This is a genomic window from Streptomyces sp. NBC_01808, from assembly GCF_035917395.1.
In the GTDB taxonomy this organism is placed as follows: domain Bacteria; phylum Actinomycetota; class Actinomycetes; order Streptomycetales; family Streptomycetaceae; genus Streptomyces.
In genome coordinates this window covers 5,904,232-5,960,446 of the sequence record NZ_CP109072.1, presented here as the reverse complement: position 1 = coordinate 5,960,446, position 56,215 = coordinate 5,904,232, and the positions used below count along the sequence as shown (strand labels likewise).

The following is a 56,215-nucleotide window of genomic DNA, read 5'->3' as shown; positions in this document are numbered from 1 at the left end:
GCCGTGACACAGCCCACGGGCTCGGTCAGGCCGGCGCGCAGCGCGAGCCCCCCGACGACGGCGGTAGTGGCGACCGACCCGCGGGCGCCGATGAACCAGATGCCAACTCGCATGAGACCCCTCCGTTACGGACACGTGCGGACAGAACCGGTGCGCCTCGCGCACGACTCGGGCGGACACGGGCGAGGGCCGGACCGACGGCTTGGCAGCCACGGCCCGGCCCTGGGCGGACGCCAGGTCGTCGATCAGCCGATCTTGACGACCTCTCCCTTGTCCCAGTCGCCCGTGGTGCCCGGAGGCCACCACAGGCTCTTGTTGGTCACGTAGATCGAGCCGTCGGGGCCCGCGAGGAAGCCGTGCGGGAAGAACAGCTTGCCCTTGCCCAGCTCCGTACGGGTGCCGTCGCGGCCGATCTGGATGACGCTGCCGCCGTCGTCGTCGGGCGACGGCAGGAAGCCGGTCGAGGTGAACTGCGTGACGTAGAAGTCGCCGTTCTTGCCGAAGCCGCAGCCCGTGATGGCGCTGAAGCCCCGCTGCCAGACCTCCAGGTCACCGCTCCACGGCTCGTAGCGGTAGACCTTGGCGGCCTTGGCGCCCTCCTCGCCGGTGTTGCCGTGGCCGGTCAGCTCGCCGACGTACACGGCGCGGTCCGGGCCCTGGGCGACGCAGGTGGGCACGGCGTCGGAGCCGGCCTGGCTGAGCGGGAAGCTGGTGAGGATCTCGACGTTGCCCCACCGGTCGATCTCGCCGAGCACGTTCGCCGCCGCGTCCACGTAGTAGAAGCCGCCGCCCTTCTTGGGCGTCAGCGAGTACGGGTTCGTGACGTCGAAGTCGGGCGTCGGGTCCGGGTTCTCGTTGATGTACTCGTAGTCGGCCGCACCCGGCCGGGCGGCCACCCGCGGCTTCTTCGGGTCGGTGACGTCGAGCAGGGTGCCGACGTACGGCTTGAGCTTGTTCCGCAGGCCGTCGGAGAGCCACGCGTCGGTCGGGAGGCTCTGCGGCGAGCCCGCCTGCAGCGTGTACAGGCGGCCCTGGCTGTAGGCCAGCCCGTTCGGGCCGATCATGTCCTGCAGGTTCAGCGCCGAGGGCAGGTTCTCCACGATCCGCTTCGGCTCGCCGTTCGTGATGTCGGCGACGGAGCCGGTGTGGCCGAAGCACTTCATCTCGAAGACGATTTCCTCCGAGACCATGTTGCACTCGGACGGTGCCGTCAGCGGCGGCGTACCGGTCTCGGAGACCAGCAGCCGGCCCCCCGGGCCCCAGGTCAGGGAGCGCGGCGAGTACAGCCCCTCCGCGATCACCTCGACCTCGGCGTTCTTGTCGAGCGTGCCCGAGCCCCTGCCGTGGTCGGCGGCGGCCACGGGCCCGGACGATCCGGCCGCCACACCGGCGAGCGTTGTCGCCGCTGCCGCGGCGAGCAGCATCCGACATCTTGCGAGACGTCGCATCGAGCTCTCATCTCCTCTTGAGTGGGGTGAGGTTCTGCTGGGGACCACGTGCGCGGCCGGGGGCCGGCCGCCGCGGCAAGGGAGTCGTCGACCGGTCACCCGGTCGACGACAGCCTTTCCGTCACGGACGGCGGCCGGGGTCAGCCGATCTTGACGACCTCGCCCTGGTCCCAGCGGTTGGTGGTGCCGACCGGGTACCACACGCTGTTGTTGGTGACGTAGATGGAGCCGTCGGGGCCCGCGAGGAAGCCCTGCGGGGCGAAGAGCTTGCCCGCGCCCAGCTCGGTGCGGGTGCCGTCCTTGGCGATCTGGACGACGACGCCCTGCGGGTCGCCGGGCGGCGGGAAGCCCGTCCGGTCGAACTGGGTGACGTAGAAGTCGCCGTTGGCGCCGAAGCCGCAGCCGGAGATGGTGGCGAAGCCGCTCTCCCAGACCTTCAGCTCGCCGGTCTTCGGGTCGTACCGGTAGATGTTGGCCGCCTCGTTGCCGGTGTTGCCGAAGCCGGTGAGCTGCCCGGCGTACACCGCGCCGTCGGGGCCGACGTCGACGCAGGTGGGCACGGCGTCGGCGCCGTTCGGGGCCTTCGGGAACCACTTCAGGATCTCGACCCTGCCCCGGCGGTCGATCTCACCGAGGATGTTCGCGGCCGCGTCCACGTAGTAGAAACCGCCGCCCGGCTTCGCGGCGAGCGAGACGGGGTTGGCCGTCGGGTCCTCGGAGACGAGGTCCGGGTTCTCCTGCATCCACTTGTAGCTGGCCGCGCCGGGGTTGGCGACCGCCCTGACCGTCTTCCCCTTGACCTGGAGCACCCTGCCGTACTGGTTCTTCAGGGTGTTGCTCAGGTCGCGGGGCAGCCACTCCGGCAGCCCGTTGCCGTGGCCCGCCTCCAGGACGTGCAGCTTGCCCTCGGAGTAGACCATCGCGTTCGGGCCGACGACCTCGGCGTTGTTCACGTTCGAGGCCAGGCCCTCGACGATCCGCTTCGGCTTGCCGTCGGTGATGTCGGTGATGGCGCCCGTGGTGCTGAAGCACTTCGCCGTCATGACGTCGGCGTTGTCACAGAGCTGCTCGATGCCGCCCGCTTCGGAGACGAGAAGCCGGCCCTCGGGCGTCCAGGTCAGGTCGCGGGGCGAGTGCAGCCCCTTCGCGATCACCTCGACCGGGGCGTCGCCGGACAGCGTGCCCGAGCCCTTCTCCGCCGCGACGACCTGACCCGACGGCCCGGCTGCCACTCCCGCGAGCGCCGTCGCCGCCGCGACCGCGAGCGGCATGCGGAACCTCTTCAGACTACGCATCTTCGCCTGTTCCTCCGTTTCGCTGTTTCTGTTGCACCCAGACAAGACGCGTCGAGGGAAGGCTCCTCGCCAAAGCCGTCCGGCGCACGTCGAAACAGCCGGCGGCGCAATGAGCATCGGCTACACGCGTTTGATGGGAAAATTGCGTTCGACTGGCGCCGGGCCGCGGCTGCCCGCCCCGCGGGACGGTGGCCGGAAGGCTCGTGGCCGATGGCTCATTCCGCACCCGGGAACGCGGTTACGGGAAGGTGAGCCCGTGAACTACCGCCCTCGACCGCCCAGGGGGAACCCCTGGCCGCCGGCGCACGCGCGGCGGTGCCGCGACGGGCGGGACGGTCGTCCGGGTGGAATCAGTAGAAGAGGCGGTACGAGCCGAGGGATGTCATCGGCTCGACCGACAGCGGCTCCGCGATCCACTCGTTCTTCAGCCCGTTCATCGTCTCCTGGAAAGCGGGCATGGTGAGAAGAGGGTTCTTCTCGTCATCCTCCAGATCCACCACGAGAACGAGGGTCCGCCCGTCCGCGAGTTTGCACCAGGAATAGCGGACGCCCTCGGGCTTCGCTTCCTCGATCGCCGCGAAGAGTTCCTTCGCAGCCTTCTCCGCGGTCTCGACCCTGTCTTCCTTGATCTTGGCACGGAACATGCGGACGCTCATGGGGAATCTCCTTGGTAAACATGCACGCCGCCGGTGTGGGGCGGCGGAGTATCAGGGTTGTTCTTGGAGTTTGTCGTGGAGGATGCGGGTGAGTTCGACGCGGCGGGTTTTGAGGGTGGCGGTGCGTGGGAGTTGGGCGAGGGGGATGTGGACGGGGTCGGTGAGTTGGGGGTAGTCGCGGGTGGCTTGTTGCCAGCGGTGGGGGTCGACGGGTTCGTCGTTGCGGGTGCAGACGATGGGGACGGGTTTGTTCCCGGGGCCCTGGACTATGGCGAGTTCGACGAGTTCGTCGAGGCGGTCCAGGACGGCGTCTTCGATCTCCAGGCTGGAGCCGACGCCGGGGATGGTGTCGATCTCGCGGTCGAGCATGTGCAGGCAGCCCGCGCGGGTGCGGTAGCCGATGTCGCCGGTGCGCCACCAGCCCTGGTTGACGTTCTCGTCGTAGCGGTCCTGTTCGCCGTGGTAGGTCTTGGCGATGCCGTCCCAGCGGACCTCGATGAACCCGGGGTTGTCCGGGGTGACCTGACGGCCGTTCTGTGAGGTGACCCGCACTTTGGCGCTGCCGGGGAGGGCGAAGCCGACGCAGCGGCCGTCCATGTCGCGTGCGTGGCGCCGGTAGTAGGGCCTGCCGACCGCGGGTCCGACCTCACTTTGGCCGTAGATCTGGAAGAACTGGGGGGAGCGGCGGCGGGAGGCGTCCAGCAGGCGGCGGACGGTGCGGGGGTGGATGGCATCGAAGGTGGAGGAGAAGTACTTCACCGACGCGAACGGCCTCCTGGGGTCGTTCACGAGTCCTTCCCAGGCGAGGAAGCTGTTGGGCAGGGCTTCGATGAGGCCGGGGCGGTTCTTGAGGAAGAACGTGGCGACGGCTTCGGGGTCGTGGTTGTTGACCAGGAGCGTCGGCATGCCCTTGAACAGCACCAGTGCCATCGCGGCGAACAGGCGGGAGTGGACGAAGGGGATGCTGATCGCGACGGTCTCCCGCCGGGGCATCACCCCGAGCATGAACAACTGCGGCCGCAGCCGGGTGCGCATCGTGCGGGCGGTGTGGACCACCAGCTTCGGCAGGCCCGTCGTCCCGGACGTGTGCGTGATCATCGCCGGCTCGTCCAGAGCGGTGAACACCGCCGGCACCCCGGGCGAACCCTCCAGCCCGGCAAGCGAGTCGATCGTGATCACCGAAGCCGTCAGCTCATCGAGGTCCTCGCCGGACAGCAGGCCGAGTTTCGCGGCGTCGGTGAGCAGGTGGGGGCGGCCCAGGCGCTGCATCAACGCCGCCACCGTGGGGGCGTCGAGGGCCGGGGAGAGCATCACCGGTATCGCCCCGATCCGCGCGACCGCGGTGCCCAGGATCCAGGAATCGAAGTTCGGCCGCTTGTAGACGACCACATGCTCCCCCGCCCGCACCCCCGCCGCCGCCAGACGCGCGGCGAGGTCGGAGACGTGGTAAGCGAGTTCGCTGACCGTGATCCGCCGCCCCGCACCGGGCAGCACATCCAGATCGTGATCCAAAGTCAGCAGCATCGACCCGTGCCTGACCGCGGCACGCTGCGCAAGAACACCTATATACAAACCACGCTTGTGCACCGGACTCACGCTCACCAGGCCACCACCCCAACCAGCGCCGAAACTCCCGACAGACACGCGCAACACACCACCCCGAGCTCACGCCCACTCAGGATCCGCCACCCCACTTGGCCACCACACTGCAACGACTTGGCGTCCACTTGGCGGCTGCCGTCAGGAGTGTGCCTTCTCCGCCTTGTCCGCCGGCTTCGCGCCGAAGGCCGGTGCGGGCAGCGGGCCGGAGCGGATGAGCAGACCGCAGATCACGGCGCCGGCCGCGAAGAGGCCGGCGCACCACCAGAACACGGTGACGTAGCTGTCGACCGCGGCCAGTTGGAGCAGTTCCTCGGTCGGCGGCCTCCCCTGGGAGTGCTCCTTCACGTAGTCCGTGATGGCGCTCGCCGCGATGGTGTTGAGCAGGGCCGTGCCGAGGGAGCCGCCGAGCTGCTGGCCGACCTGGATGCTCGCCGAGGCGATGCCCGCGTCCTGCGGCTCCACGCCTGTGGTGCCGGTCTGCAGCGCCGCGGCGAAGATGAAGCCCATGCCGAAGCCGAGGACGAGGATCGGGCCGAGGAGCGCGGCGGCGTAGCTGGAGTCCACCTCCACCCGGGTCAGCCAGACCAGGGCGCCCGTGTTGAGCGTCAGGCCCGCGATGACCAGCGGCTTGGGACCGTACTTCGGCATGATCTTGATGTTGCCGATGTTCACCGCCACGGCGGTGAACACGACCATCGGCAGCAGGGCGACGCCCGAGGTGATCGCCGAGTAGTCCAGCGTGGTCTGCATGTAGTAGATGAGGAAGAGGAAGAAGCCGAAGATGCCGGCGCCGACGAGCAGCATCAGCAGATACGCCCCGGAGCGGTTGCGGTCGAGGACGACGCGCGGCGGCAGCAGCGGGTGCGCCGCGCGTGCCTGCCAGGCCGCGAAGGCGACGAGCAGCACGCCGCCGGCGACGAGGAAGCCCCAGGTCTGGGGGGTGCTCCAGTCCTCGTTCGCGGCGTTGGAGAAGCCGTAGACGATGCAGAACATCGCGGCGGACACCAGGACGACGCCGGGGAAGTCGAGCTTCGTCCGCATGCCCTTGACGGCCGCGTTGCGGCCGAACGGCAGCCCGGCGCCCAGCAGCGCGACGCCGGCGAAGAGCAGGTTCACGTACATGCACCAGCGCCAGGAGAGGCCGGAGGTGAGCGCACCGCCGATGATCAGGCCGAGGCCCGCGCCGCTGGCCGCGACCGCGCCGTACGCGCCGAACGCCTTCCCCTTCTCCTTGGGGTCGGTGAAGGTCGTGCTCAGCAGCGTCAGGGTGGCGGGCGCGAGCAGCGCGGCGAAGACGCCCTGCCCGACGCGGGCGGAGACGAGCATCTCGAAGCTGTTCGCGGCGCCGCCGACGGCGGAGGCGCCGGCGAAGCCGACCAGGCCGACGAGGAAGCTCCGCTTGAGACCGAAGAGGAGGACCAGCCGGCCGCAGAAGAGCAGCAGGCTGCCGAACGCCACGGCGTACGCGGTCACGATCCACTGCCTGTTGGCGAGCGAGAACCCGAGGTCCTCCTGTGCCGACGGCAGGGCCAGGTTCATGATGGTCGCGTCCAGGACGACCATGAGCTGTGCCACGCAGATGACGACGAGGATGAGCCACCGCTTGGGGTCGGGCTCCGCCGCTCCGGCAGCTCCCGGGCCGGGCCCGGCGGCAGCGTCCGCGCTCTGTGTTGCCACGATCTTCTCCTTGTCGCGTGTGACGGACGTGCGTCCTCAACCCTCATGACAGAGGCGGCGAGGGGAATGTGACCCGAGGCCGAGCCGGACATTCTGTACGGGCTGGGGGGCGCGGCGCCGGGACCGCGGTCGGTCCGGCGGGGCGCCCGGCGAGAGGGCGCGGCCTCCGGTGGGCATCGTGTCCGGAGCCGCTTCCCCCTCCCCGTCGTGCTGTCGTCGTGCTGTCGTCGTGCTGTGTTGCCGTGCCGTGTTGCCGTGCCGTACCGCGGTGTTGTTGCCGTGCGGCGTTCGTGCTAGCCGTGCCGGGTGTCGCCGTGGGCGAGGACGCGCGAGAGCACGTCGCCCAGCGCGGCCGCCGGATCGGCTCCGGCGGACGTGCTCCGCCAGGCCACGTGGTGGTCGGGGCGCACCAGGACGGCGCCCTCGTCGGTGATCTCGCGGACCGCCGCCCACCGGCCGTCCGCGGGGGCGTACTCGGCGCCGTCGCCGATGCGTACCGCCGTGAGGGGGATCGAGAACTTCTCGGCCGCCTCCGCCGCCGCGTCGCACCACGCCTTCCCCTCGGGGCCGGCGATCAGCACGAAGCCGCCGCCGCGGCCGACGAGGTCGTGGGTGGACAGGCGCTCGCCGTCCCGCTCGATCCAGGCGTGCGGGAGCATGTGCCCGGGCCGGGTGGTGGGGTGGTAGGTGTTGCCGAGCGGCGCGCGGGGAGGGGGCGCGGTGCCGTCCGGGACGAGCGCGCCGTCCTCGTACGCGAAGCCCACCTCCAGGTCGTGCGCCTGGCACTCGGAGCGGTGGGTCTGGAAGATCTCCGCGGCCCGGGCCCGTACGGCCGTGCCGACCGGGGAGGGGTCGAAGTAGGAGGAGAACACCGCCGAGCGGCGCTCGACCGGGATGTGGGCGCCGAGGCCGATGGCGGCCTCGGTCACCACCTTGTGGTGGAACCACGTCGACAGGCCCCAGTCGACATTCCGCTTGCCGACGGCGCGGCGCTCGGTCTCGTAGGAGTCGAGGAGGCTGTCGTCGGCGCGGCCGGCGACCACGGCGGCCAGCTTCCACGCCAGGTTGTGCACGTCCTGGACGCCGCCGTTGAGGCCGAGCCCTGTGGTGGGCGGCTGGCGGTGCGCGGCGTCGCCGACGATGAGGACGCGGCCCTGGCGGTAGCGGTCGGCGAGCACGCCCTCGACGGTCCACTGGCTGATCCGGTGCAGGGTCAGCTCCAGGTCCGGTACGCCGAGGACCTCGCGGATCCGGGCGGTCATCGCCTCCGGGTCGTCGCGGTCCGCGTCGCCGGGGTTGAAGTGCAGCGCCCATTCCTCGCAGCGCTTGCCCCAGGTGGGGCCCATCTCCATCAGCGTGCTGGAGAGGTCGGGGCGGTAGGGGTTGACGAACCAGGTGATGATCGTGCCGTCGTGCCACCACGGGGAGAGGTCGGCGGTGAGGTACGCGGTGGTGACGTTCAGCATGCTGGGCACGCCCTGCATCTCCACGCCCAGCTCGGCGCCGATGGTGCGGCCGCCGTCGGCGGCGATGACGTACTGCGCGGTGACCGTCGTGGTCTCGCCGGTGGCGACGTCGCGGATCTCGGCGACGACGCGGTCGCCCTTGTCGGAGAAGGTGGTCAGCTCGTGGCCGAAGAGAACCCGGCCGGGGTTGTCCCGTTCGGCGCGGCGGCGCAGCATCGGCTCCAGCCGCAACTGCGGGAGCTTGGCGGGCAGGACGGGGCCGTGCTCCGCGTACACCTCGGTGAGGGCACCGCCCCCGAAGGCGTCCATCTCGTAGATGACCCGCCCGTCCAGCGGGTCGTCCCCGGTGAGGGAGGTCTGCCAGCGCACTCTGCCGAACATCTCCGGCGGCGCCGACAGTTCGTGGACGGAGTCCACGAGCCCGTGCTGCCGGAAGATGTCCATGGTGCGCTGGTTGAGGTAGTGGGCGCGCGGCAGCCTCGACGTGTCCGTGTGCCGCTCGACCAGCAGGTGCTCCACACCCTGGCCGGACAAGAAGATGGACGCGGACAGACCGCAACCGCCGCCCCCCACGATCAGAACCGGAACTTCGATGGCTTCCATGCTCGGCCTTCCATGAGGTGACGGCTCAGGCAGGACATCGGGGGATCCCGGGCAGTCCCCGCCCGCCGCCGAACCGCAGGAAGCGGCAACCGAGACCGAGCGCTGTCGTCATCCCCACGATCAGGAAGCAGAGCTTCCGGATGAGCCTCCTCGACACCGTCATGCCGACGTCTCTCTACCGATGCTGCGTGGACTCAGCATCGGCCCGGCGATTTGGCTGGCACTATCGACCGGGTTGGCGCCGGCTTGGCGGCGAAGGCGGGACCGGCCCGCCGACCAGCGCCGGGAAAGAACTTCTTGATCGTCGGTCACATTCCGCGGCCGCCAACTGTCAAGTGATTGAGGCTCGCTGCTGCCCCCCGACCCGAGAAGGGAAAAGATGGACGATCCGCGCCATCTCCCGCCCCGCTCGGCGCCGCGGGACCTCGCGGTACGGCCCCCGGATGCGTCCCGTACGCGCGGCCACTCCCCCACGGCCCGCATCGGCACCGGCTACCCACCGTTCCCGGACCGGCCCGCGGCACCCCCCGAGCCGCGGTCGCCGGCACCCCCGGGACCGATTCCGCTTTCGCTCTCATTGCAAAGGACCGGCCGCCCCGCGGGACCGGCACGGAAGACTTAATTCACCGCACCGGGAAATCGGAAAACGACGGGAGAACGTCCGGTGACGCGTCGCGCGCCGGGGTCTGCTCCGCGGCGTCGGTGACGTCTCGGCGAACGGCGGATTATTTCGCCGGGATAATCGTCTGAACCCGGCACGGGAAAGGTGAGGGTCCGCATCCGGACGGGCCCGTGGCCGGCCCCGGAGCGGTATCCGTTCGCTCGCGGCGGACCGGGATGAAATTTCATTGCCGACATTGCCGGACTTGCCACCCGCGGGACCGCCCTCGCGGACGGCCCGCGGACGGCCCGTACACCAAGATCCGCCGTCACGCTCTGCTACGCGCCAGTCGGAGCCCGGCGGTGTTGACGCGAGGTCTACGACTGCGGTGCGGCCGGACCAAAAACGGAGCTGAGGATTCCGCGATTTTCCCGGCCTCCACACCCCCGCCCACCTGGGCAGCAACCTCCCCAAGGGGGTTCGGGCGGAGCCAAGGTCGATCTTGCAAAAACGTCCCGGCAAGACCCTGACTAGCAACTTCCTGCTATACACCCACGGATGGCAGGACCTTGCCGCTCCGCTCCGGGCGCGATAATCGATCAGACCTTCGACGTGCGGGAACACCTGGATACGGGCTCAGGAAGGCGTCACCAGCGCGGGAACCGTGTTGACAACCCCCCATTGCGATGTTGAGATCGAATAGCCGGGGAGAAAAGCGTCGAAGCCCCCACATCGATCGTTGCTCTCGGTGTCCGGCGGCCGTTGATCCATTGCGTTGTGTATCGGCCGCGTAAAACCGCGGTCGGCATTGCCGGGCCTTGACTGGATTAGCGTTCACGGCTACGCTGACCCCCGGCCAGTCTCGGGGGACTGGACAACAAACACGGGGGCAGCAGAAATGCTAATGATCGACGCAGGTCCGGATCCAGGCCACTGGCCACGCGGCCAGCTTGAGAACTCCTGGCCGCCACATCCGGCAAAGGTCGAATTTCGCGAATCTCCAGTTGAGATTGCTGCTTTTCTGCAGCAAATCCATTCGGCGCCTACGCTCTCCGACGCGGCGCACGTCGTCTCTGCGGACCGCCTCGTGACCCGGCAGCGCACACCCCCCGCGCCGCCCCACGGGCGGTCCGCTGTCATGCCGCGGTGCGGGAGCGCTCCTCGGAGCGCCGCGCAGCACCACTCGCGTACACCGCACGGAACGTACGGTGACCGGATACTGCTTGGCGGTACGGCCGGCAGCCGGCCAGGCCGACACCCGGCCCTGGCCAGGCGCCCCGGAAAAGGCGGTGAGATGTTGGGAGTTCAGAGATGACGAACGACAGAACCAACGTCGACACGATGGTTATCGGCGCTGGATCGGGTGGAAGCTGCCAGTCCCATTCGGAGGGCGGGCAGCGTATGGGAACAGGCACCGGAGATGCGCGGCGCATCGCGGAGCTGGAGCGTGAGGTTCAGGAACTCCGCCGCGCCAACGAGATATTGAAGGTGTATTTCGCCAAGGAACTCGATCTCGAACTCGAATCCACTCCGTCCGCCCTCGTCGTCGGAACGCCCAGCGGGCCGACCCTGCCGGAGGCGCCGCCGTCCGCGCCCCCGGCGCCGCCGCGCCCGATCCGCTGGGGCGCCGCGCAGCCGGCCATGACCCCCGACCCGTCCCGGCCCATGGCGGAGTTCCGGGCACTCGGCCCCATCGAGGCCGTGGTCGACGGCCGGCTGCTGGACCTGGGCGCCCCGAAGCAACGCGCGCTACTCGCCCTGCTGGTCAGCAAGGTCGGCCAGCCGGTGGCGGTCGACGTCATCGTCGAGGAGCTGTGGACCGGCAATCCGCCCCCCTCGGCGATCACGTCACTGCAGGCGTACGTGGCCAACCTGCGCCGCGTCCTGGAACCCAACCGCGCCCCGCGCACCCCCGCGACCGTGCTCCGCACCTACGGTCGCGGCTACCTGCTGGACAACCACGTCGTCGAGGTCGACGTGCACCGGTTCAGCGAGCGCGCCGGGGCCGGCTGGGAGGCCCTGGACAGGGGCAAGCCCCAGGAGGCGCTGCGTGAATTAGAAGCCGGTCTCATGCTGTGGCGGGGTCAGGCGTACGCGGAGGTGGCCGACACCACCTACGTACGGCCCGAGGTCGCCCGGCTGGAGGAGCTGCGGCTGTCGGTCATCGAGGGGCGGTGCGCCGCGCTGCTCGCGGTGGGCGCCCACGAGATGGCCGTGGCGGAGCTGGAGGCGTTCACGCAGGCGCACCCGCTGCGTGAGTACGGCTGCGAGCTGCTGAGCCTGGCGCTCTACCGGGCCGGCCGGCAGGCCGACGCCCTCGCCGTGCTGCGCACCAACCAGCGCAGGCTGGCGGAGGAGCTGGGGATCGATCCCCGGCCCGCGCTGCAGCACTTGGAGAACGAGATCCTCAACCATGCGCCCGCGCTCGACTGGCGGCCGCGCCCGGGCGGTGGTGCGTGAGATCGCCGCATCGCGATCTCTTGGTGTGCTCGGGCATCCGCACAGTGTCCGAAATGCCGAAGCGGCCCGGGGAGGGACTCCCCGGGCCGCTTTCTTCTTTCCCTGACCCGTCGCGCCGGCCGTGCCCGCGCCGCGTCCCGCGCCTCACTCCGGGGGCTGCACCAGCCCCGACTGGTAGGCGAGGACGACGAGTTGGGCACCGTCGCGGGCGGCCAGCTTGGTCTTCGCGCGCTGCACGTGGGTGCGCACGGTCAGCGGGCTGACGACCAGCTCCGCGGCGATCTCGGCGTTGGACCTCCCCTGCGCCACCAGCGCCGTCACCTCGCGCTCCCGGGCGGTGAGCACCGCAAGGTCCTCCGGTACGGCCCGGGCGGTGCCCGGCTGGGGGGTGGCGAGGAAGCGGGCGATGAGCGCGCGGGTGGCGGCCGACGAGAGCAGCGCGTCGCCGGCGGCGACCGTGCGGATGCCGTCGACGAGTTCGTCCGCGGAAGCGTCCTTGCCGAGGAACCCGGCGGCACCGACGCGCAGCGCGCGGGCCACGTGCTCGTCGGTCTGGAACGTGGTGAGGACGAGCACGCGCACCTCCGCCAGCTCCGGGTCCGCGCAGATCGCCTCGGTCGCGGCGAGGCCGTCGGTGCCGGGCATGCGGATGTCCATGACGACGACGTCCGGGCGGTGCACGCGGGTGAGTTCGACGGCCTCGCCGCCCTCGGCGGCCTCGGCGACGACCTCCAGATCGGGGTACGAGTCGATGAGCATCCGGAACGTCGCCCGCAGCAGGGCCTGGCCGTCGGCGAGGAGGACGCGGACGGTCATCGGGGCTCTCCGGAGGGCTCGGTGGTCTGCTCGGGCGTCGGGGGCACGGGGGCCTCCTGCCGTACGGGCAGGGGCAGTTCCGCGGTCACCGTGAAGCCGCCGTCCGGCCGCGGGCCCGCGCGCAGGCTGCCGCCCGCGGTGCGGGCGCGCTCGCGCATCCCGATCAGCCCGAAGCCGCCGCCCGGCGGCGGTGGCGGCCGGCCCGCGCCGCCGTCGTCGCTGACGCTGACGGTCAGCCGGTCGTGCGCGTACGCGAGCCGCACCCGGGCCGAGCCCGCGCCCGCGTGCTTGGCGACGTTCGTCAGCGCCTCCTGCACGATCCGGTACGCGGTGAGGTCGAGCCCCGGCGGCAACGGCCGCTGCGCGCCCTCGGCGGCGACGCCGACGGGCAGCCCGGCGGAGGCGAACGCGGCGACCAGCTCCGGCAGCCGGTCCAGGCCGGGCGCCGGCTCCAGCGGCTCCCCGGAGCCGCCGGGCCGGTCCGGTCCGCCGGGTCCTTCCGGTCCCTCCAGGTCGCCGGGCTGGCGCAGCAGCCCGACGGTGGCCTGGAGTTCGCGCAGGGCCGCCGACGTCGTGCCGGTCAGCTCGCCGAGGATCTCCTCGGCCTGGTCCGGCCGGGTGCGCGCCAGCCGGGCGGCGGTGCCGGCCTGGGCGTGCGCGAGCGCCATGCGGTGGGCGACGACATCGTGCAGCTCGCGGGCGATGCGTACGCGCTCCTCCGCGACCCGGCGGCGGGCCTCCTCCTCGCGGGTGCGCTCGGCGTGCTCGGCGCGCAGGTGCACGGCGTCGAGGTACGCCCGCCGCGCCTGGACCGCGATGCCCGCGAGCACCGGCAGCAGCAGCCAGAAGACGGGGCCGACCGACTCCTCGGCCCAGTCCTGCTCCTCGTTCTCGGCGAGCAGCGCGACGGGGACGACCATGGCGAGGACGAGGGCGTAGTAGGCGTAGACGGTCCGCTGCGGAGCGCGTACTGCCAGCTCGTACAGCGCGACGAGCGTCGGCGCCATCAGCGCCAGCGAGAGCCTGTAGCCCAGGCCCACGGAGACGGCGGCGCACACCGCGGTGGCGACGACGGCCGGCCCTGCGTGGCGACGGCGCCACGGCAGCGGGACCACGGCGGCGACCACGAGGGGCAGCGCGGCGGCCAGGCCGGGGCCGGAGTCGGCGTGCTGCCGGCTGGTGATGGCGAGCACCAGCAGCAGCAGGGCCGCCTCGACGAGGCGGGGGTGGCGGTCGGTGAACCGCGACCAGGTGGGGAACACGGTGTCCTCCCCTCGGGTGGACCGGCTCGTGGTCGTACGCGCCAGGGGCCGGCCGCCGCACCCGTGGTGCGGGCAGCCGACCCTACGGCGCGGCGCGTCAGACGCGCGTCAGGTCGTGGCCCGCCCCGCCGTCCGGGACCGGCCGCGGTCCCGGCGTCCCGCGGCCCAGCGCCTCGCCCTCCACGTCCACGCGCGGCAGCAGCCGGTCCAGCCAGGCGGGCAGCCACCAGGCGCGCTTGCCGAGCAGTGCCAGCACGGCGGGCACGAACGCCATGCGGACGACGACGGCGTCGAAGAGGACGGCGACGGCGAGCCCGAAGCCGATCATCCTGATGACCTGCTCGCCGCCGGTCATGAACCCGGCGAAGACCGCCATCATGATCACCGCGGCCACCGCGACCACCCGGGCGCTGTGCCCGAAGCCGCTGACGACGGCCGCGCGGGCGTCCTCCCCGTGCACGTACGCCTCGCGCATCCGGGAGACGAGGAAGACCTGGTAGTCCATGGCCAGGCCGAAGACGATGCCCACCAGGAAGATCGGCATCATGCTCATGATGGGCCCGGTCTGCTCGATGCCGAACAGGCCCGCCAGATGCCCCTGCTGGAAGACGGTGACGACGGCGCCGAGCGCGGCGAGCACCGACAGCAGGAACCCGAGCGCGGCCTTCAGCGGCACGAGCACGGAACGGAAGACCAGCAGGAGCAGCAGGAACGCCAGGCCGATGATGGTCGCCAGATACGGGATCAGGGCGTCCTGGAGCTTCTGCCCGACGTCGATGTTGAGCGCGGTGGCGCCGGTGACCTCGTACGTGGCGCCGGTGGCGGCCTCGGTCGCGGCGCGCTGCCCGCGGATGTCGTGGACGAGGTCCTTGGTGCGTTCGCTGGTGGGCGCCGTGGCGGGGGTGGCGGAGAGCACGGCGGTCTCGCCTGCCTCGTCGAAGCGCGGCGGGGAGACGGAGACGACGCCGTCGGTGGCGTCCAGCGTCGCGGCCACCCCGGCGACGGCGGCCCGCGGGTCGGCGGCGCCGCGGGCGTCGACGACGACGGTGAGGGGGCCGTTGAAGCCGGGGCCGAAGCCGGCGGCGAGGGCGTCGTAGGCGCGGCGCTCGGTGGTGGAGGTGGGCTTGGCCTCGTCGCCCGGCATGCCGAGACGCAGGTCGGCGGCGGGTACGGCGAGGAGGCCGAGCCCGGCGACGGTGGCGAGGAGGACGGGGACGGGCCGGCGCAGGACGAAGCGGGCCCAGCGGACGCCGAGGGCCGTACGGGCCGCAGGGCTCGTCCGGTCCGCGGAGCGCGTACGACCCGCAGGGCGCTTGCGGTCCGCAGGACTCGTACCGCCCGCAGGGCCACCGTCCGCGAGACCGGCGTCCCCAGGGCTCGTACCGCCCGCGGCATCCCCGCTCCTGCGCCGCTTGCGGTCCCCCCGCGCCAGCACCGCGTCCGGCCACCACCCCAGCAGCGCCGGCACCAGCGTCAGCGCGACCAGCACCCCCACCAGCACCGCCCCCGCCGCGCCCAGCCCCATCTTCGTCAGCATCGGCACCCCGATGACCGACAGCCCGGCCAGCGCGATGACCACGGTCAGCCCCGCGAACACCACCGCGGACCCCGCCGTGCCCGTCGCCCGCCCGGCCGCCTCGCGCGGCTCGTGTCCTGCGGCCCGTTCCTCGCGGTAGCGGGAGACGACGAAGAGCGAGTAGTCGATGCCGACCGCGATCCCGAGCATCATCGCCAGCTCGCCGACCGTCGAGGACAGCCCGAGCGCGCTGCCCAGGGCCAGGATCGAGCACATGCTGACGCCGATGCCGACGACCGCGGTGATCAGCGGCAGCCCGGCGGCGGCCAGCGAGCCGAAGGTGACGAGCAGCACCACCGCGGCCACCGCGATGCCGACGACCTCCCCGAGGCCCGCCGATTCCCCGGACTCCACCGCGCTGCCGCCCGCCTCGACGGTCAGCCCCGCGTCGCGCGCCTCCTCGACGGCGTCGTCGAGCGCCGCCCTGGCCGCCTCGCCGACGTCGTCCTCCGCGACCTCGTAGGTGACGGTGGCGTACGCCGTCGTCCCGTCGTCGCTGACGCCCTGCCCGTCGAAGGGGTTCTCCGCCGCGGCGACCTGCGGGGCGTCGGCCACGTCCGCGACGAAGGCGTCGACCGCCGCGCGGCCCGTACCCCCGGTGATCTTCTCGCCCCCGGGCGCGACGAAGACGACCCGGGCGTCCGCCCCGTCGGCCGCGGCGCCCGGGAAGCGCTCGCCGATGAGGTCGTACGCGTGCTGCGCCTCGATCCCGGGCATCGAGGAGGAGTCGTCGGGCGGGTCTCCGGCGCTCGTCGCGCCGAGGAACGCCGCGCCGAGGACGGCCGCCCACAGCAGCGCCACGGGCAGGCGCCGGCGGAAGGCGAACCGGCCGAGCCGGTACAGGAAGGTCGCCATGGGAAGGGGTCTCCGCTTCTGGGGTCTCGACGAACCCCTCCAGCGTTTCCCCGGGGACCCCGCGCCGTCGTCGTCGCCCGTACGGCACTTCCGCGTACTGAAAAGCAAGTACGCCGCCGCTCCCCCTCCGCCGCGGGGATGACGCCCGCGGAGGCGGACGGGGTGACGGTCGGCCGCCCGTCACCCCGGTGTACGCGCGCGGGTCAGCCGATCCGTTCGCCGTAGACGTGGTCCACGGCCATCTTCATCAGCACCCGGCGGTCGGAGACCATCACCGCGCGGTACTCGTCCCAGTCGGGGTGCTCCCCCGCCGCGGCGCGGTAGTAGTCCACCAGCGCCTCGACCTCCGGGCCCCGCGGGTCGGTGCCGGGGCCGACGAGGGTCGCGGTGCCCTCGGCGGTGGCCCAGGAGCGGCCGTCGCGGGCGGTGACCTCCAGCGCGGCGCGCGCGTCGCGGCGCAGGTTCGCGGTCTTCGCGCGGCCCTCGGTCATCGAGACGTACAGGACGCCGGTGTCCGGGTCGTAGAAGGGCATGACGGGCGAGAGCTGCGGGCGGCCGTCCTTCTTGATCGTGGCCAGCACGCCGAGCCGGCTCTCCGCCAGCAGCGCGCGGGGGTCGTACGGGGTCGTGGTCATGTCCGTTGCCAAGTCCTGGTCTGTCGGTGGTATTCCGGCGGGGGCGTCACTCGGGCCGCGCCGCCGGACGGCGGAACTCCCCGATCATCACCGGGTATCCCTCGCCACCGTGTCCCGCCGCGGCGGCGCGGTCGGCGAGGGACTTGATCAGCGCCGGGAACTCCGCGTTCACGCCGAGGGATTCGCTCTCCTGAACGAGGTGTGCCATCGACACCCGGTGGGTGTCCAGCGTGGCGTCGTCCGGCGGGAAGGTGCCGGTGTCGATCTGCTTCGCGTAGCCCGGGAGCCAGTCGAGGACGGCCGGGAGGCCCTTCGCCGCGACGGCCGTGAACTCGGCCGCGGACACGCCCGCCGTGCCGACCAGCGCGGCGCCCTGCAGCCAGCCGTTGAGCAGGCTCCACATCACGCCGACCATCGCCATCTCGTACAGCGAGGTGAGCCCCTGGTCCGCGCCGAGGTACGGGGTGTCGCCGGCCAGGCTGCGCAGCGCGGGCGTGTGGCGGTCGTACGCGTCGCGCGGGCCGCTCACGGCGATGGCGGTCTCCGCGCTGCCGATGCCCTGCGGGGTGGCCATGATCGCGCCGTCGAGGTACGTCACCCCGCGCCCGGCGGCCCACGCCGCGGTGTCGCGGGCCTGCGCGGAGGTTCCGGTGGTGAGGTTGACCAGGGTCCGGCCGCCGAGGGCGGCGGGGTCGACGGGGTCGAGGAAGGTGTGCAGCGCGTCGTAGTCGGTGACGCAGGCGATCACGAGCGGGGCGGCGGCGACGGCCGCGGCGGGGGTTTCCGCGCGTACGGCGCCCGCGGCGACGAGGTCGTCGGCCTTGGCGGCGGTGCGGTTCCAGACGGTGGTGGGGTGGCCGGCGCGCAGCAGGGCGGCGGCGAGGGCGTGCCCCATCAGCCCGAGGCCGAGGACGGCGACGGGGGCGGAGGCGGTTTCGGCGTGCGTGTCGGTCGTCATGGAAGAATGGTCAACGTTCACACCGGTATGAAGGTCAAGCCCGGAGGGCGGGGAGGAGCGCGCATGCGGATCGGGGAGCTGAGCCGGCGCACCGGCGTCAACGCGCATCAGTTGCGCTACTACGAGGCCCAGGGCCTGCTGAAGCCCGAGCGCTCCGGCAACGGCTACCGGGAGTACACGGACGACGCCGTGCTCACCGTCACCCAGATCCGGCGGCTGCTCGACGCCGGCCTGTCCACCCCGGACATCGCCTGGCTCCTGCCCTGCGCCACCGGCACCGGACCGGACTTCGAGCCCTGCCCCGAGCTGATCGACAAGTTCCGCGACCGGCTGGACGGGCTCAACGCGCACATCACCACGCTCCACCGCTCCCGCGAGGCGCTGAGCGAGTACCTGCACGCCGCCGAGCGGCGGGTCGCGCAGTACATCTGAGGGCCCGTAGGCCGCCTCGGAAGCGCCCGTACGCCCACGGGCGGGCCCGCGCGCCGCCGCGGTCGGCCGCCTGGTGGGCCCGTACGACGTCCGCGCCGCTGCTCGCCCGCACCTCGCTGACGCGCCCGGCGGTGAAGGTCAGCTCCAGGCCGGTGACGACCGTGCCGGCCAGCGCGAGCGGCCGGGTGGCCCGCACCGTGCCCTCGACCCGGCGGTGGTCCGGCGTCGTGTAGACCTCCTCCGACGGCAGGTTGGCGACGAACCGGCGCCCGTCGGCGCTGTCGAAGCCCACCGCGTCCCAGCGGCCGCCCGGGATCAGCCCGATGGTCAGGTCGGTGCCGGGGCCCTCGAAGTGCACGGCGTCCAGGCCCAGTCCGTCGAGCCGGACCGCCCGGGCCTTCAGCTCGGCCAGCCGCTCCCGCCAGGCGGCGGCCGGGTCGGGGCGGTCGAGCCGCAGGAAGTGCTTGAGGTGCCCCCGGAGCCGGGACACGTCGTCCTCGCCGAAGACGGCGCGGGCCCAGGCGCGGGTGGGGCAGCCGATGACGGTCCAGCGGACGAGGTCGTCGCGCTGGAGGCGGTAGCGGGAGGCGGGCGAGGCGTGCGCGGACGGGTCCATGAGGACTCCTGTGGGCCGGGGATGCGACACGTACGTACGGGGGTGGGAATCAGCCGCGCTCGCCGCCGGGTTTGCCAGGCTGGCCGCCCGGGTCGCCGGACTCGCCGGACTCGCCGGACTCGCCGCCGAGTTCGAGCAGCATCGCGGTGAAGCTGACGTGGACGCCGTCACCGGTCCGCGGCGGTCCCGCCTTGTCGTGGACGAGGCGTACGGCACGCTCCGTCAGCGCGCGGACCTCCGCCCAGGTCTCGCGCGGCAGCCAGACCTCCGCGTCGGCGCTGGTGACCTGCCGGCCCGCGGCGGCGCGGCGGCGCAGATCGGTGAAGAGCGCCTCCAGCAGCAGTTCGGAGTCGCGCGAGCGGTCCGGGCGCCGGGCGCTGTCCGGGTCGTACTCGTACCGCTTGGGCGGCTGTCCGCGCCTGGCCGCGCCGCCGGACTCGGCGCCGGGTGCGCCGTCCGCCCGCCGCAGGAAGCCCGCGGCCGTCAGCCGCCGCAGGTGGTAGCTCGCCGAGCCGTGCGCGATGCCCAGCTCCTCCGCCACCTCCGTCGCCGACATCGGCGCGCCCGTGAGCAGCGAGACGATGCGGATACGCAGCGGGTTGGCCAGCGCGCGCAGCGGCACGAGCGGTGCGTCCTTTTCCCAAGACATGTTGGGATAATAGGCCGGGCCGCCGCCGACGGGTAGGCAGCGCGCGAGCAACCGTTTACTGTGCGGGAGTTCGCCCCTGCCACCAGAAGGACGGTGTATGGCTGCCGAGCTGCGGAGCGCCGAGTGGTACGGGGGTACGGACCGGAACGCGTACATACACCGCGCGTGGATGCGCCGCGGTCTGCCGCACGACGCGTTCTCCGGCCGGCCCCACATCGCGATCGCCAACACGGCCTCCGACCTGACCCCCTGCAACTCCCACCTCACCGAGGTCGCCCGCTCCGTACGCGACGGCGTGCACGAGGCCGGCGGCATCCCCCTCGAACTCCCGGTGGTCTCGCTCGGCGAGACCCAGGTGCGCCCCACGGCGATGCTGTGGCGCAACATGGCGGCGATGGCGGCGGAGGAGATGTTCCGCGCCAACCCGGTCGACGGCCTGGTGCTCCTCGGCGGCTGCGACAAGACCATCCCCGCGCTGCTCATGGCCGCCGCCTCGGTGGACCTGCCCGCGCTCGTCGTCCCCGGCGGGCCGATGCTCACCGGCACGTTCCGCGGCACGCCGCTGGGCTGCGGCACCGACGTGTGGCGGCTGAGCGAGGAAGTGCGCGCGGGCAAGATGTCCCAGCAGGAGTTCACCCGCTCCGAGTCGTCGATGATCCGCAGCCGCGGGCACTGCAACACCATGGGCACGGCCTCCACCATGGCCGTACTCGCCGAGGCGCTGGGCATGGTCCTCCCCGGCCTGGCCGGCACGCCCGCGCCCGACAGCCGGCTGCTGGAGGCGGCGCACGAGTCGGGGAAGCTGTCGGTCGAGCTGGTACGGGAGGGGCGTACCCCGTCGCGGATCGTCACCGCCGCCTCGTTCCGCAACGCGATCGTCGCGCTCGCCGCCACCGGCGGCTCCACCAACGCCGTCGTGCACCTCCTCGCCCTCGCCGGCCGCCTGGGCGTGGAGCTGACGCTCGACGACTTCGACCGTGTCGGCGCGGACGTACCGCTGCTGGTCGACCTGCTGCCGGCCGGGCGGTTCCTGATGGACGACCTGTACCGCGCGGGCGGCCTGGCGGCCGTGCTGAACGAGGTGCGCGACCTGCTCGACCCGGCCGCGCTCACCGTCACAGGACGCCCGCTCGTGGACCACCTCGCCGACGCGCGCATCTGGGACCCCGAGGTCGTCCGCACCCGCGACGCGCCGCTGCAGCCCAGCGCCGGCATCGCCGTGCTCCGCGGCAACCTCGCCCCGTCCGGCGCCGTCATCAAACCCGCCGCCGCCTCGCCCGAGTTGCTGCGGCACCGCGGGCGCGCGGTCGTCTTCGACAGCATCGAGGACTTCCACGCCCGCATCGACGCCCCGGACCTCGACGTCGACGCCGACTCGGTGCTCGTGCTGCGCGGCTGCGGCCCTCGCGGCTACCCCGGGATGCCGGAGGTCTCCAACATGCCGCTGCCGCGCAAGCTGCTGGAGCAGGGCGTACGCGACATGGTGCGGGTCTGCGACGGGCGGATGAGCGGCACGGCGTACGGGACGGTGGTGCTGCACGTCGCGCCGGAGGCTGCGGCGGGCGGGCCGCTGGCGCTCGTCCGCAGCGGCGACTTCATCAGCCTGGACGTGCCCGGGCGCAGCCTCACGCTGGACGTACCGGACGCCGAGCTGGCCGCGCGGACGCCGAACGCGGCGACGGTGGCGGGCTACGCGGCGCCGCGGCGCGGGTGGGAGCGGCTGTACGTGGACCACGTGCAGGGCGCGGACACCGGCGCGGACCTGGACTTCCTGGTCGGCTCCTCGGGTCCCGAGGTGAGCCGTGAGTCGCACTGAGGTCCTGCCTTGAGGGCGTTCGTGCTGCACGGCCCCGGGCAGGCGGGCGTCGTGGACGTCGAGCCGCCGGTGGCCGGACCGGGCGAGGCGGTGGTGGACGTCGCGCGCGTGGGTCTGTGCGGGACGGATGTGGAGCTGTACGCGGGCGAGTTGCAGTATCTCCGCGACGGCCGCTCGCGGTTCCCCGTACGCCCCGGGCACGAGTGGTCGGGGCGGGTCGCGGCGGTCGGCGCGGGCGTGGACCCGGGCTGGGTGGGACGGCGGGTGACGGGCGACACGATGCTGGGCTGCCGCGCCTGCCGCCGCTGCCGGGGCGGCAGGCAGCACCTGTGCGGCGACCGCCAGGAGGTGGGCATCCTCGGCCGCCCGGGCGCGCTGGCGGCGCAACTGGCGGTCCCGGCCCGGTCGTTGCACGCCCTGCCGGACACGGTCGACGACGCGCTGGGCGCCCTGGTCGAGCCGGGCGGCAACGCGTTGCGTGCGGCCCGCGCTGCGCGGCTCGCACCGGGCGACCGCGTCCTGGTCACGGGACCCGGCACGATCGGGCTGCTGGCCGCGATGTTCGCCCGCCGGGCGGGCGCGGAGGTCCACCTCCTGGGCCGCGACCCGGCGACGCTGGAGTTCGCGGCGTCCCTGGGCTTCGACCGCTGCTGGACGGCGGAGTCGCTGCCTTCCGTCCCGTACGAGGCGGTGATCGACGCCTCCAACGCGGACTCGCTGCCCGCGCGGGCGGTGGAGTGGGTGGAGCCGGGCGGCACGGTGGTCTACATCGGCCTGGCGGGCACCCCGAGCCTGCTGGACACCCGCGCCCTGGCCCTGAAGGACGCCACGGCGGTGGGCATCCTCAGCGCGTCCCCGGGCCTGGCGGCGACGATCGACGCGTACGCGGACGGCTCGGTGGACCCGCGCCCGCTGATCGCGGCGACGATCGGCCTGGACGCCGTGGCGGCCACCCTCTCCGGCACCCGCCCGGCGGACGCGGGCCCGGGCCCGAAGGTGCACGTGACCCCGGCCGACCCGGCCGACCCGTGACCGGCTGACCCCTCTCCCCTGCCCTGCACCGGACCGTCGTCCACGGCGACGCGCCGTTCGTCTGGATCACCAGCGGGAGCCCGCGGCCCTCAGGCCCCCAGGGCCTCCGCGACCCGGGTCAGGTCCTCGTTCGAGGCCAGGCCAGCGTGGTACAGCCGGAGTTCGTCCGCGCCCAGTTTCGCCGCGTGGGCCGCGTCCGCCGCCAGCGTCGCCGGGGTGCCGCCCATGCCCGAGACCACGGTGAGGTTCGCCGCCAGGGTCGTGTGCGGGCGGCGGTGCGGGACGCAGGGGTCCAGGGCCGCCGTACGGGCGGCGGGGCCGCCGGTGCAGGGGAGGACCAGGCCGTCCGCGAACTGCAGCACCTCCGCCGGGTCCACCCCCGCGTTCGCGCCGCAGGCGTACGGCTCCGGGGTGGCGTGCAGCAGGACGCGGAACGCGGAGTCCGGGGCCTCGGCCCGTACCGCCGCGACCGCCTCTCGCTGCAGCCGGGCCGCCGCCGCGCGCCGCCAGCCCAGCACCGCCGCGGCCCGCTCGGCGCCCAGCAGCCCCACGATCCGGGCCCAGGTGCCCGCCGCCTCCACCGCCTCTGCCGCGGCCGGCGGCGCGGCGGCGGCGCCGTCCCAGTACGGGCGCAGCGCGGCGGTGACCGCCGACCGCAGGTCGTCGGGTTCCGCGCCGTACGCGGCGTAGCCGTCGCGGCAGCGGTCGCAGAAGCAGAGCGACATCAGCAACTGCCCGGCCGCGTCCAGGGCCACCCCGCCGGTCTTGTCGTGCGCGTGCAGGTGCGCCAGCCCGTACCACCCGCACGATTCCAGCTCACAGCCGCGCGCCCCCGGCCGGGTGGCGGCCTCCGCCGCGAGCCGGACGAGGTAGTCGCGCACGTCGGGCCGGCCGATGCAGGGCGCCCACGGGTAGCGGTCGCCGTGCGCGTTGACCACCGACGTCTCCGGATGCTCCGCGCCCAGCCGGGAGTTGTGCGCGAGGACCACCCAACTGTGTACCTCCAGACCCGCGCCGGCCAGCGCCTCCGCCGCCTCGCCGAACGGGTCGGCGGCGGCCACCCAGTCCTGCTCGTACGGGCGCAGTGCCCGGCCCGCCCACCGGCGCGCGTCTGGCGGGTAGAGCACCGCGGAGTGCCGGGCGGTGACGATGCGGTGGCGCGGGTGGCGGGGGGTCACGGCGCGGACGGAGTGGTAGGCGGCGGCGAGCGTCACCTGCCGTACGCCCAACTCCGCGATCCGGCGCGCGGCGGCGGGGTCGCCGACGACGTCCCACGGATACAGAAAGACCGAAGCACGAGGTGTCATCATCAGGGTGTACACATTTCTGCCCGGCGTCCATATTGGTGAACTGGCACGCTAAGGCCGCCCCGACACACCGTCAAGACCGCCTCCCCGCCGCCCCGTCCACCCGACGCCCCGCACCAAGAGGAGCCACGATGTCAGCCCACCGCCCCCCGCGCACCGTCCTGCTCACCGGCGCCGCCGGCGGCATCGGCACCCTGATGCGCGGCCTGCTCCCCGCCCACGGCCACGAGCTGCGCCTGCTCGACCGCGTCGCCGTCACCCCGGGGCCCGAGCGCGCCGTCACCGCCGACCTCGCCGACCGCGGCGCGCTGCGCGAGGCGGTCCGCGGCGTCGACGCCGTGCTCCACCTCGCCGGGATCTCGCTGGAGTCGACGTTCGAGAAGGTGCTGCGGGCCAACATCGAGGGCACGTACCACCTCTACGAGGCCGTCCGCGAAGAGGGCGTCCGCCGCGTCGTCTTCGCCTCCAGCAACCACGCCGTCGGCTTCCACCCCCGTCCCCGCCGCACCGGCCGCGTGCCCGCCGCCGAGCTGATCGGCACCGACGCCGCGCACCGCCCGGACACCTTCTACGGCCTGTCCAAGTGCTTCGGCGAGGACCTGGCGCAGTTCTACTGGGACAAGCACGGGATCGAGACCGTCTCCGTACGCATCGGCTCCTGCTTCCCCGAGCCGACGAGCGTGCGCATGCTCTCCCTCTGGCTCAGCCCCGCCGACGGCGCCCGCCTGTTCCACGCCGCGCTGAGCGCACCGGACGTCGGCCACACCGTGGTCTACGGCAGCTCCGCCAACACCCGCGCCTGGTGGGACCTCGGCACGGCGCGGGCGCTCGGCTACGAGCCGCAGGACGACTCCGAGGCGTACGCGGACAAGCTCCTCGCCGAGCAGGGCCCCGACTCCCCGGACGCGCCGGACCAGGCGAACCTCGGCGGCCCGTTCTGCACCGACCCGCCCATCTGGCCCCACTGAGGCCCGCGTTCGCGTGCCCGGGGCACCCGGTCCCCGCGGCCGGAACCCGCGTACACCCCCTTGACGGCCGTCGCCCCCACCTCTACGTTTCCGGCACCAATTCAGATTCATATCTTTCGTTCAGATAGATGAATCGAGGTTCCGGTGCAGCTCGACGGCGTCCTGTTCTTCCCCCTCACCCCCTTCGACGGCGCCGGCGCGGTGCACGAGGACGTGCTCGCCCGGCACGTCGCCGACGGCGTCGCGAACGGCGCGGGCGCGGTGTTCGCCGCCTGCGGCACCGGCGAGTTCCACGCGCTCGACGGCGCCGAGCACCGGCGCGTGGTCCGTACCGCCGTCGCGGCCGCGGCGGGCCGGGTGCCGGTGTTCGCCGGGGCCGGCGGCCCGCTGCCGCACGCCGTCGCGTGCGCCAGAGCCGCCGCGGAGGCCGGCGCGGACGGGGTGCTGCTGATGCCGCCGTACCTGGTCGCCGCGCCGGAGGCGGGCCTCGTCGCGTACGTGCGCGAGGTCGCCGCCGCGACCGGCCTGCCGCTGGTCGTCTACCAGCGCGACAACGCCCGCTTCACCCCCGCGGGCGCCGCGGAGCTGGCCCGGATCCCCACGGTCACCGGCTTCAAGGACGGGCTCGGCGACATCGAGCTGATGCAGCGCGTCATCCCGGCCGTGCACGCCGCGCTCGACGGCGGCGAAGGGCCCGCGAAGGACTTCACCTTCTTCAACGGGCTGCCCACCGCCGAGGTCTCGGCCGCCGCGTACGCGGCCGTGGGCGCCCGGCTCTACTCCTCCGCCGTCTTCTGCTTCGTCCCCGAGGTGGCCCTCGCCTTCCACCGCGCGCGGGCCGCGGGCGACGACGCGCGCGTACGCCGCCTGCTGAGCGGCTTCTTCATCCCCCTCGTCCACCTGCGCAACGAAGTCCCCGGCTACGCCGTCGCGCTGGTCAAGGCCGGCGCCAGGATGCGCGGCCTGGACACCGGCGGCGTTCGGCCACCGCTGGTCGACCCGCACCCCAAGCACCTCGCCGAGCTGGAGCTGATCGTCGCCGCGGGGCTGGAGACAGCGGGGGCGGGCCGATGATGCGGATACGCGAGATCACCGTCACCCCCGTCGCCTTCCGCGACCCGCCGCTGCTCAACGCCGCCGGCGTCCACGAGCCGTGGGCCCTGCGCAGCGTCGTCGAGGCCGTCACCGACGACGGCCTCAGCGGCCTCGGCGAGAGCTACGGCGACGCCTCCCACCTGGACCGGCTGCGCGCCGCAGCCCGCGCCCTGGCCGGCGCCGACGCCGGCCACCACCACGCCCTTCTACAAGTGGGCCGGCCACCCCGACGCGCCCGAGGACCGCTTCGGCGCGGCGCTGGACCCGGACGGCATCGTCGCCCAGGCGCGGCTGCTCGTCGAGGAGTACGGCTTCCACTCGCTGAAGCTCAAGGGCGGGGTCTTCCCGTCCGACGAGGAGATCGCGGCGGTACGCGCCCTCACCGACGCCTTCCCCGCGCTGCCGGTCCGCATCGACCCCAACACCGCCTGGACGCCGGAGACTTCCGTCCGCGTCGGCACCGAGCTGGCCGGGACCGTGGAGTACCTGGAGTACCTGGAGTACCTGGAGGACCCGGCCCCCGGCATCGAGGGGATGGCCGAGGTCGCGGCGAAGGTGCCGATGCCGCTGGCCACGAACATGGCCGTGGTCACGCACGCGCACCTGCCGCCGACGATCGCGCACCGCGCCATCGGGGTGCTGCTGCTCGACCACCACTACTGGGGCGGGCTGCTGAAGTCCGCGCAGGTGGCGGCGCCCTGCGCGACGTTCGGCATCGGCCTGTCCATGCACTCCAACTCGCACCTCGGCATCAGCCTCGCCGCGATGACGCACCTGGCCGCCGCCACCCCCAACCTCGACCACTCCTGCGGCACCCACACCCCCTGGCTGACGGTGCGGCAGGACGGTCAGGACGTGATCGCCCCCGGGGCCCTCGCCTTCGCCGGCGGCGCCGTACCGCTGCCGCCGGGTCCCGGGCTCGGCGTCGAACTCGACCGCGACGCGCTGGCCGTGCTGCACGAGCAGTACGAGAGGTGCGGCGTCCGGCGCCGCGACGACACCGCGTACATGCGCCGCTTCCACCCCGGCTTCGCCCCCGCGCGGGCCCGTTGGTGAGCGCTCGGCACGCGGCACGCGCACCACCCCCCACCCATCGGAGAAGACACAGGCAGGAGCCGCGATGTCCATCGCTGACTGGATCATGGTCGGGGCCTATTTCTGCGTGATGGTAGGCATCGGCTGGTGGTCGAAGAACCGCATCCACACCGTGAAGGACTTCTTCACCACCGGCGGCCGCATACCGTGGTGGCTGTCCGGCATCTCGCACCACATGTCCGGCTACAGCGCGGTGATGTTCGTCGCGTTCGCCGCCGTCGCCTACGACCACGGGCTGACGGTGTACGTGTGGTGGGCGCTGACCATCGGCCTCGGCATCGGGATCGGCGCATTCCTCTTCGCGCCCCGGTGGGCGCGGCTGCGCGCGAAGCACGACGTGGCCTCGCCGCTGGAGTACCTGGCGAAGCGGTACAACCTGCCGACGCAGCAGGTGCTGGCGTACAGCGGGGCGCTGCTGAAGGTCGTCGACATCGCGGCCAAGTGGGTGGCGATCTCGGTGCTGCTCCAGGGCTTCGCGGACGTGCCGCTGGAGTGGGGCATCCTCTTCACCGGCGTGGCCACGATGGCGTACATGGCGGTCGGCGGGCTGTGGGCGGACGTGCTCACGGACTTCAGCCAGTTCATCATCCAACTGCTGGCCGGCGCGGTGATGTTCGTGGCCGTGCTGGTGGAGCTGGGCGGCATCGACACGCTGTGGACGATGTGGGACGACCTGCCGGACAGCCACCACGACCCGGTCACCGGGCCGGTGACGACGACGCTCGTGCTGGCGTTCCTGCTGGTGAAGACCTTCGAGTACAACGGCGGCATGTGGAACCTGGCGCAGCGCTATATGGCCGCGCCGTCCGGCTCCGCCGCGAAGCGCTCGGCGCTGCTGTCCAGCGGGCTGTGGCTGGTGTGGCCGTTCATCCTCTTCCTGCCGATGTTCGCGGCGCCGCTGATCGTGCCGGGCCTGGAGAACAGCGAGGAGTCGTACATCGAGCTGGCGAAGGAGCTGATGCCGGCCGGTCTGACGGGTCTGGTGCTGGCCGGGTTCTTCTGCCACACGATGGCGATGGTGGCCTCGGACTCCAACGTGATCTCGGCGGTCATCACCCGGGACATGGCGCCCGTACTGGTGCCGCGGGTACGGCAGTTGACGGACCGGGCGCAGTTGACGTTCGCGCGGGTGACGACGGTGGCGTTCGTGTCGGTGAGCATGATCCTGGCGATCGCGACCGGCGGTGAGGGCTTCGTGCTCGACGTGGTGGTGGACCTGGTGGCGGCGACGATGGGGCCGATCTCGATCCCGCTGATGCTGGGCATGCTGCCGTGGTTCCGGCGCTGCGGGCCGACGGCGGCGATCGTGTCGTGGGCCGGGGGCCTGGGGCTGTGGACGGTGCTCAAGTGGGTGCTGGACGGCACCACGCAGGCGGCGCTCGTGGGGCTGCCGCTGCTGACGTCGCTGGTGCTGTACGTGGGCATCGGGCTGCTGCGGCCCGAGGGCGGGGCGGAGCAGGACGCGCTGATCGACTCCCTGGGCTCGGACCCGGAGGAGGGTGCCGCGGCCGCGGGCGCCGCGTCCGGGGACGCCGCGTCCGGGGCTGAGGCAGCGGCGGCGAAGGACACGCAGCCGCCGGAGCCGACGGCGGACCTCACCTCGCGCTGAGGGGTACGCGGCGGGCAACCCCCGTCCCTGCGGCGGGGGTTGCCGTGACGGCGGGACGGGGTCACCTTGCGGTGGTGGGCGGGGCAGCGCAGTACGCGGGGCCCCGCCGCCGGCACCCGCGCCGAAGGCGCCAGGCGACCGCCACGGCCGGACGAGCGCGGCTCGCGGCGCCGGGGTTGTGTTCCCGGCGCCGGCTACCGTGCCCGCCCGCGCCCATGGCCGGGCGGGCGCACCGCCCGCGCCGGCGGCCGGCCGCTCGCCGCACCGCGGCCCCGCCCCGTATGCGCGGGCGGCCTCGGCACTCGCGGGCGACGCCCCCGTGGGTCCCGCCCCCCGGGAGCCGCCGGCCTACGGCACGTCCAGGACCAGCTTGCCCCTCGTACGGCCCGACTCGCTGCGCCGGAACGCCTCCGCCGCCTCCGCCAGCGGCAGGGCCTCGACGTGCACCGTCAGCTTGCCCGCCGCCGCGAGTCCCGCCAGATGCGCCAGGCCCTCCGCGTCCGGGCGGACCCACACCACCTGCCCGCCGAGCTTCTTCACCTCGCCGTCCGCGATCGACGCCGAGCGGGCCGGGTCCTTCAGCACGTCGTGCGAGACCTGCACACCCCCGCCGCCCGCGAAGTCCAGCGCCGCGTCCACCCCGTCGGGAGCCAGCTCCCGCACGCGGTCGGCGAGTCCTTCGCCGTACGTCAGGGGCTCGGCGCCCAGCGAGCGGAGGAAGTCGTGGTTGCGCTCGCTGGCGGTGGCGATCACCCGCGCGCCGCGGAGGACCGCGAGCTGCACGCCGAGCGAGCCGACGCCGCCCGCGCCGCCGTGGACGAGCACCGTCTCGCCGTCCCCCGCGCCCACCCGGTCCAGCGAGCGCAGCGCGGTGAGCCCGGCCAGCGGCAGCGCCGCGGCCTGCTGCCAGCCCAGCGCGGCGGGCTTGTGGGTCAGGGTCCGTACGGGCGCGGCGACGTACTCCGCGTAGGTGCCCTGCCCGACCTCGTCCCGGCGCACGTACCCCAGCACCTCGTCGCCGACGGCGAACTCCGGGGTGTCCGCGCCCAGCTCCTCCACCACGCCGGCCGCGTCCCAGCCGGGAATGAGGGGGAAGTGGACGTACATCATGCCGTCGAGCCCGCCCGCCGTGACCTTCCAGTCGACGGGGTTGACCCCGGCCGCCTTCACCCGCACGAGCACCTGGTCGGGGCCGACCTTGGGCTTGGGCACCTCCAGGAGCCGCAGATTCTCCGCTCCGCCGTAGCCGTCCGTGACGATCGCTTTCATGATCTCCTCCCGAGGTCCGCTCCGAGGGGATTATCCCTCCGCGCGGGCCCGTAGAGTCGATGACATGGCTGGAGAGGACGGGACCGTACGGGTCGACAGTTGGATCTGGTCCGTACGGCTCACCAAGACCCGCTCCGCGGCTGCCACCGCCTGCAAGGCGGGGCACGTCCGCGTCAACGGCGACCGCGTCAAGCCGGCCCAGGCGCTGCGGGTCGGCGACGAGGTGCGGGTGCGGCTGGCCGGGCGGGAGCGGATCGTCGTGGTCAAGCGACTGCTGCGCAAGCGCGTCGGCGCCCCGGTGGCCGTCGAGTGCTACGCGGACCACAGCCCGCCCCCGCCGCCGCGCGAGATGGCTGCCCCGGTAGCCCGCCGCGACCGCGGCACGGGCCGCCCGACGAAGCGCGACCGCCGCGAACTGGAACGCCTGCGCGGCCGCGCGGAGCGGGACGGGGCCGAGGGCTAGGGGCCAGGGCCGGGCCGCCGGGTCGGGAGCCGGTTGGCGCCGGCGGCCTCGGGGCCGCCGGCGCCGTGGCCGTCAGAGCCGCAGGAACGCCTGCACCGGCAGGTGGTCGCTGGGGAACTGGCCGTCGCGCTCGTACGTGTTGATCTTGGCGTACCGCGTCCGCACGCCCGGCGTGACGAGGATCCAGTCGATGCGGTCGCCGTCCGGCACCAGCGGCCGGTAGCCGTGGAACGTGGCGTACGCGTCGCTGCGCCGCTCCGCCGCGTCCCAGGTGTCCACCAGACCGCCGCCCACGAGCATCGCGTCGTAGACGGGGTTGCGGTGGGCGGGGACGTTGAAGTCGCCGGTGACGACCCGCGGCAGCGAGGCGTCGAACTCCGCGAAGCGGCTGGTGATCAGGTCGGCGGAGCGCTCGCGCGCCTGCTGGTTGACGTGGTCGAGGTGGGTGTTGACGTGGTAGAACTCGCCGCCCGTGGCCAGGTCCCGGAAGCGGATCCAGGTGACCATCCGCAGCACGGCGTTGCCCCAGGTGTTGGAGCCGATCAGGTAGGGCTCGTCGGAGAGCCAGTAGTGGTCGAACGCGACCGGGGCCAGCCGGCGGATGTCGTAGAACACCGCCATGAACTCGTCCTTGCTGCCGCCCTTCCGGCCGGTGCCGATCCAGGCGTGGTCGCGGCCGAGGTCGGCGGCGATGTCGAGCAGTTGCGGGTACAGCCCCTCCTGGGTGCCGACGAGGTGCGGCTCCTCGGTGCGCAGCAGGGCGCGCATCACAGGGCGGCGCTCGGGCCAGGAGTTGGGCGGGGTGGCGGAGGCGTAGCGGAGGTTGAAGCTCATGACGTGCAGTTCGTCCTCGCCGTCGCCGCTCGCGCGGCTGTCGGCCCGCGCCTCGGTCAGCCCGGCGACGGTCGGGGCGAGGGCGGCGGCGGCCGCGGTGCCGAGGGCGCGGCGGCGGGTGAGGGGGAAATCGGGCATGGGTCACCTCTCCGTTCGGGGGGTGCGACGTGGGGAGAGTCTCAGGCGGCGAGATGAGAAGGAAGTGACGCGCACACGTCAGCGATACGAACTGAAGATCACCCGGCTGCGGACCCGGTCGCGTCCCGCCCCGTAGAAGCTGTGACCCACATCACGTGCCGTTCCTGTCAGCAATCGCGGCGCTGTCCCGCTCAGGTTCCGAAGCGAGAGACCGAGAGGGAGCCGCACATGAAGCACCGCATCGTCGTCCTCGGCGCCGGCTACGCCGGCGCCTACACGGCCGGGAACCTGGCCCGCCGGCTGTCCCCCGCGGACACCGAGATCACCGTGGTCAACGCGGTGCCGGAGTTCGTCCAGCGGCTGCGGCTGCACCGGCTCGCGGCCGGCGGGGAGATCGCGGCGCCGCGGCTGGCCGACGTCTTCGCGGGCACGGGGATACGGCTGCGGGTGGCCCGCGTCACCGCCGTCGCCCCGGAGGGCCGGATCGTCGCCGTGGCCGACGCCGACGGCGGCGGCCTGCTGCGCTACGACACCCTCGTCTACGCCCTCGGCAGCCGCGTCGCCCACCGCGGCGTCCCCGGGGTGGCCGAGCACGCCTTCCACGTCACCGCCAGGCCCGCCGCGCTGCGTCTGCGCGACCGGCTGGACGGCCTGGACACGCGGGGCGAAGGCGGCGCCGTGCTGGTCGTCGGCGACGGGCTGACCGGCATCGAGACCGCCACCGAGATCGCCGAGGCCAGGCCAGGGCTGTCGGTGACCCTCGTCGCCCGCGGCGAGCTGGGCGCCCGGCTCTCCCCCGGTGCCCGCGCCCACCTGGGCCGGGCCTGCGACCGGCTGGGCATCGCCGTCCGGGAGCACACCCGGGTCGAGGCCGTGGAGGCGACGCGGGTGCGGTGCACCGACGGCACCGCCGTGGCGTCCGACGCCACCGTGTGGACCGGGGGGTTCGCGGTCGACCCGCTGGCCGCCGCCGCCGGTCTTGAGGTCACCGGCGACGGGCAGATGGCCGTCGACCGCACCATGCGGTCGGTCTCGCACCCGGACGTCTACGCCGTCGGCGACAGCGTCTGCGCCGTCGGCGACAACGGCAGGGCGCTGCCGATGTCCTGCGGTTCCGCCGGCTACACCGGCAGGCAGGCGATCGCCGCGATCGTGGGCCACCTGACCGGGCGCGAGGTCGCGTACACCAAGCTGGTCTACACGTTCAACCACATCAGCCTCGGGCGGCGGGACGGGATCCTGCAGCCCGTCGACGACGCGGCGGAAGCCAAGCCGGGGTACGTGGCCGGCCGGACGGCCGCGCGAGTCAAGGCGGCCATCGTCCGCGGCTCGCTGTGGGGCACCCTGCACCCGACGTACGGCCTGCCCACACACCGGCGCCGCCTCGCCGCCGCGGCGGGGACCGCGCCGGATCCCTCGTGGGACGCGACCGGCGAGAACACCCCCGCGGCGGCCTAGATGTGCTGGACGGCGGACGTCGGTTCCACGGACGTCCTGCACGACTCCCGGTGGCCGGACGGCGGTTCAGGCGGAAGCGGCGGCCACGAAGACGGGCACGGCGACGAGGAACCGGCCGGTCTCGGCACGCCGGCGCTGTTCCGCGAGCCACGCGTCCGCCCGGTCACGGGCGACGGCGCCGCTCGCGCAGGCCGGCTCGGCGAGCCTCGTGAGGAGCGGCAGCATCGCGGGGTCGGTGAACACGCTGGTGTGCACCTCGACCGTGACGTCGGCGAAGCCGCCGGCCAGGAGCATGCCGCGGTACTGGCGGCCGGCGCGGGGCGCGCCCAGGAGGTCGGCGCGGGCGTGCACGATCGTGCGGGTGAGCGCGGCGTCGTCCGAGTCGATCATGATGGCGTCCCAGTCCTGCCCGACCAGGACGATCCTGCCGCCCGGGCGGAGGACCCGCCGCGCCTCCGCCACCGCGCGCGCAGGCTCCTGAAGGACGTGGAAGACCTTGTCGGCGCGGTAACCCTGGACGCTTCCGTCGGCGAACGGCAGCTCCTCCGCCCCCGCCTCCCGGAACTCGGCCTCGGGCCACCGCTCCCGGGCCGCGGCGAGCATCCGCGGGCTGGGGTCCACCCCCACCGCGTGGACGCCGCGTTCGGACAGCTCGGCCACGGCCCGGCCGGCCCCGCAGCCGACGTCGACGACGGTCGAGCCCGGGACGGGGGACAGCAGTGCGTAGGAGCGGTCCCGCAGCCGGGTCGCGCCCGGCATCCGGTCCGCGGCGTCGATGACGGCCAGCAGGGCTTCGGTGTCGCGGTGCTCTGCCACCGCTTCCTGGTTCGTGGACATGGACGCCATGCTGCGACTTCATGTCGGCATGAGGTCAAGCGCGGCCGGCGGCCCGCGAAGTCCGGCCGGCGGGCCGCTGTCCGCGATCGCGGCACCGGCCCCGTGAGACGGAAGATCTAGGGTGGAGCGCATGGACGGCACCGCCACCGACCGCTTCGACACCGGGCTGTTCGAGGCCGGCCGGGCCCGGCTGGTGTCGCTGGCGTACCGGATGCTGGGGTCCGCCGCCGACGCCGAGGACGCCGTGCAGGACGCGTACCTGCGCTGGCAGGCCGCCGACCGGCGGCGGATCGAGGTGCCGGAGGCGTGGCTGACCAAGGTGGTCACCAACCTCTGCATCGACCGGCTCCGTTCGGCCCGCGCCCGCCGCGAACGCAGCGTCGGCGCCTGGCTGCCGGAACCGGTCCTCGACGGCGACCCGGTACTCGGCCCCGCCGACACCTTCGAGCAGCGCGAGTCGGTGTCGCTTGCCGTGCTGACCCTCATGGAACGCCTGTCGCCCGTCCAGCGGGCCGTCTACCTGCTGCACGAGACCTTCTCCTACGGTCACGCCGAGATCGCCGGGATCCTCGGCGTCTCCGAGTCCGCCAGCCAGCAGCACCTGCACCGGGCCCGCCGCCGCGTCACCGCCACGCGCCGCCACGGCGAGGTCGATCCTGCGGCCGCCCTGCGGATCGCCGAGGAGTTCTTCACCGCCGCCGCCTCGGGCCGTACGGAGCGGCTGGTGGAGTTGCTCACCGACGACGCGACGGCGATCTCCGACGGCGCCGGCCTGACCAGGACCATGCTGCGGTACGACACCCCGCAGCGGATCGCCGCCATCGCCCGCGCCGGCTTCGCGCCCTCGGCCGCGAAACGGCACTTCGCCGGCGGCACACCCGCCGTCCACTCCGCGCACGTGAACGGCGGTCCCGCCATCCTCTTCGCGGTCGGCGGCAAGGTCTTCGGGGCCGTGACGTTCGACCTCGCCCACGGGAAGATCGCGCTGGTGCGCGGCATCGCCGACCCGTCCAGGCTGGGCCGCCTCAACGAAGCCTGGCGGCGGTACGAACCGGGCCCGTCGGTGCTCACGAGCTGGTGACCCGGGGCCGGCCGCCCCCGCCGCCCCGGCGTCCCCCGGCCGGCACCGCCTCGCACCTGCGGGAACACCGGGCGCACCGCCGCGGGTTGCCCCTTCATGACCGACGTACTGCGTTACACCGCCTTCAGCACCGACCCCGCCGGCGGCAACCGGGCCGGCGTCGTCCTCGACGCCGCCGGCCTCTCCGACGAGCGGATGGCCGCCATCGCGGCCGACGTGGGCTACTCGGAGACCGCCTTCCTCACCCCGGGCCCCGCGGACGAGGCCGGCGCAGGCCGGTCGTTCACCGCCCGCTACTTCAGCCCCGCCGCCGAGGTCCCCTTCTGCGGCCACGCCACCGTCGCGACCGCCGTCGCGCTCGCCGAGCGGCTGGGCGCCGGCGACTTCGCGCTGCACACCCGCCCCGGCCGGGTCCCGGTGGCGGTGACCGAGGCGGACGGGGTGCTGAAGGCGACGCTCAGCAGCGTCGAGCCGCACGTCCGGGAGGCCGCGGACGCCGACGTCGCCGAGGCGCTGGCCGCGCTGCGCTGGTCCGCCGCCGAGCTGGACCCCGCGCTCCCCCCGCGCATCGCCTTCGCCGGCGCGCACCACCTCGTCCTCGCCGCCGCCACCCGTGCCCGGCTCGCCGACCTGGACTACGACTTCGACCGGCTGCGCGCCCTGATGGAGAAGCTGGACCTCACCACCGTCCAGCTCGTCTGGCGCGAGTCCCCCGCCGTCTTCCACGTCCGCGACCCGTTCCCCGTCGGCGGCGTCGTGGAGGATGCGGCCACCGGCGCGGCGGCGGCCGCCTTCGGCGCGTACGCCCGCGAACTCGGCCTCGCCGCCGGGCAGGACCGGCTCACCCTGCACCAGGGCCACGACATGGGCAGCCCCTCGCTGCTGGAGGTGGAGCTGCGCGCGGGCGATCCCCGGGTGCACGTGACGGGCGCGGCGGTCCGCCTCTGAGGCACGCCATGTGATCCACCTCACATTCGGGATTTCCTCCGCTCCGCTGTCGAAATCCGTCCCGCCCGCTCGACGCACGGGTGAGAGGCGCCCGAAGGGGGCGCCGGACGGTCGTTTCCGACAAGGAGCACACCTCATGGCCACCGACATCGCGACACGGGCCGGGCGGCGGGAGTGGATCGGGCTCGCGGTGCTCGCGCTGCCCGTCCTGCTCATCTCCATCGACGTCTTCGTCCTGCTGCTCGCCCTGCCCCACCTCAGCGCCGACCTCGGGGCGAGCAGCACCGAGCAGCTCTGGATCATGGACATCTACGGGTTCATGCTCTCCGGCTTCCTCGTCACGATGGGCACCCTCGGCGACCGCATCGGGCGCCGCCGCCTGCTGCTCACCGGCGCGGCGGCGTTCAGCGTCGCCTCCGTGGTCGCCGCGTACTCCACCAGCCCGGAGATGCTGATCGCCTCCCGCGCGCTGCTCGGCATCGCGGGGGCGACGCTGGCGCCGTCGACGCTGGCGCTGATCACCAACATGTTCCAGGACCCCCGGCAGCGGTCGGCGGCCATCGGCGTCTGGTTCATGTGCTTCATGGGCGGCGCGGCGATCGGCCCGCTGGTCGGCGGGACGATGCTGGAGCACTTCTGGTGGGGCTCGGCGTTCCTGCTCGGGGTGCCCGCGATGGTGCTGCTGCTGGTCCTGGGCCCGATCGTGCTGCCCGAGTACCGCGACACCAGGGCGGGCCGGCTGGACCTGGCGAGCGTGGCGCTGTCGCTGGCGGCGGTGCTGCCGCTGGTGTACGCGGTGAAGGAGCTGGCGAAGGACGGCTGGGCGCCGGTGCCGCTGGCGGCGCTCGCGGCGGGCGGGGCGTTCGGGACCGTCTTCGTACGCCGCCAGCAGCGGCTGGAGCACCCGCTGATGGACCTGCGGCTGTTCCGCAACCGGGCCTTCTGCACCGCCCTCGGCGGGATGTTCGCCGGCACGTTCCTGATGGGCGCACTGATGCTGTTCATCACGCAGTACCTGCAGATGGTGCAGGGGCTCACCCCGCTGAAGGCGGGCCTGTGGATGCTGCCCGCGGTGGTGGCCTCCGGGTTCAGCTTCGGCCTCGCCCCCGTCGCGGCCCGCTGCGTCCGCCCGGCCCGGCTCATCGGCGGCGGGCTCTGCGTCTCGGTCGTGGGCCTGCTGCTGCTCGTGATGGCCGACGTGTCCGGCGGACTGCCGTACGTCGTCACGGGGTTCGCGCTCATCAACCTGGGGGCGGGGCCGCTGGTGACCCTCGGCACCGACCTGGTCGTCAGCTCCGCGCCGCCGGAGAAGGCGGGCTCGGCGGCGGCGATGAACGAGACCAGCGGCGAGTTCGGCTACGCGCTGGGTATCGCGACCCTGGGCAGCATCGGCACGATCGTCTACCGCGGGCAGATGGAGGACGGCGTGCCGCCCGGTACCCCGGGCCCGGCGGCGGACGCCGCCCGGGAGGGCATCACCGGCGCGGCCACCGCGGCGGCGGACCTGCCGGCGCGGACGGCGGAGGCGCTGCTGACGCCGGCGCGGGAGGCGTACGTGAGCGGGATGCACGTGGCGGCGATCATCGCGGCGGTGCTGCTGGCGGGGGTGGCGGTCCTGGCCGTACGCCTGCTGAACCACGTCCCGCCCACGGGCCCGGCGCCGCAGGAGGACCAGCAGGTGACGGACGCCGCCGGACCGGACGCCGCAGGTGCCGGCGACGGCACGGCACCCGCCCGGGAGCCGGCACGCGGCTGAGTGCGGCCCCGGCCGCGTAATCCGTAATCCGTCACCCGTCGAACCACCCCCGGGGTGGGCGGACTTCCCGCCCGCCCCGGACCGCTGTCCGGGGCGGCACCGGCGCCCATGCCTCAGCCGCCCCGCGGCCGGGCCGCCTCGCGCAGCGCCATCCGCGCCGCGACCGTACCCCCGTTCAGCGTCTCCCAGAACGGGTGGATCGATATCTCGATGGACAGGTCGCGGAACCTCTTCCGCAGCACCGTCTCCTGCCGGTCCAGCTCGGGCGTCCACCCGCTGCCGGCCCGGTGCTCGACGCCCGCGCTGTCCGTATACGGGCGCAGCGGGAACTCCTCCAACCGCTGCGCGACGGCGAACCACTCCCGCTTCGCCCGCAGCAACTCCTCCGGAAACTCGTAGTCGCTCACGACTCGCTATCATACGTGTGTTCGATTTTAGAAGCGAGCCGCCACGCGCGACACGGGTGCATAGGATCGCCGGTATGGCTCTGCGACCCGTCCAGGTGAACATCAAGGCCGTCGACCACGCGGCGGTCGGCCGGTTCTGGGCGGAGGCGCTCGGCCGGCAGGTGTACGCATCCGGCGCCACCACCTACGTCGGCCCCGGCGGCGGCCTCCGGTGGCCGCACCCTGTCGCCCTGGGCATCGACGTCGTGCCCGTACCGGAGCCCAAGACGGCGGCGAAGAACCGCGTGCACCTCGACCTCGCCACCACCTCGGCGGCCCACCAGGAGGAGCTGGTCGCCCGCCTCCGCGCGCTCGGCGCGACCCCCGTGGACGTCGGCCAGGCCGAGGTGCCGTGGACGGTGCTCGCCGACCCGGAGGGCAACGAGTTCTGCGTGCTGGAGCCGCGGGACGTCTACCGGGACACCGGGCCGATCGCCGCGGTGGTGGTCGACTGCGCGGACCCGCGGGCCATGGCCCGCTTCTGGGGCGAGGCGACGGACTGGACGGTGCACGAGGTGAGCGACGGGCACGGGGTGCTGCGCGCGGCCGCGGGCACGGGCCCGTACCTCGAACTCCTCCGCGTCCCCCACCCGAAGACCGCCCCCGACCGGGTCCACCTCGACCTGCTGCCGTACCCCGGCCACGACAAGGAGGCGGAGGTGGCCCGGCTGCGCACCCTCGGCGCCCGCGACCTCGACGTCGGCCAGGGCGACGCCCCGTGGACCTGCCTCACCGACCCGGAGGACCACGAGTTCTGCGTCCTCGCCCTGCCGTGACGCGCCCGGCGGACGAACCCGGCGACCGCTCGGGCGCCACCCGCTCCGAGATGTCCGGAACCGCGGGCGCCGTGATCCAGGCCCGCGACATCAGCGGCGGCCTGCACGTCCACCACGCCGGCACCCGCCCCCCGGACCCCGACGTTCCGGTCCCCCGCCAACTGCCGGCCGCACCCCGCGACTTCACCGGCCGGGCCACGGAGCTGCACGACCTGGACGGCATACTCGCCGGGGCGGAGGGGGCGCCGGCCCTGGTCGTCGTCACCGGGACGGCCGGGGTGGGCAAGACCTCCCTCGCGCTGACCTGGGCCCACCGGATCGCCGCGCGCTTCCCCGACGGGCAGTTGCACGTCAACCTCCGCGGCTACGACCCCGGCCGGCCGCTGCTGCCCGGCGAGGCGCTGCACCGGATGCTCACGGCGCTCGGCGTCCCGGCCCCGGCGATCCCCGCAGAACCGGACGCCGCGGGGGCCCTGTACCGCTCCCACCTCGCCGGCCGCCGGGTGCTGACCGTGCTGGACAACGCGGCCTCCGCCGCCCAGGTCCGCCCCCTGCTCTCCGCAGGCCCCGGCTGCCTCACGCTCGTCACCAGCCGCCGCCACCTCGGCGGCCTGGCCGTACGCGACGGCGCCCGCCAACTCCCGCTGCGGCCCCTGCCGGAGCCCGACGCGGTCGCGCTGCTGCGCGCCACCACGGCGGGGCGCCGCGCCGAGGACGACGCACCCGAACTGACGGAGCTGGCGCGGCTCTGCGCCCGGCTCCCGCTCGCCCTGCGGGTCGCGGCGGAGCGGGCGGTCAGCCGTCCGCACCTGAGCCTGGGCGATCTGCTGGACGGCTTGCGGGACGGGTCGTCGCTGTGGGAAACCCTCAGCATGGGAGACGACGAGGAGGAGGACGGGGTGCGCGCGGTCTTCGCCTGGTCCTATCAGGCGCTGCCGGAGGCGGAAGCCCGGCTGTTCCGGCTCCTCGGCCTGAACCCCGGGCCGGACTTCAGCCTCGCGGCGGCCGCCGCGCTGGCCGCCGGCTCGCCGCGCGAGACCCGGCGGCTGCTCGACGCGCTCGTCGGCGTCCATCTGCTGGAGCAGACCGCCCCCGACCGGTTCGAACTCCACGACCTGCTGCGCGCGTACGCCGCCGACCGGGCGCACGCCGAGATGTCCCCGGCCGAACGGGACACAGCGCTCAGGCGCGTACTGACCTGGTATCTGCTGACCGCCGAATCAGCGCGCGGGTGGGTCCGCACCGACGGGATCGAGCTGCCTCTCCCCCCGCCCGAGGACGGCGCCGCCCCCCTGTCCTTCACGGACTACGACGCGGCCGTGGACTGGACGGAACGCGAGCGCGTCAACGTCCACGCCGCCACCCGGGCCGCCGCCAAGGCGGAACTCCACGCCCTCGCCTGGCAGCTCCCGGTCGTGCAGTGGCGCGGCTCGATGCGCGCCGCGCCCCTCGCCGAGTGGTCCGAGACGGCCCGCATCGGACTGGCGGCGAGCCGCGCCCTGCGCGACCGGCACGCCGAGGCGTGGGTGCTGCGGTGCCTGGGCGAGGCGCACCGACGCGCCAACCGCCTCGCGGAGGCCGAGGAGTGCCACCGCCAAGTCCTCGTACTCCGGCGCGAGCTGGGGGACCGGAAGGACGTGGCCGCCGCGCTGAACTCGCTGGGTCTCGTCTTCCTCACCCGCAGGCGGCTCGACGCCGCCGTCACCCACTTCGCACAGGCGCTGGACGCCTACCGGGAGCTGGACCTGCCCCGATGGGTGGCCGTCGAGCTGGCCAACCTCGCCGCCGCGCACTACGACGCGGGGGACCTCACCCCGGCGGACGACTACGCGCACCGGGCGCTCGCCGCCTACCGGGACCTGGGTGACGAACTCGGCCAGGGCAGCGTGCTGCGCACCCTGAGCGGCATCCAGCGCGAGCGCGGTGAGCCGGCCGCGGCCCTGGAGTCGGCGCGGCGCGCCGTGGAAATCGCCGTACGGCGCCGCAAGTCGACGTCGGAAGGGCTGCGGCTGCTGGTCCTGGGTGCCGCGCAGCAGGCCAATGGGCTGTTCGACGAGGCCCTTTCCACCTACGACCGGGCGGCCGCCCTGCACCGCCGCATCGGCGACGGCGGCCGGGAGGCGCTCGCCTGGCACGGGACCGGTGAGACCTTCCGGGCGCTCGCCCGCGCTGACGAGGCCGCCGCCTGCCACCGCCGGGCCGCCGCCCGCTTTCACGAACTCGGCGACCCCTGGCACGAGGCCGTCGCGCTCGACGGCCTCGCCTCGGCGGTGCGAGCGGGCGATCCGGACGGGGCGCGCGGCCACTGGGAGACGGCCCTCGCCCTGCTCTCCGGCTACGGCGATCAGCGAACGGCCGCGCTCCGCGACGGCATCACCGCACGGCTCGGGTCCGCGGGCTGAGCGGCGCCGGGGTCCTGCCGGGCGCGGGCAACGGGCTTGCGTAAGGGGCTCGTTCCAGGTGGCCTGCCCCTTACGGCAATGCGGCGCCCCCTTCTTACGGCACCAGCACCAGCCGCCCCCGTATCCCGCCCTCCGCCAGCCGGGCGTGCGCCTTCGGGGCGTCGGCCAGGTCGTACGTCTCGGCCACCCGGAGCGTCAGCACGCCGTCGTCGACGAGCCGGGCCAGCTCCGCAAGCCGCGTGCCGTCGGCGCGGACGTCGAGGGCCGCGGTGCGGATGCCGCGGACCGGGGGCGGTGCGGTGTTCGGGATGACCGCCGCGAACGCGCCGCCGTCGCGGGTCCAGGGCAGGGCCTGTTCGCCGCCGAGCACCGCCGCGTCCAGCACGGCGTCGTAGCCGGCGGCGGCCGGGGCCGTCGTGAACGCCGCGCCGAGGCCGCGGACCAGTTCCTCGTCCGACTCCCGGGCCAGCCCCGTCACCGTGACGCCGCGGGCGGCGGCGAGCTGGATCGCGTACCCGCCCAGCGACCCGGCCGCGCCCGTCACCAGCAGCGAGGTGCCCGGCGCGGGGTCCAGCAGGCCCAGTGCCTGGTCGGCGGCGAGCGCGTTGAGCGGCAGCGTCGCGGCGTGTACGGCATCCACCGTCGCCGGCGCCGGCGCCACCGCCGTGCCGTCCACGACCACGTACTCGGCGTGCGAGCCCAGCGGCTTCGCCACCCCGTGCACCAGCGCCACCACCGCCTCGCCCGCGGCGAATCCGGCGCCCGCGACGTCCACCGTCCCCGCGACGTCCCAGCCGAGCCCCGTGTACGCGCCGCCCGGCGCGGCGCCGAAGACCCCGGCGCGCGTCCCGCCGTCCACGGGGTTGACCGCCGCCGCGGCCACCTTGATCCGCACCTTCCCCGCGCCCGGCTCGGGCACCTCCACGTCGGCGATCGCCACGGCCTCGGGGCCGCCGAACTCCGTCACCACTGCAGCACGCATGACCTGTCTCTCCCTGATCGGTATCGGGCTCCGCTGCCGCAACCCTAGGAAGAGTTGGTATCTTTCAGTAAGTAGTTACCTGGAAGTGCCTAGGCCACCCGGAGGAGAGCCATGGCGACCACGACGGCGGCCCAGCGGCGCGAGCAGGAGCGCTTCGCGTACGACGCGTTCATGCGCGACTGCCCCACCAACCAGCTCCTCGGCCGCCTCAGCGACAAGTGGGTCAGCCTCGTCGTCGCCGCCCTCTCCGGCGGCCCGCGGCGCTACAGCGACCTGCGCCGGAAGATCGCCGGCGTCAGCCCGAAGATGCTCACCCAGACGCTGCGCACCCTGGAGCGCGACGGCATCCTCACCCGCGCCGTCACGCCCTCCGTCCCGGTGCGCGTCGACTACGAGCTGACGGCGCTCGGCCGCAGCCTCGCCGGGCTCCTCACCGCCGTGAAGGACTGGGCGGAGGAGCACATCGAGGAGGTGCACGCGGCCCGCGCGCGCTACGAGCAGCAGGAGGCGGGGACGGCGGCAGCGGCGGGGGCCGTGCCGGAGGTCTGAGGGCTCACGCGTACGCCTCCGGGTCGCGGACGCACTCCCGTACCGCCGCCAGGAAGTCCGCCACCTGCGGGCTCGTCCGCGCCCGCGGCCAGGCCACCGCGATCCGCAGCGGCTCGATGTCGCGCACCGGCCGCCAGACCAACTCGGGGTGCGTGTAGTACGTGGTCATCGACTCCGCGGCGAAGCACACCGCCCCGCCCGCCGCGACCTGCTCCAGCATCTCCTCGACGTTGTCGTTCTCCGGCCCCCACACCGGCTCGGAGCCGTCGGGGCGCGGGTTGACCGCCCACCAGTCGACCCACGCCTTCGGCGCCCTGCGCGTCCACATCAGTTGCTGGTCGCCGAGGTCCGCGATGCCCACGTCCGGACGTGCGGCCAGCGCGTGCGCGCGCGGGAGGGCGACCCAGCGGCGCTCGGTGGCGACGGTGCGCGCGTGCAGCCCCGTCAAGTCGGCCGGCAGCCAGACGAACGCCACGTCGGCGAGGCCGCGGCGCAGGCCCTCGGCCTCGCCGCCCCAGTCGAACCGCTTCGGTTCCAGCACCGTTCCGGGCCGCTTCGCGGCGAAGGCCGCCCGCGCCCGTAGCCCCAGCGGCCCCGCGCCGGTGGCGACGAAGCCGAGCCGCAGCACGTCGCGGGCCGCCGCCGCGGCGGCACGGACCTCGCGTACGGCCGCCGCCCAGTCGCCGGTGACCCGGCGCGCCGCCGGCACCAGCGCCTCGCCGGCCGCCGTCAACCGCACCTCGCGCCCGGCGCGTTCGAACAGCTCGGCGCCCAGGTCCGCCTCCAGCCGGCGGATCTGCCTGCTCAGCGAGGGCTGGGTGACGTACAGCTCGCGCGCCGCGGCCGTGAAGCTCAACTGCGCGGCCACGGCGAGGAAGTAGCGCAGTACGCGCGTGTCCACGTCCGCCGCGGGGACGTCGGCGGCCGGCTGCTCATCCATGCCCGAAGCGTATGGGTGCAGGCATTGGACCGGCGCAGAACTCCGGTGTTTCGGTGGTTCCGACCGGAACACGGACCGGTACGGGCGGGGCCGCGCGGCCCCGCCCGTACCGCGGAGAGGAGCCCGCCCATGCCCGCACGCGAGACCGAAGACGCCCGGCCCGCCGCCGCACACCCCGACTCCGCACGCCCCGACGCCGAACACGCCGCCGGCCGGCCCGCGTCCAGACGCGCCCTGCTGAGGACCGGAGCCGCCGGCCTGACCGCGGGGCTGGCCGCGGGCGCCGCGGGGACCGGGACCGCGCGGGCCGCGGGCGGCGCGGAGAGCGCCGTGGACGGTGAGTTCGACGGCAAGGTGGTGCTCGTCACCGGCGCCACCTCCGGCATGGGGGAGGCCGCCGCCCGCGCGCTGGCGGGCCGCGGCGCGAAGGTCTTCTTCTGCGGCCGCCGGGACCGGCTCGGCCGCGAGATCGAGGCGGACATCCGCCGCGCGGGCGGCGAGGCCACGTACATGCGCGCGGACGTGCGCCACGAGGACCAGGTACGGGACTTCGTGCGCGGCTGCGTGCGGCGGTACGGGCGCGTCGACGTCGCGTACAACAACGCGGGCATCGAGAGCCCGCGCGCGGTGCGGCTGCACGAGCAGACGCTCGCGGACATGGAGGACGTGTGGCGCACCAACGCCGCCGGGACGTTCCTCTGCATGAAGTACGAGATCCCGCAGATGGTGGCGCAGGGCGGCGGGGTCGTCGTCAACACGGCGTCGATCTCGGCGGAGGTCGGCTTCGCGACCATCTCCCCGTACAACGCCAGCAAGCACGCGGTGGCGTCGCTGACCAAGGTGGCGGCGCTGGAGTACGCGCCCGAGGGGGTGCGCGTGACGGCGTTCGCCCCGGGGGCGGTGGACACCCCGATGCTGCGGCGGGCGGCGGAGGCGTTCGGCCTGACGTACGAGGAGATCGCGCGGGACTACCCGATCCGGCGCATCGTGCGGGCCGAGGAGATGGCCGCGGTGATGATGTGGCTCGGCTCGTCGGCCGCGGCGCCGGTCGTGGGCACGGACGTCGACGTCTCGGGCGGCTGGCTGACGGCCTGAGCCCGGCGCGGCGGGAACGGTTCCGCGGGCCGCGGCGTTGTCCGAACGAGCCGAGTCGCGGGAGGCGCGGGGATGAACATCGTTGCGGAGCTGTTCGCGCCCAGCCATGCCCACGCCCGGCGGGCGCGGGAGCGGATGGAGCTCGTCGTGGACGACGTGGGCTCGGGCGATCCGCACCGCGGGCCGATAGACCTCACCTCGGGCAAGGTCGTCATCGCCCTCGGGGAGGCGGCGAAGCCGGCGGAGGAGCCGGAGGACGCGGTGCCTTCCGACGCCGTACGCACCGACGCGGCACCCGCCGACGCCGTGCCCGCCGACGCCGCACCGGCCGACGCGATCCCGCCGCAGGACACCCCCACCCCCGCCGACACCCCCCGCGCGTAGCTGACCGAGAATCGCACGCATGACGAAGGTTCTCGTGGTGCAGAACGGCCGCGGCGGCGGCCCCCGCCGCTTCGGCGCGTGGCTGGAGCAGGACGGCGTCACCCTCGACGTCGTGCACGCCTACGCGGGCGCGCCCCTCCCCCGCCGCCTCGACCACGCCGCGATCCTGCCGCTCGGCGGGGGCCCCATGCCCGACGACGACGTGGCGATGCCGTGGCTGGCGGCGGTGCGCGAGCTGGTCGCCGAGGCGCTGGAGCGGGACGTCCCGGTCTTCGGCGTCTGCCAGGGCGGTCAGCTCCTCGCCCACGTCGCCGGCGGCCGGGTCACCGCCTCGCACGGCGAACCTGAGCTGGGCAGCACGCCGATCGCGCTGCGCCAGGAGGCCGCGGACGACGCGCTCTTCGCCGGGCTCCCGCCGCGGGTGACCGCCGTCCAGCGGCACGTCGACGCCATCACGGAGCTGCCGGCGGGCGCGGTGTGGCTGGCGGAGAGCGAGCGCTGCCCGCACCAGGCGTTCCGCTACGGCGCCCGGGCGTGGGGCGTGCAGTTCCACCCGGAGGCCGGCGCCGACCGCGTACACGCCTGGAGCGACGAGTCCATCCGCGCCCGCGGCTTCGACCCGGACCGGCTGCGTACCGAGGCGGACCGCGACGAGCAGGAGTCGGCGCGGGTCTGGCAGCAGGTGGCGCACCGCTTCGCGCAGGCGGTACGGGCCGAGGGCTGACCCGCCGCGGCAGGCGGGCGCCCCGCCCCGTACGGCCGGAGACAGCGCCCGCGCCCGGAGCCCGCCGTCCGGCGACCCACCCCGCCCCGGCATACCCGGCAAATCGGCCACCGCTTGCTACGTTGCCCGCATGACCACCGCCACCGACCCGGCCCAGGCCCTCCGCCCGCCGGGCCGTGCCCGGCGGCTGGCCACGCCGCCGCCCCCCGTGCCCCGCCCCCGCCGCCGCGGCGCCGAACTCGGGCTCCTGGTCTGCGCCGTCGGCGTCATCGCCTACGGCTACGCCAACGTCGGCTACGCCACCTCCGGCGCGCTCCCCGCCGACCTGGCCACCCACCTCGGCGGCCTCGCCGGGCTCGCCCTCGCCGCCCATCTCGTCGTCCGCTTCCGCGCCCCCCGCGCCGACCCCGTGCTGCTGCCGGTGGCGCTGCTGCTCAACGGCCTCGGCCTGGTCCTCATCCACCGCCTCGACCAGGACACCCCCGGCGACCGCGCCGCACCCACCCAACTCCTCTGGTCCACCGTGGGCGTCGTCCTCTTCGCCGCCGTCCTCCTCTTCCTCCGCGACCACCGCGACCTGCGCCCCCGCGCCGCGAAGTACGCGTTCACCGCCCTGTGCCTGATGGCCGCGCCGATCCTCTTCCCCGCCGTCAACGGCGCCAGGATCTGGATCCGGATCGGCGGTCTCTCCCTCCAGCCCAGCGAGTTCGCCAAGGTGCTGCTCGCGATCTTCTTCGCCTCCTACCTCGCCGCCAACCGCCACGCCCTCACCTTCACCAGCGGCCCGCGCATCCGCCGCCTGCTGCTGCCGCCGCGGCGCGTGCTCGGGCCGATCGTCGCGGTCTGGGGCATCAGCCTGGTGCTGCTGATCCTGGAGCGGGACATCGGCGCCTCGCTGCTGTTCTTCAGCCTCTTCGTGGCGATGCTGTACGTGGCCACCGGGCGGTTCGGCTGGCTGGCCGTCGGGCTGCTGCTGGCCGCGGCGGGGGCGGCGGCCGTCGGGGCGCTGGAGCCGCACGTGCACACGCGGGTGGAGGACTGGCTGTCGCCGTTCCGCGCCATCGAGGAGGGGCACGGTCCCGGGCAGTTGGCGCAGTCGCTGTTCGCGTTCGCGGCGGGCGGCGCGCTGGGCGCGGGGCTCGGGCAGGGGCACTCGCTGCTGATCGGCTTCGCCGGCAAGTCGGACTTCATCCTGGCCACCGCGGGCGAGGAGTTGGGGATCGCGGGGATGACCGCGCTGTTCCTGCTGTACGCCCTCTTCGTCGCCCGCGGCTACCGCACGGCGATCGCCATCGGCGAGCCGTTCGGCGCGCTGCTCGCCGCGGGCCTGGCGGCGATCATCACGCTGCAGGTGGTGGTGATCGCCGGCGGGGTGCTGGGGCTGATCCCGCTGACCGGGATGGTGACGCCGTTCCTGGCGCAGGGCGGGTCCTCGGTGGTGACGAACTGGGTGATCGTCGCGCTGCTCGTACGGCTCAGCGACGAGGCCCGTACGCCGCCGGAGGAGCGCCCGGCGCCGGAGGCCGCACCCGCGCGGCCGGAAGCAGAACCGGAACCCGCCGCCGCGACCGCGCCCGCCACCGTCCCCCTCGTCGTCCCCGTGGTCGACGGGGCGCGCCCCACGGACGGCACCCGGTGATCCGCAACACCCGCATCGCCGCCGCCTGCAGCCTGCTGCTCTTCCTCGGCCTCCTGGTCGGTGCCGCCCGCGTCCAGGTGCTCAACGCCCCCGAGTACGACGCCAACCCCGCCAACCGCCGGCACGCCCTGGAGCGCTACGCCCAGCCCCGCGGCGACATCTACGCCGCGGGCCGCCGCCTCACCGGCTCCGAGGACACCCGGCAGGGCCTGCGCTACGAGCGCTCGTACCCCGACGGCCGCCTCTACGCCCCCGTCACGGGCTTCGCCTCCCAGCTCTACGGCTCCACCCTCCTCGAAGACGCCGAGGACGGCGTCCTCACCGGCACCGACGGCCGGCTCGCCCCGCTGCCGCTCTGGGGCGACCTCACCCGCAGCCGCCAGCCCGGCGGCCAGGTGCACACCACCGTCGTACCGGCCGTGCAGAAGGCCGCGTTCCGCGGGCTGCGCGGCCGCAAGGGTGCCGTCGTCGCCCTCGAACCCGCCACCGGCCGCGTCCTCGCCCTCGTCAGCAGCCCCGGCTACGACCCCGCGCTGCTCTCCGGCAACTCCCCCGCCACCACGCTGGCCTGGAACCGCCTCACCGAGGACCCCGCCCAGCCGCTCCTCAACCGGGCGATCCGGCAGACGTATCCGCCCGGCTCCACGTTCAAGGTGATCACGGCGGTGGCGGCACTGGAGTCCGGCATCGTCACCGACATCGACGCGCCGACCCGCACCCCGAACCCGTACCGCCTCATCGGCAGCACCACGCTCCTGCGCAACGAGGCGAGCGGCTGCGCCGACGCGCCGCTGCGGGAGGCGTTCGCGGAGTCGTGCAACACGGTGTTCGCGAAGCTCGGCGCGACGGTCGGCACCCGGCAGATCGTGGAGACCGCGGAGGCGTTCGGCTTCAACGACGGCGGCCTCTCGATCCCCTCCCCCGTGCTGCCGAGCCACGTCAACACGCGGATGGACGCGGCGCAGGTCGCACTGTCGGCCATCGGGCAGTACGACACCAGGGCGACGCCGCTGCAGATGGCGCGGGTCGCGGCGACGATCGCCAACGGCGGCCGGTCGATGCGCCCGTACCTGGTGGACCGGCTCGCGGACGCCGGCGGGGAGACGGTGGCGCGGACCCGTCCGGCGTACGAGGAGACGGCGATGACCCCGGGGACGGCGGCGCTGCTGCGGCAGATGATGATCGACGCGGTCAGCAGCGGCACCGGCGGGCCGGCGGCGATCGACGGGCTGACGGTCGGCGGCAAGACGGGCACCGCGCAGCACGGGGTGGACAACTCCGAGAGCCCGTACGCCTGGTTCATCTCCTGGGCGCAGCGGCCGGGGACGGCGGTGCCGGGGGTGGCGGTGGCGGTGGTCGTGGAGGACGCGGAGGCGGACCGCGCGGACATCACCGGCGGCGGCAGCGCGGCGCCGGTCGCGCGCGGGGTGATGCGGGCGGCGCTGCGCTGAAGCGGGCGGCGCTGCGCTGAAGCGGGTCGGCGAAGCCCGGGACCTCTCCCCGGGCCCGCTTCTACGATGACCCGGGTGAAGGACATTCTGATCGGCATCGTCATCGGCCTGATCTTCCTGCTCGTCGGCGGCGCCGTCTTCTGGCTCCTGGCCTCCAGCAGTGAGAAGAACCGGGAGGAGTGCGAGCAGCAGGCCGAGCGCTCGAACGGCCGGGTCACGTGCATCGTCACCGTCGAGTGACGCCCGCGCCCGCGAGTTGGCGCCTTGCTCACCCGTCGGCCGAACGCGTCGGGGGCATTGACGGGCTTGCTGACAAGCTGTCTCATAAGAGGTGACCGCCGGTAACTCCCCCAGGAGACGCGATGACCACGACGACCGGGCCCCTCGCACTGACGGACGCGCTCGGCCCGCTCAAGGACCGCGAGAAGGTCGCGGAACGGCTCCTCGCGGCGTCGGAGAAGCACTCCTTCGACCCGGACAAGGAACTGGACTGGGACGCCCCGATCGACGAGGGCAAGTGGTTCTGGCCGCCCGAGCTGGTCTCCCTCTACGACACCCCCATGTGGCGGCGGATGTCCGAGGAGCAGCGGATGGAGCTGGCCCGGCTGGAGGCGGCGTCGCTGGCCTCGCTGGGCATCTGGTTCGAGATCATCCTCATGCAGTTGCTCGTCCGGCACATCTACGACAAGCCGGTCACGAGCAACCACGTGCGCTACGCGCTCACCGAGATAGCCGACGAGTGCCGGCACTCCATGATGTTCGCCCGGATGATCACCAAGGGCGGCGCGGAGCCGTACCCCGTCAGCCGCTTCCACCACAACCTCGCGCGCGTCCTCAAGACCGTCTCCACCACCCCCGGTTCCTTCACCGCGACCCTCCTCGGCGAGGAGATCCTCGACTGGATGCAGCGGCTGGTCTTCCCCGACCAGCGGGTCCAGACGCTGGTGCGCGGCGTGACCCGGATCCACGTCGTGGAGGAGGCGCGGCACGTCCGGTACGCGCGCGAGGAGCTGCGCCGGCAGATGCTCACCGCGCCCCGCTGGGAGCGGAACTTCACCCGGCTGACCTCCGGTGAGGCGGCCCGGGTGTTCTCCGTCTCCTTCGTCAACCCGCAGGTCTACACCGACGCGGGCCTGAACCGGGCGGAGGCGGTGGCGCAGGTCAAGGCCAGCCCGCACCGGCGCGAAGTCATGCAGACGGGCGCGAAGCGGCTGACGGACTTCCTCGACGGCATCGGGGTGCTCCAGGGCGTCGGGCGCAGGCTGTGGCGCAGTTCCGGCCTGCTGGCCTGAACGGGCCGGGGCCGCCGATGTCGGCCCGGCGGGCTACGCTGCCGGACATGAGCACTGCGTCCGACCGGGGAGCCCGCCCGGCCGCGCCCCCGCCGGCGGTCGCGTACCGCAGGCTGAGCGTCTCCCAGCGCCGCAGCCAGTTGCTCGCCGCCGCGCTCGGCCTCTTCGCCCACCGCGCCCCCGAGGACGTCTCGCTCGACGACGTCGCCGCCGCCGCGGAGGTCTCCCGCCCGCTGGTCTACCGCTACTTTCCCGGCGGCAAGCAGCAGCTCTACGAAGCCGCCCTGCGCAGCGCCGCCGACGAGCTGGAGCTGTGCTTCCGCCAGCCCCAGCAGGGCCCGCTCACCCGCCGCCTCACCCGCGCCCTCGACAGCTACCTCGGCTTCGTCGACGAGCACGACGCCGGCTTCAAGGCGCTCCTCCAGGGCGGCAGCGTCGTCCAGACCAGCCGCACCACCGCCATCGTGGACGAGGTCCGCCGCTCCGCCGCCGAGCAGATCCTGCTGCACATCGGCGTCCCCGAGCCGGGACACCGGCTGCTGACCATGATCCGCACATGGATCACGGCGGTCGAGGGCGCCTCGCTGATCTGGCTGGACGAGGGCAAGCAGCCGCCGCTGCCGGAGCTGCGCGGCTGGCTCGTGGACCACTTCATCGCCCTGCTGGTCGCCACCGCCGCGGGCGACGAGGAGTGCGGCCGGGTGCTGCGCCGGGCGCTGGAGCTGGAGACGGCCGAAGGACCCGCGGGCGACCTCGTACGCCGCATCGCGCCGTTCCTGCCCGACGCCGGCCATCTGCTCGGCGAGGACTGACCGCCGTGCGCACGGAGGACACCGCGTTCGTCGGCGGCCCGCTGGACGGCCGCACGCTCGCCGTGCACGTCGGCGCGACGGGCCGGCCGCCGAAGGTGTACGAGGTGCCGGTGCCCGACCCCGAGGGCGGCCCCCCGACCGTGCACGTCTACCGGCTGGAGCCGGCGAACCTCAGCCCGCGGCTGAAGCTGCCGCGGGGATGGGTGTACACGTACGACCCGGAGGGCGTACCCGAGCGGCGCAAGTGGCCCTGGTCGCGCTGACGGGCCGTCAATCCTCACGGGTGATGGTATTACTCGGTTTCGCCCAGTGCTGACGGGAATGCGGCGGTCGCGGGGGAAGCCTTGCGTACATGTCGCGAACCCGCCGCCCCGCCCTCACCGCCGCCTCCGCCGTCCTCCTCGCCACCGTGCTGGCCCTGCCCGCCGACGCGGCGCCCGTGCCGGACGTACCGGACGCGGCAGACGCGGCCGGCCCCGCTGATCCGGCCGACCCCGCCGACCAGGCTGACACCGCCTCGGATTCCGCGGAACCGGCGGCGGACGGCGCGGAACCGGCCGCCGACGCCCCGCTCGGCGAACTGCTCACCCGGCTCCAGACCCTCCACGGGCAGGCCGAGCGCGCCACCGAGGCGTACCACGCGACCGCCGAGGACCTGAAGGACGTCCGCGCCGAGACCGCCAAGCTCACCGGCGACCTCGCCGACACCCGCGCCGACCTGGCCACCGCGCGCCGCCGCGCCGGACTCCTCGCCCGCGCGCAGTACCGGGGCCCCGGGCTCGCCCCGTACCTCCAGCTCCTCGTCGCCCGCGACACCGAGACCGCGCTCGACCGCAAGCAGGTCATCAGCCGCGCCATCGGCAACCAGGCCGCCGTCGTGACCCGGCTGGAGTCCGGCGCCAAGCGGCTCGGCGCGCTGACCGCCTCCTCGCGGGAGGCCCTCGACCGGCAGCGGGAGCTGGCGGGCGAACGCAAGCGGCGCCGGGACCGGGTGGACGACCGGCTGACGGAGGTGGCCGACACACTCGCGGAGCTGACGCCCGCGAAGCTGGCGGCGCTCGACCGGCTGGAGGTACGGGGAGCGGAGGAGGACCGGCGCGAACTCATGGCCCCGGACGGGGAGGATGGCGGCGGCACGGACGCGGTGGCGGACGGCAAGCCGGGCGGGGCCCGCCCGGGAGCTTCCGGCGGTACGGACAAGGCGCGGCAGCCGGGCGCGTGGGGCACGGCGGAGCGGGAGCCGTCGCGCGCCGGGCGGCGGGCCGTCTCGTGCGCCCTCGACCAGGTCGGCAAGCCGTACCGCGCGGGCGCCGGCGGGCCGCGGGCCTACGACTCCTCCGGGCTCACCCAGCGGGCGTGGCGCGAGGCGGGCGTCCGCATCCCGCGTACCGCGCGGGGGCAGTGGCGGGAGCTGCGCCGGGTGCCGCTCACCGCGATGCGGCCCGGGGACATCGTGGTGTACCACCGCGACGCCTCGCACGTCGCGCTCTACCTGGGGCACGGCCGGGTGGTGGAGGCACCGCGCACGGGCCAGCGGGTACGGGTCGTCCCCGTCACCATCCGCCCCCTGCGCGGCGCGGTACGCCCCGGCTGACTTCGGCGTGCTCAGCCGGTCAGCTCGCCGCGCAGCCCCGGGGTGAGGACGTGGCCGACCCGGCCGACGAACAACTCCATGTGGTACGCGGCCACGCTCAGGTCGCAGTCCGGCTCCGTCAGCACGCCGAGCAGCGAGCCGTCCCCGGCCTGCATCACCACCATGCAGCCGTCCTCCATCGCCACCATCGTCTGCTTCACCCTGCCGCCGTCCATGACGTCCGCGGCCCCGTTGGTGAGCCCGCCGATGCCGGAGACCACGGTGGCCAGTTGCTCCCCGGCCGACGCGGACTGCGGCGGGGCGGCGAGCAGGAGGAGCCCGTCGACGGAGACGACGACCGCGGACCGTACGCCGGGCACTTCCGCGGTGAAGTTGTCGAGCATCCACCGCAGGTTGCTGATGGTGTCCCAGTGGTCCTGTGTGCTGTTCACGTACTGGCTCCCTGCTCCTTCGCGTCCCATGTCGCGGCCTCCGCGGCGGCGGCCCGCCGCCCGTCCCGAGACCCCTGCTGCAACCCCCCGAGCAACCGCCGCACCTCCCGCGCGTCCACGCCCCGCCGCTCGGCCTGCGCGGGCACGGCGACCACCGCCCGCACCGCTGCCGCGGGCCACCCGCCGGCGGACTCGGCGCCGCGCTGCGGGGCGACGGCACGGGCCGGCGGAGCACCGGCTGCCAGACCGGGGGCGGCGGCCCGCCCCGCCGGTACGGGGCTGAGCGCCGCGGGGCCGGTGGCGGCGGGACCGGCGGTCGCGGCGCCGGAGGCGGGGTGGAGGACCGTCGGGTGTTCGGCCGCCGGGTGGCCGGCGGCCGGGTGCTCGAACGCCGGGCGGCCGGGGGCGGCGTGGCCGGTCGCCATGTGCTCGGTGAGCGGGTGGCCGGCGATTGCGGCGACGGGCGCCGGTTGACCGGCCGCCGCGTGGGCGGGCACTGGTTGACCAGGCACCGCGTGGGCAGGGGCCGTACCGTGCACCGCTGCACCCGCGGTTGCCCCGGCGGTTGCCCCGGCGGTTGCCCCGGCGGTTGCCCCGGCGGTTGCCCCGGCGGTTGCCCCGGCGGCGGCGGGCACGGGGGCGCCCGTCGCCGTACCGTGCCGCAGCGGCGCCGCCGCGCCCCCGGAGACCGTGCTGCCGGGCTGGCGCCGCGGCAGCATCCCCGCCTCGGCGCGCACCCATCCGCCGGTCCGCGGTGCGACGGCGGGCCGGGCCGACGCGAACGGCGGTGTTGCCGGCCGTACGCCGCCGTCGGGCGGCGGGCCGGAGCGCTGCGGCCCGACCCGTACGGGCGCCGCACCCCCGTCCCGTACGCCCAGGGCGCCCGCGTCCGTTCGCGGACCCGGCTCCGGCTCGGCGCCGCGCGCTGCCGCCGCGCTCTCCCGCCCGCCGCCGCCCGCCGCGGGCACCGGCACGGCACGCCCCGCACCACCGGCCGCCGCAGCGCCACCGCCACCGCCACCCGCACCAACGCCGCCGGTAACGTCCACCGCCCCGGCCGCGCCACCGACCGACCCGGCGCCGCCACCACCGACCGCACCGACTCCCGCGATCCCTGCGGCACCACCGCCCGACCCGGCACCGCCACCCCCTGCTCCCACTCCCGCGAGCCGCGCGGCACCGCCACCACCTGCCGCGCCGGAGGCTCCCGCGATCCCCGCGCCGCCGTCCGTACCGTCCACCGCGCCGCCCACCAACAGCCGCCCCGGCAGCCGGACCTCCGCGTCCACCCCCCGGTCCCGCAGCCGCAGCTCCACGCCGACCCCGTGCCGCGCCGCCAGCCGCGCGACCACGTACAGCCCCAGCCCCAGCGCCTCCCGCGGCGCCGGGCCCGGGTCGGTGTCGGCGAGCCGGGCGTTGAGGTCGTCGGCCCGGGCCGCCGGGCTGATGCCGATGCCCTCGTCCCGTACGACGAGCAGCAGGTCGCCCGTCCCCAGCAGCCGCCCGGTCAGCAGCACTTCGGACTCCGGCGGGGAGCACGAGGTGGCGTTCTCCAGCAGCTCCGCCAGCAGGTGGCTCGCGTCGCCGGAAGCGAAGCCCGTGACGTACACCTGCGGCACGTCCGGGGAGAGCACCACCCGCTGGTACGACTCGATCTCGCCGACCGCCGCGCGCAGCACGTCGATCAGCGGGACGTTCGCGCGCCGCGTGCCGCGCTGGTCGGCGCCCGCGAGCACGAGCAGGTTCTCGCTGTGCCGGCGCATGCAGGCCGCGAGGTGGTCGAGCCGGAAGAGGGTCTCCAGCGCGCCGGGCTCCTGCTCGTGCGCCTCCAGCTCGTCGATGAACGACAGTTGGCGCTCGACCAGCCCCAGCGTGCGGCGCGACAGCCCGACGAACGTGCCCTGGACGCTGGCCTGGAGCCCGCCGATGCGCTCCGCGAGCGCCGCCCGCTCGCGCAGCAGCGAGTCGCGCTCGACGACGTGGTTCTCCTTGGCGGCCGCCAGCTCCGCGCGTACGGCGGCGAGTTCCGCCTCCTTCTCCGCGGCGTCCTCGCCCGTGTCGCCGCCGTCGGCGGCGCGCACGCCGCGCGCCGCGTACACGACGACGCCCACCGCCAGCACCGCGCACAACGCCAGCAGCACGCCGTGCACTTGCAGCGCGCTCGCCGCCTGCGCCCGCTCCTCCGGGTCCGCGCCGCTGACGCCGCGGAGCGCGCCGACCAGGCCGGGCGCGCCCGCCGCGAGCACCGCGGCGCCGACGACGAGGTACGCCGCCTTGGCGCGCGGCGAGGTGCACGGCGCGGGGTGTGCACCGCGACGGTGTCCGGCGCCCCTGCCCTCCTGCCGATCCGGCTGCACGGGGGTCCGCAATGGCCCTCCTTCGACTCTTTGTCCCGCGGCGCCATGTCCCTGCATTTCGGACTGTTGGTGACTGAGTCCGTTTGTGCCTCGGCCCGCGGGTCGACCTTGGCAGCAGGTGTCCTATGCAGGCGGACTTTGCCCCGGTGCTCACTCGAACGAGCGAACATGTTTTGCGAGGGCGCCGCCGGATCGTCCGCTGGGCGTCACGGGCCGCGCGGCCCGTACAGGCAGACTGGGATCATGCGCATCGAACTGGCCAGCGACCCCGCCGCACCCCCCGCCCCGAACGAGGACTACGCCGCCGTGGCCCTGCCCGCCTCCGGCGCCGGCGGGGCGGTGGTGGTGCTGGACGGCGTGACGCCGCCGCGGGACGGGGACACCGGCTGCGTCCACGGGGTGCCGTGGTTCGCGGCGCGGCTCGGCGGCGCGTTCCTGGAGCTGGCGGGGACCCGGGAGACGCCGCTCGCGGACTGCCTGGCGGCGGCCATCCGCCGCACCGCCGCGGCCCACGGCCCGGCCTGCGACCTGACCCACCGGCGGACGCCGCAGGCCACGGTGGCGGCGGCGCGGTGGGACAGCGGGACGGTGGAGCACCTGGTGCTGTGCGACGCGGCGCTGCTGCTGGAAGGGCCGGACGGGGCGGTGCGACCGGTGCTCGACCTGCGGCTGTCGCAGTTGCCGCGCGGTCGTCCCGCGGAGGAGATGCGTAACGTCGAGGGCGGTTTCTTCACCGCCGCCGCCGACCCGGAGGTCGCCGCGCGGGCGGTGGTGGGCAGCGTGCCGCGTACGGAGGTGACGGCGCTGGCGGCGCTGACGGACGGGGTGACGCGCTGGACCGAGGTGTTCGGCTTCGGCGACTGGACGGCGCTGCTCCAGCGGGTGCGGAAGGCGGGGCCGCAGGGGGTAGTGGCGGAGGTGCGGGCGGCGGAGGCGGCGGACGCGGATCGCAGCCGGTACCGCAGGGGGAAGGTGCACGACGACGCGTCGGCGGTGCTGGTGGAGCTGTGACGACTGACGGCTGACAG

The 56,215-nt window shown here is 74.2% G+C and carries 49 protein-coding genes and 1 pseudogene (1 of these 50 cut by a window edge); 27 read left to right on the top strand and 23 right to left on the bottom strand.

The features are described from left to right. The 7 genes from OG946_RS26495 to OG946_RS26465 all read right to left on the bottom strand — a co-directional run. A protein-coding gene (locus OG946_RS26495) for an inositol-3-phosphate synthase (RefSeq protein ID WP_326798500.1) crosses the window boundary here: on the bottom strand, positions 1-113 show its 5' end (the start). It extends 1,033 nt beyond the left edge of the window; 113 of the gene's 1,146 nt are visible here — the first part of the coding sequence; its start codon is at positions 111-113; the stop codon falls past the left edge of the window. A gap of 132 nt (positions 114-245) precedes the next feature. Continuing rightward, complete coding sequence (locus OG946_RS26490) at positions 246-1,448, bottom strand: ScyD/ScyE family protein (protein ID WP_326798499.1); 1,203 nt, start codon at positions 1,446-1,448, stop codon at positions 246-248. Positions 1,449-1,588: 140 nt separating this feature from the next. Next, a complete protein-coding gene (locus OG946_RS26485) occupies positions 1,589-2,743 on the bottom strand; it encodes a ScyD/ScyE family protein (protein ID WP_326798498.1) in 1,155 nt (384 codons plus the stop codon). Between the two features lie 350 nt (positions 2,744-3,093). After that, complete coding sequence (locus OG946_RS26480) at positions 3,094-3,399, bottom strand: hypothetical protein (RefSeq protein ID WP_326798497.1); 306 nt, start codon at positions 3,397-3,399, stop codon at positions 3,094-3,096. A gap of 51 nt (positions 3,400-3,450) precedes the next feature. Beyond that, a complete protein-coding gene (locus OG946_RS26475; protein WP_326798496.1) occupies positions 3,451-4,923 on the bottom strand; it encodes a class I adenylate-forming enzyme family protein in 1,473 nt (490 codons plus the stop codon). A gap of 216 nt (positions 4,924-5,139) precedes the next feature. Then, positions 5,140-6,678, bottom strand: a complete 1,539-nt coding sequence (locus OG946_RS26470) for an MFS transporter (RefSeq protein ID WP_326798495.1) — start codon at positions 6,676-6,678, stop codon at positions 5,140-5,142. 293 nt (positions 6,679-6,971) lie between these two features. Continuing rightward, complete coding sequence (locus OG946_RS26465) at positions 6,972-8,747, bottom strand: FAD-dependent monooxygenase (RefSeq protein ID WP_326798494.1); 1,776 nt, start codon at positions 8,745-8,747, stop codon at positions 6,972-6,974. A 2,002-nt stretch (positions 8,748-10,749) separates the two neighbouring features. Here OG946_RS26465 and OG946_RS26460 point away from each other — a divergent pair. Further along, positions 10,750-11,808, top strand: a complete 1,059-nt coding sequence (locus tag OG946_RS26460) for an AfsR/SARP family transcriptional regulator (protein ID WP_326798493.1) — start codon at positions 10,750-10,752, stop codon at positions 11,806-11,808. 144 nt (positions 11,809-11,952) lie between these two features. Here the strand turns inward: OG946_RS26460 and OG946_RS26455 are convergent, their stop codons facing one another. The 5 genes from OG946_RS26455 to OG946_RS26435 form a co-directional block, all read right to left on the bottom strand. Beyond that, entirely contained in the window at positions 11,953-12,624 is a 672-nt protein-coding gene (locus OG946_RS26455) for a response regulator transcription factor (RefSeq protein ID WP_326798492.1), read from the bottom strand. Further along, positions 12,621-13,886, bottom strand: a complete 1,266-nt coding sequence (locus OG946_RS26450; RefSeq protein ID WP_326798491.1) for a sensor histidine kinase — start codon at positions 13,884-13,886, stop codon at positions 12,621-12,623. Before OG946_RS26450 ends, OG946_RS26455 begins: the two co-directional genes overlap by 4 nt. A gap of 97 nt (positions 13,887-13,983) precedes the next feature. After that, on the bottom strand, positions 13,984-16,317 hold the full coding sequence (locus tag OG946_RS26445) for an MMPL family transporter (protein ID WP_326798490.1): 2,334 nt from the start codon (positions 16,315-16,317) through the stop codon (positions 13,984-13,986). A 203-nt stretch (positions 16,318-16,520) separates the two neighbouring features. After that, complete coding sequence (locus tag OG946_RS26440) at positions 16,521-16,952, bottom strand: PPOX class F420-dependent oxidoreductase (RefSeq protein ID WP_326798489.1); 432 nt, start codon at positions 16,950-16,952, stop codon at positions 16,521-16,523. Between the two features lie 46 nt (positions 16,953-16,998). Further along, positions 16,999-17,910 (bottom strand): NAD(P)-dependent oxidoreductase, encoded by a 912-nt coding sequence (locus tag OG946_RS26435; protein WP_326798488.1) that lies wholly within the window; start codon positions 17,908-17,910, stop codon positions 16,999-17,001. Positions 17,911-17,973: 63 nt separating this feature from the next. Here OG946_RS26435 and OG946_RS26430 point away from each other — a divergent pair, with 63 nt between their 5' ends. After that, positions 17,974-18,342 carry a MerR family transcriptional regulator gene (locus OG946_RS26430; protein ID WP_326798487.1) on the top strand — a complete coding sequence of 123 codons (369 nt, stop codon included), beginning with the start codon at positions 17,974-17,976 and terminating at the stop codon, positions 18,340-18,342. Here the strand turns inward: OG946_RS26430 and OG946_RS26425 are convergent. Together OG946_RS26425 and OG946_RS26420 are read right to left on the bottom strand one after the other, a co-directional pair. Beyond that, on the bottom strand, positions 18,263-18,958 hold the full coding sequence (locus tag OG946_RS26425; RefSeq protein ID WP_326798486.1) for an aminopeptidase: 696 nt from the start codon (positions 18,956-18,958) through the stop codon (positions 18,263-18,265). The two genes, OG946_RS26430 and OG946_RS26425, sit on opposite strands and share 80 nt — an antisense overlap. 49 nt (positions 18,959-19,007) lie before the next feature. Beyond that, positions 19,008-19,607, bottom strand: a complete 600-nt coding sequence (locus tag OG946_RS26420) for a helix-turn-helix domain-containing protein (RefSeq protein ID WP_326798485.1) — start codon at positions 19,605-19,607, stop codon at positions 19,008-19,010. Between the two features lie 97 nt (positions 19,608-19,704). Between OG946_RS26420 and OG946_RS26415 the strand changes: the two genes are divergently transcribed. Both OG946_RS26415 and OG946_RS26410 read left to right on the top strand, forming a co-directional pair. Continuing rightward, a complete protein-coding gene (locus tag OG946_RS26415) occupies positions 19,705-21,423 on the top strand; it encodes an IlvD/Edd family dehydratase (RefSeq protein WP_326798484.1) in 1,719 nt (572 codons plus the stop codon). 9 nt (positions 21,424-21,432) lie between these two features. Next, on the top strand, positions 21,433-22,455 hold the full coding sequence (locus OG946_RS26410) for a zinc-dependent alcohol dehydrogenase (protein WP_326798483.1): 1,023 nt from the start codon (positions 21,433-21,435) through the stop codon (positions 22,453-22,455). 89 nt (positions 22,456-22,544) lie between these two features. Here the strand turns inward: OG946_RS26410 and OG946_RS26405 are convergent, their stop codons facing one another. After that, positions 22,545-23,765, bottom strand: coding sequence for a hypothetical protein (locus OG946_RS26405; RefSeq protein WP_326798482.1), 1,221 nt, complete (start codon positions 23,763-23,765; stop codon positions 22,545-22,547). 128 nt (positions 23,766-23,893) lie between these two features. Here OG946_RS26405 and OG946_RS26400 point away from each other — a divergent pair, with 128 nt between their 5' ends. The 4 genes and pseudogenes from OG946_RS26400 to OG946_RS26385 all read left to right on the top strand — a co-directional run bounded on the left by OG946_RS26400 (position 23,894) and on the right by OG946_RS26385 (position 28,529). Further along, complete coding sequence (locus OG946_RS26400; protein ID WP_326798481.1) at positions 23,894-24,730, top strand: NAD-dependent epimerase/dehydratase family protein; 837 nt, start codon at positions 23,894-23,896, stop codon at positions 24,728-24,730. A 144-nt stretch (positions 24,731-24,874) separates the two neighbouring features. After that, positions 24,875-25,804 carry a 5-dehydro-4-deoxyglucarate dehydratase gene (locus tag OG946_RS26395; protein ID WP_326798480.1) on the top strand — a complete coding sequence of 310 codons (930 nt, stop codon included), beginning with the start codon at positions 24,875-24,877 and terminating at the stop codon, positions 25,802-25,804. Next, positions 25,804-26,881, top strand: a pseudogene (locus tag OG946_RS26390) (enolase C-terminal domain-like protein). Before OG946_RS26395 ends, OG946_RS26390 begins: the two are co-directional and overlap by 1 nt. A gap of 64 nt (positions 26,882-26,945) precedes the next feature. Beyond that, positions 26,946-28,529, top strand: a complete 1,584-nt coding sequence (locus OG946_RS26385; protein ID WP_326798479.1) for a sodium:solute symporter family protein — start codon at positions 26,946-26,948, stop codon at positions 28,527-28,529. Positions 28,530-28,877: 348 nt separating this feature from the next. Here the strand turns inward: OG946_RS26385 and OG946_RS26380 are convergent, their stop codons facing one another. After that, the gene (locus OG946_RS26380; RefSeq protein WP_326798478.1) at positions 28,878-29,798 is read right to left on the bottom strand and encodes an NADP-dependent oxidoreductase; all 921 of its coding nucleotides are present in this window, start codon (positions 29,796-29,798) and stop codon (positions 28,878-28,880) included. Positions 29,799-29,862: 64 nt separating this feature from the next. On the opposite strand from OG946_RS26380, the gene OG946_RS26375 reads away from it, so the two are divergent. Next, positions 29,863-30,261: an RNA-binding S4 domain-containing protein gene (locus OG946_RS26375; RefSeq protein ID WP_326798477.1), complete on the top strand. Its 399-nt coding sequence runs from the start codon at positions 29,863-29,865 to the stop codon at positions 30,259-30,261. Between the two features lie 72 nt (positions 30,262-30,333). Here OG946_RS26375 and OG946_RS26370 read toward each other — a convergent pair whose 3' ends face one another. Next, positions 30,334-31,233: an endonuclease/exonuclease/phosphatase family protein gene (locus OG946_RS26370; RefSeq protein WP_326798476.1), complete on the bottom strand. Its 900-nt coding sequence runs from the start codon at positions 31,231-31,233 to the stop codon at positions 30,334-30,336. Positions 31,234-31,461: 228 nt separating this feature from the next. Between OG946_RS26370 and OG946_RS26365 the strand changes: the two genes are divergently transcribed. Then, positions 31,462-32,691: an NAD(P)/FAD-dependent oxidoreductase gene (locus tag OG946_RS26365; protein ID WP_326798475.1), complete on the top strand. Its 1,230-nt coding sequence runs from the start codon at positions 31,462-31,464 to the stop codon at positions 32,689-32,691. 66 nt (positions 32,692-32,757) lie between these two features. Here the strand turns inward: OG946_RS26365 and OG946_RS26360 are convergent, their stop codons facing one another. Beyond that, complete coding sequence (locus OG946_RS26360; RefSeq protein WP_326798474.1) at positions 32,758-33,528, bottom strand: methyltransferase domain-containing protein; 771 nt, start codon at positions 33,526-33,528, stop codon at positions 32,758-32,760. 130 nt (positions 33,529-33,658) lie between these two features. On the opposite strand from OG946_RS26360, the gene OG946_RS26355 reads away from it, so the two are divergent. The 3 genes from OG946_RS26355 to OG946_RS26345 all read left to right on the top strand — a co-directional run bounded on the left by OG946_RS26355 (position 33,659) and on the right by OG946_RS26345 (position 37,313). Further along, positions 33,659-34,609: a sigma-70 family RNA polymerase sigma factor gene (locus OG946_RS26355; protein WP_326798473.1), complete on the top strand. Its 951-nt coding sequence runs from the start codon at positions 33,659-33,661 to the stop codon at positions 34,607-34,609. A 96-nt stretch (positions 34,610-34,705) separates the two neighbouring features. Next, positions 34,706-35,557 carry a PhzF family phenazine biosynthesis isomerase gene (locus tag OG946_RS26350; protein ID WP_326798472.1) on the top strand — a complete coding sequence of 284 codons (852 nt, stop codon included), beginning with the start codon at positions 34,706-34,708 and terminating at the stop codon, positions 35,555-35,557. A gap of 136 nt (positions 35,558-35,693) precedes the next feature. Continuing rightward, positions 35,694-37,313, top strand: a complete 1,620-nt coding sequence (locus tag OG946_RS26345) for an MFS transporter (protein ID WP_326798471.1) — start codon at positions 35,694-35,696, stop codon at positions 37,311-37,313. 113 nt (positions 37,314-37,426) lie between these two features. Here OG946_RS26345 and OG946_RS26340 read toward each other — a convergent pair whose 3' ends face one another. Then, the gene (locus OG946_RS26340) at positions 37,427-37,720 is read right to left on the bottom strand and encodes a hypothetical protein (protein ID WP_326798470.1); all 294 of its coding nucleotides are present in this window, start codon (positions 37,718-37,720) and stop codon (positions 37,427-37,429) included. A gap of 74 nt (positions 37,721-37,794) precedes the next feature. Here OG946_RS26340 and OG946_RS26335 point away from each other — a divergent pair, with 74 nt between their 5' ends. After that, complete coding sequence (locus tag OG946_RS26335) at positions 37,795-38,535, top strand: VOC family protein (RefSeq protein ID WP_326798469.1); 741 nt, start codon at positions 37,795-37,797, stop codon at positions 38,533-38,535. A 50-nt stretch (positions 38,536-38,585) separates the two neighbouring features. Next, positions 38,586-40,937, top strand: a complete 2,352-nt coding sequence (locus tag OG946_RS26330; protein ID WP_326798468.1) for an ATP-binding protein — start codon at positions 38,586-38,588, stop codon at positions 40,935-40,937. A 94-nt stretch (positions 40,938-41,031) separates the two neighbouring features. On the opposite strand, the gene OG946_RS26325 is transcribed toward OG946_RS26330, so the two are convergent. After that, a complete protein-coding gene (locus tag OG946_RS26325) occupies positions 41,032-41,919 on the bottom strand; it encodes an NADP-dependent oxidoreductase (RefSeq protein WP_326798467.1) in 888 nt (295 codons plus the stop codon). A 111-nt stretch (positions 41,920-42,030) separates the two neighbouring features. On the opposite strand from OG946_RS26325, the gene OG946_RS26320 reads away from it, so the two are divergent. Continuing rightward, complete coding sequence (locus OG946_RS26320; RefSeq protein WP_326798466.1) at positions 42,031-42,468, top strand: winged helix-turn-helix transcriptional regulator; 438 nt, start codon at positions 42,031-42,033, stop codon at positions 42,466-42,468. Between the two features lie 4 nt (positions 42,469-42,472). On the opposite strand, the gene OG946_RS26315 is transcribed toward OG946_RS26320, so the two are convergent. Beyond that, complete coding sequence (locus tag OG946_RS26315) at positions 42,473-43,408, bottom strand: LysR family transcriptional regulator (protein WP_326798465.1); 936 nt, start codon at positions 43,406-43,408, stop codon at positions 42,473-42,475. A 129-nt stretch (positions 43,409-43,537) separates the two neighbouring features. Between OG946_RS26315 and OG946_RS26310 the strand changes: the two genes are divergently transcribed. From OG946_RS26310 to OG946_RS26265, 10 genes are all read left to right on the top strand, one after another. After that, positions 43,538-44,503 (top strand): SDR family NAD(P)-dependent oxidoreductase, encoded by a 966-nt coding sequence (locus OG946_RS26310; protein WP_326798464.1) that lies wholly within the window; start codon positions 43,538-43,540, stop codon positions 44,501-44,503. A 72-nt stretch (positions 44,504-44,575) separates the two neighbouring features. Next, positions 44,576-44,887, top strand: coding sequence for a DUF6191 domain-containing protein (locus tag OG946_RS26305; RefSeq protein ID WP_326798463.1), 312 nt, complete (start codon positions 44,576-44,578; stop codon positions 44,885-44,887). Positions 44,888-44,906: 19 nt separating this feature from the next. After that, positions 44,907-45,611, top strand: coding sequence for a type 1 glutamine amidotransferase (locus tag OG946_RS26300; protein ID WP_326798462.1), 705 nt, complete (start codon positions 44,907-44,909; stop codon positions 45,609-45,611). Positions 45,612-45,741: 130 nt separating this feature from the next. Continuing rightward, positions 45,742-47,250 (top strand): FtsW/RodA/SpoVE family cell cycle protein, encoded by a 1,509-nt coding sequence (locus tag OG946_RS26295; protein WP_326798461.1) that lies wholly within the window; start codon positions 45,742-45,744, stop codon positions 47,248-47,250. Next, positions 47,247-48,701 (top strand): penicillin-binding transpeptidase domain-containing protein, encoded by a 1,455-nt coding sequence (locus tag OG946_RS26290; RefSeq protein ID WP_326798460.1) that lies wholly within the window; start codon positions 47,247-47,249, stop codon positions 48,699-48,701. The genes OG946_RS26295 and OG946_RS26290 overlap by 4 nt, the downstream gene beginning before the upstream one ends. 75 nt (positions 48,702-48,776) lie before the next feature. Then, positions 48,777-48,941: a hypothetical protein gene (locus tag OG946_RS26285; protein ID WP_326800483.1), complete on the top strand. Its 165-nt coding sequence runs from the start codon at positions 48,777-48,779 to the stop codon at positions 48,939-48,941. A 122-nt stretch (positions 48,942-49,063) separates the two neighbouring features. Further along, a complete protein-coding gene (locus OG946_RS26280) occupies positions 49,064-49,993 on the top strand; it encodes an AurF N-oxygenase family protein (RefSeq protein ID WP_326798459.1) in 930 nt (309 codons plus the stop codon). A gap of 47 nt (positions 49,994-50,040) precedes the next feature. After that, positions 50,041-50,805 carry a TetR/AcrR family transcriptional regulator gene (locus OG946_RS26275; RefSeq protein ID WP_047018022.1) on the top strand — a complete coding sequence of 255 codons (765 nt, stop codon included), beginning with the start codon at positions 50,041-50,043 and terminating at the stop codon, positions 50,803-50,805. A gap of 5 nt (positions 50,806-50,810) precedes the next feature. Then, positions 50,811-51,068 carry a hypothetical protein gene (locus tag OG946_RS26270; protein WP_101421618.1) on the top strand — a complete coding sequence of 86 codons (258 nt, stop codon included), beginning with the start codon at positions 50,811-50,813 and terminating at the stop codon, positions 51,066-51,068. Between the two features lie 89 nt (positions 51,069-51,157). Next, complete coding sequence (locus OG946_RS26265) at positions 51,158-52,399, top strand: C40 family peptidase (RefSeq protein ID WP_326798458.1); 1,242 nt, start codon at positions 51,158-51,160, stop codon at positions 52,397-52,399. A gap of 11 nt (positions 52,400-52,410) precedes the next feature. Here the strand turns inward: OG946_RS26265 and OG946_RS26260 are convergent, their stop codons facing one another. Further along, complete coding sequence (locus tag OG946_RS26260) at positions 52,411-52,830, bottom strand: roadblock/LC7 domain-containing protein (RefSeq protein WP_326798457.1); 420 nt, start codon at positions 52,828-52,830, stop codon at positions 52,411-52,413. Then, positions 52,827-55,199 (bottom strand): sensor histidine kinase, encoded by a 2,373-nt coding sequence (locus OG946_RS26255; RefSeq protein ID WP_326798456.1) that lies wholly within the window; start codon positions 55,197-55,199, stop codon positions 52,827-52,829. Before OG946_RS26255 ends, OG946_RS26260 begins: the two co-directional genes overlap by 4 nt. 231 nt (positions 55,200-55,430) lie before the next feature. Between OG946_RS26255 and OG946_RS26250 the strand changes: the two genes are divergently transcribed. After that, complete coding sequence (locus tag OG946_RS26250) at positions 55,431-56,198, top strand: protein phosphatase 2C domain-containing protein (protein ID WP_326798455.1); 768 nt, start codon at positions 55,431-55,433, stop codon at positions 56,196-56,198. Positions 56,199-56,215 lie beyond the last annotated feature (17 nt).

What these genes read in the sequence shown, in the direction of transcription:
- OG946_RS26490 (WP_326798499.1), bottom strand. Translation starts at nt 1,448, where the DNA reads ATGCGACGTCTCGCAAGATGTCGGATGCTGCTCGCCGCGGCAGCGGCG.
- OG946_RS26485 (WP_326798498.1), bottom strand. Translation starts at nt 2,743, where the DNA reads ATGCGTAGTCTGAAGAGGTTCCGCATGCCGCTCGCGGTCGCGGCGGCG.
- OG946_RS26480 (WP_326798497.1), bottom strand. Translation starts at nt 3,399, where the DNA reads ATGAGCGTCCGCATGTTCCGTGCCAAGATCAAGGAAGACAGGGTCGAG.
- OG946_RS26475 (WP_326798496.1), bottom strand. Translation starts at nt 4,923, where the DNA reads ATGCTGCTGACTTTGGATCACGATCTGGATGTGCTGCCCGGTGCGGGG.
- OG946_RS26465 (WP_326798494.1), bottom strand. Translation starts at nt 8,747, where the DNA reads ATGGAAGCCATCGAAGTTCCGGTTCTGATCGTGGGGGGCGGCGGTTGC.
- OG946_RS26460 (WP_326798493.1), top strand. Translation starts at nt 10,750, where the DNA reads ATGGGAACAGGCACCGGAGATGCGCGGCGCATCGCGGAGCTGGAGCGT.
- OG946_RS26455 (WP_326798492.1), bottom strand. Translation starts at nt 12,624, where the DNA reads ATGACCGTCCGCGTCCTCCTCGCCGACGGCCAGGCCCTGCTGCGGGCG.
- OG946_RS26445 (WP_326798490.1), bottom strand. Translation starts at nt 16,317, where the DNA reads ATGGCGACCTTCCTGTACCGGCTCGGCCGGTTCGCCTTCCGCCGGCGC.
- OG946_RS26440 (WP_326798489.1), bottom strand. Translation starts at nt 16,952, where the DNA reads ATGACCACGACCCCGTACGACCCCCGCGCGCTGCTGGCGGAGAGCCGG.
- OG946_RS26435 (WP_326798488.1), bottom strand. Translation starts at nt 17,910, where the DNA reads ATGACGACCGACACGCACGCCGAAACCGCCTCCGCCCCCGTCGCCGTC.
- OG946_RS26430 (WP_326798487.1), top strand. Translation starts at nt 17,974, where the DNA reads ATGCGGATCGGGGAGCTGAGCCGGCGCACCGGCGTCAACGCGCATCAG.
- OG946_RS26425 (WP_326798486.1), bottom strand. Translation starts at nt 18,958, where the DNA reads ATGGACCCGTCCGCGCACGCCTCGCCCGCCTCCCGCTACCGCCTCCAG.
- OG946_RS26420 (WP_326798485.1), bottom strand. Translation starts at nt 19,607, where the DNA reads ATGTCTTGGGAAAAGGACGCACCGCTCGTGCCGCTGCGCGCGCTGGCC.
- OG946_RS26415 (WP_326798484.1), top strand. Translation starts at nt 19,705, where the DNA reads ATGGCTGCCGAGCTGCGGAGCGCCGAGTGGTACGGGGGTACGGACCGG.
- OG946_RS26405 (WP_326798482.1), bottom strand. Translation starts at nt 23,765, where the DNA reads ATGATGACACCTCGTGCTTCGGTCTTTCTGTATCCGTGGGACGTCGTC.
- OG946_RS26400 (WP_326798481.1), top strand. Translation starts at nt 23,894, where the DNA reads ATGTCAGCCCACCGCCCCCCGCGCACCGTCCTGCTCACCGGCGCCGCC.
- OG946_RS26385 (WP_326798479.1), top strand. Translation starts at nt 26,946, where the DNA reads ATGTCCATCGCTGACTGGATCATGGTCGGGGCCTATTTCTGCGTGATG.
- OG946_RS26380 (WP_326798478.1), bottom strand. Translation starts at nt 29,798, where the DNA reads ATGAAAGCGATCGTCACGGACGGCTACGGCGGAGCGGAGAATCTGCGG.
- OG946_RS26375 (WP_326798477.1), top strand. Translation starts at nt 29,863, where the DNA reads ATGGCTGGAGAGGACGGGACCGTACGGGTCGACAGTTGGATCTGGTCC.
- OG946_RS26370 (WP_326798476.1), bottom strand. Translation starts at nt 31,233, where the DNA reads ATGCCCGATTTCCCCCTCACCCGCCGCCGCGCCCTCGGCACCGCGGCC.
- OG946_RS26365 (WP_326798475.1), top strand. Translation starts at nt 31,462, where the DNA reads ATGAAGCACCGCATCGTCGTCCTCGGCGCCGGCTACGCCGGCGCCTAC.
- OG946_RS26360 (WP_326798474.1), bottom strand. Translation starts at nt 33,528, where the DNA reads ATGTCCACGAACCAGGAAGCGGTGGCAGAGCACCGCGACACCGAAGCC.
- OG946_RS26355 (WP_326798473.1), top strand. Translation starts at nt 33,659, where the DNA reads ATGGACGGCACCGCCACCGACCGCTTCGACACCGGGCTGTTCGAGGCC.
- OG946_RS26350 (WP_326798472.1), top strand. Translation starts at nt 34,706, where the DNA reads ATGACCGACGTACTGCGTTACACCGCCTTCAGCACCGACCCCGCCGGC.
- OG946_RS26345 (WP_326798471.1), top strand. Translation starts at nt 35,694, where the DNA reads ATGGCCACCGACATCGCGACACGGGCCGGGCGGCGGGAGTGGATCGGG.
- OG946_RS26335 (WP_326798469.1), top strand. Translation starts at nt 37,795, where the DNA reads ATGGCTCTGCGACCCGTCCAGGTGAACATCAAGGCCGTCGACCACGCG.
- OG946_RS26330 (WP_326798468.1), top strand. Translation starts at nt 38,586, where the DNA reads ATGTCCGGAACCGCGGGCGCCGTGATCCAGGCCCGCGACATCAGCGGC.
- OG946_RS26325 (WP_326798467.1), bottom strand. Translation starts at nt 41,919, where the DNA reads ATGCGTGCTGCAGTGGTGACGGAGTTCGGCGGCCCCGAGGCCGTGGCG.
- OG946_RS26320 (WP_326798466.1), top strand. Translation starts at nt 42,031, where the DNA reads ATGGCGACCACGACGGCGGCCCAGCGGCGCGAGCAGGAGCGCTTCGCG.
- OG946_RS26315 (WP_326798465.1), bottom strand. Translation starts at nt 43,408, where the DNA reads ATGGATGAGCAGCCGGCCGCCGACGTCCCCGCGGCGGACGTGGACACG.
- OG946_RS26310 (WP_326798464.1), top strand. Translation starts at nt 43,538, where the DNA reads ATGCCCGCACGCGAGACCGAAGACGCCCGGCCCGCCGCCGCACACCCC.
- OG946_RS26305 (WP_326798463.1), top strand. Translation starts at nt 44,576, where the DNA reads ATGAACATCGTTGCGGAGCTGTTCGCGCCCAGCCATGCCCACGCCCGG.
- OG946_RS26300 (WP_326798462.1), top strand. Translation starts at nt 44,907, where the DNA reads ATGACGAAGGTTCTCGTGGTGCAGAACGGCCGCGGCGGCGGCCCCCGC.
- OG946_RS26295 (WP_326798461.1), top strand. Translation starts at nt 45,742, where the DNA reads ATGACCACCGCCACCGACCCGGCCCAGGCCCTCCGCCCGCCGGGCCGT.
- OG946_RS26280 (WP_326798459.1), top strand. Translation starts at nt 49,064, where the DNA reads ATGACCACGACGACCGGGCCCCTCGCACTGACGGACGCGCTCGGCCCG.
- OG946_RS26275 (WP_047018022.1), top strand. Translation starts at nt 50,041, where the DNA reads ATGAGCACTGCGTCCGACCGGGGAGCCCGCCCGGCCGCGCCCCCGCCG.
- OG946_RS26265 (WP_326798458.1), top strand. Translation starts at nt 51,158, where the DNA reads ATGTCGCGAACCCGCCGCCCCGCCCTCACCGCCGCCTCCGCCGTCCTC.
- OG946_RS26250 (WP_326798455.1), top strand. Translation starts at nt 55,431, where the DNA reads ATGCGCATCGAACTGGCCAGCGACCCCGCCGCACCCCCCGCCCCGAAC.